Genomic DNA, 55176 nt, shown 5'->3' with positions numbered 1-55176 from the left:
CACGCCGCCTTCGACTGCGGGCGCACCGCCGCCGAGTAATCTTCCATGATCACCTTGCCCATATTGCCGGTGATGAAGTTGTACGGACCGACCTCGGCGACCAGCGTCACCTCGGCGGCCGAGCCTGTGATGAAGCACTCGCTGAAGCCTTCGAGCTCCTCCGGCCGGATGCGCCGCTCCACCACCTCGAAGCCGCGCTGCCGGCACAGTTCGATCACCGACTGACGGGTCAGGCCGTTGAGGAAGCGGTCGGCCAACGGGGTGTGGATCACGCCGTCCTTGATGAAGAAGATGTTGGCGCCGGTGCATTCGGCGACATTGCCCTCCCAGTCCAGCATCATCGCGTCGGCATAGCCCGCGCGCTCCGCCTTGTGCTTGGAGAGCGAGCAGATCATGTAGAGTCCCGCCGCCTTGGCATGGACCGGCGCGCAGGCCGGGTCCGGCCGGCGATAGTCGGCGATATCGAGGCGGATGCCCTTCAGCTTCGCCGCCATGTCGAACATGCTCGGCCACTCCCAGACCGCGATCGCGGTATGAATGGTGTTGTTGATGCCGGACACCGCCATCATCTCCGAGCCGCGCCAGGCGACCGGGCGGATATAGGCGTCCTTGAGCCCGTTTTCCTTCAGGCAGAGATACTTGGCCTCGTCGATCTCGGCGACCGAATAGGGGATGGTGAAATCCATGATCTCGGCGGACTTGTGGAAGCGCTTGGAGTGCTCCGTGCACTTGTAGATCACGCCGTCATAGGAGCGCTCGCCCTCGAAGATGCAGGAGCCGTAATGGAGCCCATGGGTCAGTACGTGAATCTTCGCGTCCTTCCAGGGCACGAGCTTGCCGTCGAACCAGATGACGCCATCGCGCTGGTCGAAAGGAATGACTGACATGGGACCTTCTCCTGGGTGCTTCCTCATCCGAACTCCGGCACAGCCGAATCCGGAACGCAAGCATGGGTCTAAAGCTGCGCTGCCACGACACGCTTTGAAATAATCGTTCGCTCAGCGCGCTTGACTGGTAATCTTCCGTCTGAGATATGTCAATAACGTTGACCTAAATTTCTGGAGAGCTTTTTTGGCCCAGAGCCAGACCCGCTCGGAACCGATCGTGCCAAAGGGGGCAGCCCCTTTGCCGGCGACGGCTGCGCCCGTCCCCTTCGACCTGATCGAATTGCTCTTCTTCGCCTATCGCGACTTCGTCGGCGATCCCGACCGTATCCTCGCCGATTACGGCTTCGGCCGCGCCCATCACCGCGTGCTGCATTTCGTGCAGCGCCGGCCGGGGCTGACCATCGCCGAATTGCTCGACATCCTCCAGATCACCAAGCAGAGCCTCAACCGCGTGCTGAAGGAGCTGGTCGAGAAGGGCTATATCGAGCAGCGCACCGGGCGCCAGGACAAGCGCCAGCGCCATCTCCACACCACGCCGGCCGGACAGGATCTGGCGCAGCGCCTCGTCCAGCTCCAGTCGAAGCGGATCATGGCGGCGCTCGACAATGTCGGCCCCGAAGCGGCCGAGACCATCGCGCGTTATCTCGCCGCGCTGATCGATCCGTCCGAACGTCCGAAGGTGCAGGGGCTGCTCTCCGGCGCCTGAGCCGCGATGCCGCGCCGGCCCTGCGGCCACCGGGCAGCCGGGCTCCTGCGATCGATTGACGACCCCGTCATCGCCCTGTGCTATGAGGGCCGGAGGGTCGCGCCAAGGGATGCGCGACGAATAGAGACGCTCGGATGATCGCAATGGAAGCCCCGGCGAAGCCGGCCCGCAAGATATTGCCCGATGAGGCCCCGCATGTGCTCGTCGTCGACGACGACCGGCGCCTGCGCGAATTGCTGGCGCGCTTTCTCGGCGACAACGGCTACCGCGTCACCACGGCCGCCAATGCCGCGGAAGCCGATACGCGCCTCGACAACCTCGTCTTCGACGCCATCGTGCTCGACGTGATGATGCCGGGCGAGAACGGCTTCGACTTCGCCCGCCGCTTCCGCGGCGGTTCCGCCGTGCCGATCCTGATGCTGACCGCCCGCGCGGATGGCAAGGACCGCGTCAACGGGCTGGAGATCGGCGTCGACGATTATCTGGCAAAGCCCTTCGAACCGCGTGAATTGCTGCTGCGCCTCGGCAATATCCTGAAGCGCACCGTGGTCGTCGAGGCCGCGCAATCCGGCACGCGGCCGGATTTCGTCCGCTTCGGCCCCTTCCTCTACGGGCTGGCACGCGGCGAATTGCGCAAGGGCGAGGAGACCATCCGCTTGACCGAGCGCGAGCGCGAAATCCTGACGGCGCTGGCCGAGCGCGCCGGAGAGGTCGTGCCGCGCGAGGAGCTGGCCGCGCAGGGTTCCGCCGCCAATGACCGCACCGTCGACGTGCAGATGAACCGATTGCGCCGCAAGATCGAGCGCGACCCGGCCGATCCGCTCTACCTCCAGACCGTCCGCGGCGTCGGCTACAGGCTGTTGACGGACAGGACGTGACACCGGTTCAGCAGGACGGACAAGGACGAGGCGCGCTGCAGGTCGCGACGACGTGGCTCGCGCGCGCCCGCTCCGCCCTGCCCCGCCTCGCACACCGGGCCAACAGCGCCATCAAGCCGGTCCTGAGACAGATCGGCCGGCCGCTCCACATCGTGGCGCGCTACATGCCCAAGGGGCTTTACCCGCGCGCGCTGGTCATCGTCATCGCGCCGGTCGTGCTGCTCCAATCGGTCATCGCCTATGTCTTCATGGAGCGCCATTGGCAGCTGGTGACGCAGCGGCTTTCCGCCGCCGTCTCGGCCGACATCGCCATGCTGATCGACGTCTATGAAAGCTATCCGCAGGATGCCGACATCACGACGCTCTCGCGCATCGCCGCCGAGCGGCTCGGCATGGATGTCGACATCATTCCCGATACCGACCTGCCCGCTCCGGGCCCCCGCCCCTTCTTCTCGCTGCTCGACAATGCGCTCTCGACCGAACTCAGCCAGCAGGTCGCGCGCCCTTTCTGGCTCGACACGGTCGGCCGCTCCAGCCTGATCGAGATCCGCATCAAGCTCGGCAAGGACGTGATGCGCATCCTGACCCGGCGCAACGCGGCCTATGCCTCGAACAGCCACATCTTCCTGCTTTGGATGATCGGCACCTCGCTCATCCTCCTGACCATCGCCGTGCTGTTCCTGCGCAACCAGATCCGGCCGATCCTCAAGCTCGCCGACGCGGCGGAAGCTTTCGGCAAGGGGCGCGACGCCGAGTTCCGCCCGCGCGGCGCCCGCGAGGTCCGCCGGGCCGGCAATGCCTTCATCGAGATGAAGCGCCGTGTCGAGCGCGCCATCGGCGAGCGCACCACGATGCTCAACGGCGTCAGCCACGACCTTCGGACCATCCTCACCCGCTTCCGCCTCTCGCTCGCGCTCCTGGAACGATCATCCGAGATCGAAGCGCTGGAGAAGGATGTCGACGAGATGAGCCGCATGCTGGAGGACTATCTCGCCTTCGCGCGCGGCGATGCCGGCGAGGTCCCCGTCGAGACCGATATCCGCGCCTTGCTCGAGGAGCTGAAGGCCGATGCCGAGCGGCAGGGGCACCAGACTGCGCTCGAGGTGATGGGCGATCCGCTGGTCGTCGTGCGGCCCGATGCCTTCCGCCGCCTGCTGACCAACCTCGTCTCCAACGCCGCCCGCTATGGCGACCGCATCGCGATCCGCGCCACCCATGACGCGCGCTATCTGATCGTGACCGTCGATGATGACGGCCCCGGCATTCCGCCGGACCAGCGCGAGGAGGTCTTCCGCCCCTTCTTCCGCCTGGATGAGGCCCGCAACGTCGATGGCGGCGGCACCGGCCTCGGCCTCGCCATCGCCCGCGACATCGCCCGCGCCCATGGCGGCGACATCATGCTCGGCGATTCCCCGCTCGGCGGCCTGCGCGCGACGGTGCGGCTGCCGGTCTGACGCAGCGGAAAGCGACTCGACACTTATCGGCCCGGAGCCGTAACTGGTCTCAAAATTTGCTTGCTGGGGCTCGCCATGCAGACATTCCGGACCGTTGCAGCGCTTCTGGTGGCGTCGCTCCTCCTTTCGATCGCCGCAGCCCGCGCCGAGGAGGTCGTCGATCTCGGCGGCGGCCTGTTCGGCGGAGGCCGGGCCCTGCTGGACAAGCCGGCCGGAAAGGCCCGCGCCGGCCTCGTGCTCCTCACGGGCGGCGACGGTTATGTCGGCATCGGCTCGGATGGCAGCGTCGCACGTGACGGCAACTGGATCGTCAGGACACGCAGCGCCTATCTGCGCAGCGGCATCGCCAGCATCACGCTCGACGCCAATGCCGACCCGGCCAAGGCGGTCGAATATATGCGCGCCATCGCGCCGCGGGTGATCGTCGTCGCGATGAGCCGCGGCGCGCTCAAGGTCGCGGGAACCTTGCCGGCGCGGCCGGACGGCATCGTCTTCGCCTCGTCGATGCTCGACGAGGCGCGCGGCATGATCGGCGATCCCGGGCGCCTGCCACCGACCCTGATCATTCATCACCGCCAGGACACGTGCCGCGTCACCTTGCCGGAATCGGCTGTCGCCTTTCAGCAATGGACCGGCGGCAAGGCGCGCCTGCTCTGGATCGACGGCGGATCCTCGACGGGCAATCCCTGCCAGGCGCGCGCCTATCACGGCTTCATCGGCCGCGAGGGTCAGGTCGTTTCGGCGATAGCGAGCTTCGCCGGCTCGCTGCGCTAGAGCCTCCGATGCCGGAGCGGTCTGCGCGCCTTACGCGGCGCCGATCGGCGCAAGCTTCGGCAGACGTTCGACCGCATGGTCGATGAAAGCACGCACCCGTGGCAGCGGATGCCGGCCGCCGGGAGTCACCAGTTGCACCGGCAGCGCCTCTGGCTCGAATTCCGGCAACAGGCGCACCAGCGTTCCGGCGGCGATGTCGTCGGCCGCCTGATAGGAGAGCGGGCGGGCCAGGCCTCGCCCTGCCCGTGCCGCGATCAGCACCGATTCGACCTCGTTGACGATCAGCCTGGGCGTGAGCGCCACACGGCTGCGCCGCCCGGCGCCGCCGAACTGCCAGGTCATGATCGGGGTCGCGGCGACACTGACGATCGTCTCATGGGCGGCGATGTCCGAGGGCCGCCGCAACGGCGGCGCCCCTGCCAGATAAGCCGGCGAAGCCACCAGGATACGCCTGACTTCGCCGACCTTGCGCACGCGAAAACGCGAATGCGGCAGGGGCCCGATCCGCACGGCGACCTGCAGATCCTCCTCGATCAGGTCGAGATTGCGGTCGGCCAGCACCAGTTCGACCTGCACCTGCGGATAAAGATCGAGGAATTCCGAGACCAGCGGCGTGACATGGCGTCGCCCGAAGGAGAGCGGCGCCGTGATGCGCAGCAGTCCGCTGACCGGCGCCTCGGAGACGCCGCCGAGCGAAGCCGCGTAATCGCCGAGCACGCGGCGCGCCGCAATAGCGAGTTCACGGCCGGCCTCGCTCGGCATGAAGCGGCGGGTCGAGCGCGTGATCAACCGCTGTCCGACGCGATCCTCCAGCGCCGCGAGCGCGCGGGTCACGGCCGGGCGCGAGCGGCGCAGGCGTCGCGCCGCGCCGGCAAGGCTGCCGGCCTCGATGATCGCGACGAAGATGGCGAGCTCGTCCAGCCGGTCCATGTCACTGTTTCAGATTTTGGAATTCTGATTTCAATCAATAGCAGATTTCGCCCGAATGGTGAAATGACGATCTTATCCCCGGCGCATATGGCGGCTGCAGGGAGATCGGCGATGCACACGGAGATCACGCTTCACGGCACGGCCCTCTCGGGTCACACCCACCGCGTCGAGCTGCTGCTGCGGGCACTCGGCCTGCCTTATCGCTTCGAGGCGGCCCCGGCCGATGTCCGCCGAAGCGAGGCCTTTCTCCAGCTCAATCCGCTCGGCCAGATTCCGGTGCTTCAAGACGGCGATCTCGCTCTCGCCGACAGCAACGCGATCATGGTCTATCTCGCGCGGCGCTATGATCCACAGGGTCCTTGGCTACCGCTCGACCCGCTGCAAGCCGCCCAGGTCCAGCGCTGGCTGTCCATTGCTGCAGGCGAGGTCATGCACGGTCCGGCGACGGCCCGCATGATCGTTCAGTTCGGCCTGTGCGACGACAAGGCAAGGGCCCGGCGCGTTGCCGAGCGCCTGTTCCCCTTCATGGAGGCGCATCTCAGCAAGCGAAGCTTCCTGGCAGCGGACCATCCGACATTGGCCGACCTCGCCTGCTATTCCTATGTCGCTCATGCGCCGGAAGGCGGGCTGTCGCTCGCGTCCTATCCGTCCCTGCGGGCCTGGCTCGCCCGCATCGAGGCCTTGTCCTTCTTCAAGCCAATCCCGCCTTCGCCCTTGCCCGAGGAGACCAGCGATGATTGACGCGTCCCTCACGCCCTTCCATGGCGGCGAGCTGGAGGCGCAGGCACACGCCGGCCAGTTCTCGCGCGGCGGCGGCATCCGTGGCTTCATGCCGGATCAGCACCGCCTGTTCTTCGCCGAGCTGCCCTGGTTCTTCGCCGGCATTCTGGACGCGCAGGGCTGGCCGCTCGCGACAGTGCTGACCGGACCTCCAGGTTTGATCGAGAGCCCGACGCCGAACACCCTCATCGTCAGGGCGCTGCCCTCGACGCAGGACCCTGCCGCCGAGGCCTTCCAAGCTGGAGCGGGAATCGGCCTTCTCGGCATCCAGTTCGAGACGCGGCGGCGCAATCGCGCCAACGGAACGATCGCAGCGGTCGGAGAAACCGGCTTCTCCGTCGCCGTCACTCAGAGTTTCGGAAATTGCGCCAAATACATCCAGACCCGCACGATCGAAGGTTGGACAGTGCCGGGATCGGCTGAAGCGGTAGAGTTCACCCGTCTCGACGCACCGGCACGACAGCTGATCGCGGCAGCCGATACCTTTTTTGTGGCGAGCGCTGCCGGGACGGATGCAGGTGCGGCCGCCGGTATCGACATGTCCCACCGTGGCGGCAGACCCGGCTTCGTCCGCATCGACGACGATGCGCTGACGGTGCCGGACTTCGCCGGGAACAGCTATTTCAACACCTTGGGCAATCTCTTGCGTGAACCGCGCGCCGCATTGCTCTTCGTCGATTTCCGCACGGGCACGGTGCTGCAGCTCCAGGGTGCAGTCGAGATTCTCTGGAACGATCCCGAAGCCGCCCGCCTCGATGGCGCGGAGCGGCTCTGGCGCTTTCATGTCAGGCGCGGCTGGCGTCGTGAAAATGCGCTACCGCTGCGCTGGTCAGCACCGGCTTACGCGCCGACCACCTTGCAGACCGGCCTCTGGGACCAACCCGCTTTGGCCAGCGCTGTCTAGAACAGCCGCCCGCCATCCGGCACGGCATGGCCGGGGCCGATCAGCACGACCTCGCCATCGGCGTCGGGCATGCCCAGCGTCAGCACCTCCGACATGAATTTGCCGATCTGGCGCGGCGGGAAATTGACCACGGCGAGCACCTGCCGGCCGGGCAGATCCTCCGGCCGGTAATGCTTGGTGATCTGGGCGGAGGATTTCTTCCGCCCGATCGTGCCGCCGAAATCGATCACCAGCTTGATCGCCGGCTTGCGCGCTTCCGGATAAGGCTCCGCCTCGACGATCGTACCGACGCGGATATCGACCTTGAGGAAATCGTCAAAGCCGATCGTCGCGGCTGTTTCCTGGGACGCGCTCAAAATTCCTCCCACCCCTTGTCATGGGCATCGAGATCGGGCTTGCGGGCGGCAGCTGCCACACCGGCGGAAGCTTTTGCGACCCGTGGCGCAGCCGGGCGCGGTGCCCGTGTGGCCGGAGCGACCGCCGCCTGCATCGTCCGGGCGATCGCCTGCAGCCTGGCAGCGTCGCCGCCGATCTGGAAGCGGGCGACGAGCGCCGAGAGCCGGTCGGCCTCCTGCGACAGCGAATGGGCCGCGGCGGTGGACTGCTCGGCCATGGCCGCGTTCTGCTGCGTCGCCTGGTCCATCTCGCCGACCGCGGCATTGACCTCCTGCAAGCCGGAGGCCTGCTCCTGTGCCGCGCCCGCGATCTGGGCGACGAGGCCGGTGGCACGCGCGATCTCGGAGGCCATGCGCTGCAGCGCCCCGCCGGTCTGCCCGACCAGCGCGACCCCCTTCTCGACCTCGAGGGTCGAGGCGTCGATCAGCCCCTTGATCTCCTTGGCCGCGGAAGCCGAGCGCTGCGCCAGGGCGCGCACCTCGGAGGCAACGACGGCGAAGCCTTTGCCGGCATCGCCGGCGCGCGCCGCCTCGACGCTGGCATTGAGCGCCAGCAGATTGGTCTGGAAGGCGATCTCGTCGATCACGCCGACGATCTGCGAGATCTCCTGGGCCGATTTCTCGATGCCGCCCATTGCCGTCACGGCATCGCGCACGATGCTGGTCGACTGCTCGGCCTCGGTCTTGACCTGCTCGGTGGCCTGGTTGGCGAGGCGCGCGCTCTCGGCGGTCTGGCGCACGGTGGCGGTGAGCTGGTCGAGCGCCGTAGCCGTCTCCTCGACCGAGGAGGCCTGCTGCTCGGTGCGGCCGGCGAGATCGTCCGCCGCCTGGCTGATCTCGACCGAGCCCGCCTTCATGCTCTCGGTGTTGGTCGCGATCTGGCGCATCGCGTCCTGCAGCTTGGCGATGGCGGCGTTGAAATCGTCCTTGAGTTTGACGTATTCGGCCGAGAACGCCTCGTCGATCCGGTAGGTCAGATCGCCGCCGGCCAGATGCTCGAGCCCCGCTCCCAGCGCCTGGACGACATCGGCCTGCACACGCGCCTGCTCCACGCGGTCGGCCTCGTTGCGCCGCCTCTCGGTGTCGGCCGCACTGCGGTGTCCGGCCGCTTCTTCCTCGGCGCGCAGCTTGTCCGCCTCCATCGCCTCCTTGGCCAGCGCCTGATCGCGAAAGACGACGAGCGCGCGCGCCATGGAGCCGATCTCGTCCGGCCGCTGCTGATGCGCGATCTCGGCCTGGAGATCGCCCGCCGCGAGCTCGTTCATCGAGGACGACAAAGCGGTCAGCATCCGCGAGGCGCGGCGGCTGAGGACGATGACGAGACCGAGCATGAGCAGGCCCAGCGGAACCAGGACTTTGGCGACGCCGCCGACCATGCCGAGGAAAGCCGCGTCGACATCCTGGACATGGGCGCCAGTGCCCACCACCCATTGCCACTTCGGAATGCCGATGACGTAAGAGATCTTCAGCGAAGGCTGGCTGTCGCCGATCTTGAGCCAGCCATAGTCGAGGAAGCCCTCGCCCTTCGCCTTCGCCAGCGCGACCATGTCCTGCACGAAGAACTTGCCGTCCGCATCCTTGAGCGGCTTCATGTCGGTCGACTGGATCTTCTTGTTGGCATGCAGCACGCTGATGCCGTCGTAATTCACAATGAAGTAGTAGTTGCCGTTGTCGAAGCGCGCATTGCCGATGGCCTCCATGGCCATCTTCCTGGCGTCGTCCTCCTTGAGCTCGCCGGCCTCGGCCCGCGCCAGATAGCTCTTCACCGTGGTCGCCGCGGCTTCGACCGCGTTCTTCATCTCGGCGCGCTTCAGGGCGAGCATTTCGGTGTGCGCGGCGTTCAGCGTGTAGCCGACGCCTCCGGCCGCGATAATGACGGCCAGGCCCGCGATCAGGGCGAAGGAACGACCGATCGATAGGGTCGCAATTTTCCGGAAGAACGACATCGCCTGTCCTGCACGCGAGGAGAAGTGTCGTCCTTTCCCATGAATTGCCTAAAGCGCGCTTAAAATCGTCGCGTTTCGGCCATGTTCCGGGGTCGCCGGCGCAGGCGGAAGCGACGCCCGCCCGCGGACCTTTCGGCAGGGGCAGCGCCGGTCAGATCGCCGGCGCGTAATCCTCGTTGTCCTCGCCGCGCTCGGAAGCCCGCTCGCGCCGCCGCGCCTTCAGCGGGCGGCCCGAGCAGATCGCCCGCGCCAGCCCCCGGAACGGCGCCGTCAGCCGGTGCACATCCTCGACCCGCGCCATGATGCGGCCAGCGGTCTTCAGCTCGCGGTCAAGCCGCGCCATGGTCTTCGACAGCTCCGGCTCGTCATCATCCAGCCAGGTGTCGGAGACGCGCGCCATCAGCAGCACCGCGCCCTGCACGCGTAAGGCCCCGAGCGAATCTTCCGTCGGGATGCCGACGGAGGCCAGCATGTAGCGCCAGGAATTCACCGCACCGCGATTGAGCGCCGCCAGCGTCAGCGGGTCGCGGCGGATGACCGGCACGATCCTGCGCAGAGCTGCCTTATAGGGCGCCATCGCGTCGAGCCGACGCATCACGAGATCGAAGAGCCGCTCGCGGACGGGCTCGCCGGCGAGATCGTCCGACACCCCCGCGAGCACGGCATCGTCCACGATACGGGTCACGCCACCCAGCATGGCGAGCTTGGACGGGAAAAGCCCACGCAGTTGCGCCAGCGTCAGCCCCGCCTCGGTCGCGATATCAGGAAGCTCGATCTCGCCCCATGGCCGGCTTGCGGCCAGGTTCATCAGCGCATCGACAGCCCGCTTGCGCGGATCGGCCGGTTTGGTGGCTTCCTTGGCCGTCGCCTCGGCGGCTTCGGCCTTGGTGGAAACGGGTTTGCGGGCCATGGCTCTGCTCCTCTCGCTTCGCTCTCAAGAGAAGGTAAGCCGCCATCGTGGCAGGTGGAAGACCGCCCGGCGCATTTTCGGGCGATGCGGACGCCGGATCGCGCGAAGAGAAGCCCTCACGCAAGAGGCTGAAATCGCTCGCCTTTCAACAATAAACCGAACGGCATCAGCCGGAAAGCTCGCCGGCGCGACGTTTGGCAGCAGCGACGGCCTTGCGCATCAGCGGCTTGAGGCCGTCCTCGGCCATCAGCACTTCGAGCGCCGCCGCCGTCGTACCGCCGGGAGAGGTCACATTCTGGCGCAGCGTCCCGGGCGGCAGCGGCGACTGGAACAGCAATTCCCCCGCCCCTTCGACGGTGGCGCGCGCCAGCCGCTCGGCGACATCGGCCGGAAGCCCCGCCTCGACGCCGGCCGCGGCAAGACATTCGACCATATGGAAGACATAGGCCGGCCCCGAGCCCGACACCGCCGTGACCGCGTCGATCAGCGCCTCGTCGTCGAGCCATTCGACCTTGCCGATGCTAGCGAGCAGGGCGTCAGCGGTCGCGCGCTGCGCCGCACTGACGCCCTTGCCCGGCGCGGCCGCCGTCGCACCGCGCTGCACCGAGGCCGGCAGGTTCGGCATGGCGCGGATGATCGCGCCCGCATTTGGCAGCCGCGCGGCGAGGTCGCTCAGCGTCTTGCCCGCCAGGATCGAGATCAGCAGTGTCTTGGGATGGATGAAAGCCTGCACGGCCGGAGCGGCCGTGTCCAGCATCTGCGGCTTGGTCGCCAGCACGAGCACCTCGACCGGCGGGATCTCCTTCGCCGAGGGGTTCAGCCGCATCCCCTTCTCGCCCGCGAGCTCGACGATCTCATCCGACGGCTTGGGGTCGATCAGGCTGATGCCGGCCGGATTGATCCCGATGCGCAGCCAGCCTTCCAGCATGGCCCCACCCATCTTGCCCGCGCCGATCAGAACGAGCGATTGCGGCAAGGAAGCGGTCATGGCAGGCCCTCGGCGGCTGGGAACGAAACATCATGTCTGGGCTTGCCCCAGGCATTTCAGGACCAGAGCCTGCAAGAGATGGCCGGGTCAAGCCCGGCCATGACGCGCGGTGCGGTGCCCTCAGGCCTCGCCCATCGTTTCCAGCATCGCGCCTTCGAGCCCTTCCTTGGCGGTCTTGCCGGCCCAGACGACGAACTGGAAGGCCTGATAGTAGCGCTCGCAGGCGTCGATCGCGCTCTTGATCAGGGCCGCGGCCTGCTCGTCCGTCGGTTCCGCGCCGCCGGAGAGGAGCAGCGCATGGCGATACATCACGATGCTCTCGCTGCTCCAGAGGTCGAAATGGCCGAGCCAGAGCTGCTCATTGACCAGGCTGACGAGTTGCAGCACCTCGCCGCGGCGCCGTTCCGGCACCTTGAGGTCGAAGGCGCAGGCGATGTGCAGCGCCTCCACCTCGGCGAGCCAGGTGATCGCGACATGGTACTCGGCCCAGCCGCCGGTCACCGAGACCGACAGCTCGTCCTCGCTGTCGCGATCGAAGGTCCAGTTGTTGAGGGAAGCGAGTCGTTCGAACAGGTCGAGAGGGTTGGAGGGCCGATCCGCATCGGCATCCATATCGAGATCCATCATGCCCTAGGTCCACCATCCGGATGCAGGCGCATCCGGCGCGTTCGAGAAGAGGAACACGGCGACTGGAAAGCCGAAGGAACGCAACTCACCTCCGCAACGCTCCGGGGAGGAGCGTTCCCGTCCGCCTCGGCAGAGCGAATCTGCTTAGCGAATCAATTCTTTCCACCGACGATAGCGCAGGCGCTGTGACGCTCCCAACACAGCGCCGAAGCTCCGCGGATTCGGGCGCCGGGCTCAATCCCTCGCAGGCTCTGTCCACAGCACTTGGCTGTGGACACGCAAACCTTAGGTCAGGGTGCCCCGGTCAGGACTTGGCGAGCTTCGCCTCGAGCTCCGCCAGGCGCGCCGCCAGCTTGTCGTTCTCCTCGCGGGCGATCAGGGCCATCTCGCGTACCGCCTCGAACTCCTCGCGACTCACGACGTCGAGCTCGCGCAGCAGCTTCTCGATCTGCGTCTTGACGACGGTTTCGACCTCGCGGCGCACCCCCTGCGCGGCGCCGGCCGCATCGGTCGCGAGGCGGGCGATATCGTCGAGGAAGCGGTTGCTGGTGCTGGCCATGGCTGTCTCCCGGGCGGATGGGGCACCCGCTTTCCGGCCTATATGGGAGAAGCCCGCCCGCATCGCAATCGAAAGCCACGGCCGGCGACGGACGGATCGCCTCACCGCCCGATCTGGACCTTGCCCGGCGATGCGCCTAGAAAGAGCGCACAGGGTAGTTCGCAGCGATCCACAGCCCAAAGGGCGGGAGGCGTCATGTTTCATCGTTTGAGCGGCCTCGCTCTGGGGCCGGTTTTCGCGTTTGCCCTCGCAGGCTGCCAGGAAACCACCCAGACCGCGGCCCGCCCCCGCGTCGACGCGCCTGGCGTCCCCGTCTCGGTCCAGAGCATCTCCGGCGCGCCCGACGACGTGACGACGAACTTCGCCGGCCTGCTCGGCGAGGCGGCGGCCGAGCGGAAGATGGAAATCGTGCCGGGCGACAAGCCGGCGCGCTTCCGCGTGAAGGGCTATCTCACCGCCCAGCCCACCGAGGACGGCCAGACCGCGCTCGCCTTCGTCTGGGACGTCTATGATTCGACCAAGCAGCGCGCCCAGCGCGTCCAGGGCGAGAGCATCGGCAAGCGCGGCGGCGGTTCCGATCCCTGGGCCGGCATCGACCAGACCGTCGTCGCCAAGGCCGCCTCGGATTCGATGGACGCGATCGCGGGCTTCCTCGTCACGACGCCTGCCGCCGAGGCCGCGCTGGGGCCGGCCGAGAAGAGCGGCGGCAAGGCGAAGGCCGGCGGCAAGGATACCGCGACCCACACCGCCTCGGCAGGCAACGGCAAGCGGCTCTGACATCGCCTCCGGGGACTGAGCCAACCGGCCCTCCCCAACAGCCGCATCCGAGGGCTTCATTCCCCGCTCCGCGGGCCGGACATGCCGCCGGCCCTTCTTTGTCATATGTTTTGCATGCGGATATTGCAGCGCAGCGGTCGACTCCATGCGGCGGCGCTGTTAAGAGCGCTTCCAACTGAGCCCGCCCTGCTGGCTCGCGCCCCGCCTCTTCCAACGGTACGCCACGGCATGGCCTCTCATTTCAAAGTCGTCGCCGGCAATTCCAATCGGCCGCTCGCCGAAGCCATCTGCAACCATCTCAGCATTCCGCTCGCCAAGGCGTCCGTCCGGCGCTTCGCCGATATGGAGGTCTTCGTCGAGATTCAGGAGAATGTGCGCGGGCAGGATGTCTTCATCATCCAGTCCACCTCTTTCCCCACCAACGACCACCTGATGGAGCTGCTGATCGTCACCGACGCGCTGCGCCGCTCCTCGGCCAAGCGCATCACGGCAGTGATCCCCTATTTCGGCTATGCAAGGCAGGACCGGCGCGCCTCCGGCCGCACGCCGATCTCGGCCAAGCTCGTCGCCAACCTGATCGCCCATGCCGGCGTCGACCGCGTGCTGACGCTCGACCTCCATGCCGGCCAGATCCAGGGCTTCTTCGACATCCCCACCGACAACCTGTTCGGCGCGCCCCTGATGGCGCGCGACATCAAGGACCGGCTGGAATGGAAGAACGCCATGGTCGTCTCGCCGGACGTCGGCGGCGTGGTGCGTGCGCGTGCGCTGGCCAAGCGCATCGACGCGCCGCTCGCCATCGTCGACAAGCGCCGTGACCGGCCGGGCGAGTCGGAGGTGATGAACATCATCGGCTCCGTCGAGGGCCGTTCCTGCATCCTGATCGACGACATCGTCGATTCCGGCGGCACGCTGGTGAACGCCGCCGAGGCCCTGCTCGAGCAGGGCGCCAAGGAAGTCTTCGCCTACATCACCCATGGCGTGCTCTCGGGCGGAGCGGTGGCGCGTATCGCCAGCTCCAAGCTCAAGGAGCTGGTCATCACCGACTCGATCATGCCGACCGAGGCGGTGAAGGTCGCTCGCAACATCCGCGTCATCTCGATCGCCGCGCTGATGGGCGAGGCGATCGAGCGCACGGCGAGCGAGACCAGCGTCTCCAGCCTGTTCGACTGAGCCCGCCTTGGGAGAGTCGCGCGCCCTCGTGCTGTTCTCCGGCGGTCAGGATTCGACCACCGCGCTGGCCTGGGCACTCGACCGTTTCGACGCGGTCGAGACGATCGGCTTCGACTACGGCCAGCGTCATCGCGTCGAGATGGAATGCCGGCAGGCGATCCGGGCGAAGCTGCCCGCCCTCGCTGCCACTTATGCCGAGCGGCTCGGACCGGATCATGTCGTCGATCTCGCGGCGCTGGGCGCCATCTCCGAGACGGCGCTGACCCGCGAGACCGAGATCGTCTTCGCCGAGACGGGCCTGCCGACCACCTTCGTTCCTGGCCGGAACCTGATCTTCCTCACCTTCGCGGCGGCGCTCGCCTACCGGCGCAACCTGCGCCACATCGTGCTCGGCGTCTGCGAGACCGACTATTCCGGCTACCCCGACTGCCGCGACGACACCATCAAGGCGATGCAGGTCGCGCTCGGCCTGGGCCTTGACCGGCGGCTCGTCCTGCACACGCCGCTGATGTGGCGCGACAAGGCCCAGACCTTCGCTCTCGCCCGCGAGATCGGCGGCCAGGCCCTGCTCGACCTCGTTCTCGAAGAGACCCATAGCTGCTATCTTGGCGACCGGGCGACGCGGCATGGCTGGGGCTATGGCTGCGGGCATTGCCCGGCCTGCGACTTGCGTGCGAAAGGCTTTGCGGCCTATTTGGCCGCACCCGGCAACAGCGGACCATCTTATGACACGTGATCGTCAGCGGCTGACAGAGGGCGTCATCGCGCTCGTCCTGTTCGGCCTCACCATCCCGGCGGCGAACTGGATGATCGGCAATGTCGGCACGGTCTGCGTGCCGCAGGGCCCTTGCCTCGTCCCGGTCTGGCCCGGCATCAGCGCCCCGAGCGGCGTGCTGATGATCGGGCTCGCGCTGGTGCTGCGCGACATCGTTCAGCGGCGCCTGGGCCCGGCCGCAGGCCTTGCCGCCATCGCGATCGGCACGCTGATTTCGGCGCTGCTGGCGCCATCGGCGATCGTGATCGCCTCCGTCGCGGCCTTCACCCTGTCGGAGCTCGCCGATTTCGCCGTCTATACGCCGCTGCAGCGCCGGCGCTTCGTCACCGCGGTCGTCGCTTCCGGTTTCGTCGGACTGGTCGTCGACAGCGTCATCTTCCTGCATCTGGCTTTCGGCAGTCTCGACTTCCTTGCCGGCCAGGTGATCGGCAAGGCCTGGATGATCGTGATCGCCCTGCCCCTGATGCAGCTCCTGCGCCGTCGCGACGAACGCCTGGGCCTGGTCGCCGCCTGACCTTTCCATCGTTCAGGCCGCCCCGGTTCGAGACCGCGGCCTGAACGGACTTGAGATCGCGATGGTTTTCGCCTATGAGCAGCCTCGCGCCCGGCTGACACCCTTGGAGGCTCTGGGCGCGCCATCCGATGGCCGCCACGAGGCGGCCTTGTCATTTTACAAGTCAAGGACATCCAACATGACCGCCGTGAAGCAAATCGAGGCTTCGGCGCGCGCACAGGTCGGCAAGGGGGCCGCCCGTGCTGTTCGCCGCCAGGGCCAGACGCCTGCCGTGATCTATGGTGGGGGCGCCGCTCCCGAAGCCATCGCGCTCGACGCCAACAAGACCCGCCAGCTGATTTTCGGCGGCCACTTCCTGACCACGATCTTCGAGATCGAAGTCGCCGGTAAGAAGCAGCGCGTCATTCCGCGCGATTACCAGCTCGACCCGGTCAAGGATTTCCCGATCCATGTCGACTTCCTGCGCGTCGCCAAGGGCCAGACCGTCACGGTCCAGGTTCCGGTTCACGTCGTCGGTCAGGAGCAGAGCCCCGGCGTCAAGAGCGGCGGCCTGGTCCAGATCGTCGAGCACGCCCTCGAAGTCACCGTCGAGCCCGACAGCATTCCGGAGTCCATCGACGTGTCGGTGGCCGGCCTGAACGTCGGCGACTCCATCCATGCCGACGCGATCAAGCTTCCGGCGGGCGCCAAGCTCACCGTTGGCGCTGACGCTACGATCGTCACGATCTCTGCGCCGACCGTCGAGGCCGAGCCCGTCGCTGCCGAAGCCGCGGAAGCCGCTCCCGAAGCCAAGGCCTGATGAAACGGCGCCGCCCGGCGCCGTTCACCTGGAACGATCACGAGACGGCCGGGCTCCCCCGGCCGTTTTGCTATGGCATCGGACCGAAAGTGCTTTGCGCTTTTCGGCCCAGCCCCATGCTGAATCGATAAGCCTGCCGGAGTCCCGCCATGCTGATCTTCGCCGGCCTCGGCAATCCGGGCGCGCGTTATGCCCGCAACCGGCACAATATCGGCTTCATGGCCGTGGACGAGATCGCCCGCCTGCATCGCGCCTCCCCCTGGCGCTCGCGCTTCCAGGCCGAGGCCTGCGAGGCGACGATCGGCACCGAGAAGGTGATCCTGCTCAAGCCGCAAACCTATATGAACGAATCCGGCCGCGCGATCGGCGAGGCCGCCCGCTTCTTCAAGATCGCGCCCGCCGATGTCGTCGTCTTCCATGATGAGCTCGACCTCGCCCCCGCGAAGCTGCGGATCAAACTGGGAGGCGGCAATGCCGGCCATAACGGCCTGCGCTCGACCACCGCGGCCATCGGCAACGATTATCGCCGCGTGCGGATGGGCATCGGCCATCCCGGCCTGAAGGAGCTGGTCCACGGCTATGTGCTGAACGATTTCGGCAAGGCCGAGCAGCCCTGGGTCGAGGATCTCTGCACCGCCTGCGCCGACTTCGCCCCTCTCCTCGCCGCCCATGACGATGCCGGCTTCCAGAACAAGGTGCATCTCTTCATGGATGCGCGCGGCCACGCCGCCGTGAAACGGCTGGGCGAGAAGAGCGAGGGCTGACGTCCGGATCCGAAGAACGCCGTCGTTAGTCCGGAAATGACTTCGTCATTCCGGGCAAGCGAAGCGCAGAGCCGGAATCCATCGTAGAGCGCCGAACCCTCCGATGGGTTCCGGATCAGCGCGGCCTCGCCGCCTGTCCGGAACGACGGGGGGTCCTGCCGAAAAGATAATCTCTTTCAGTAAGGCAGCTTGGCGCCCGATTTGGCGATGGTGATCCGGCTCGTGCTGTAGCTGCCATCGGCCTGGCGGCTCGCCGTCATCGCGACCTGCGCGCCGGGCTTGAGCTCCGCCGCATCGGCCGGCGCGGCCATCAGGATGGCAGCGTCCGGCGTGATCGTCACCTTCTGCTCGCCACCGGGATAGCTCAGCACGAGATTGGCACCATCGACCCGCGAGACCGTATCGGCCACGGTCGCATTGGTCATGGTCGCGTCCGGCAGCACGCCCCATGGCCGATGCCCCTCACCGGTCCCGCGCATCGCCTCGGGGAAGATCATCACCTGCACCGCCAGCAATGTCCCGTCAGGCTGCGGCTTGGCACCGACGCCGATGAAGGCGCCCTTGGCGATGTCGGAGGCCTTGGCGGGCACCACGCCACCGGCGGAGAAGCCCGGGGCCAGCGCAACCTTCGCCTCCCGGCCATCGGAGGTCTTGAGCGTCAGCACCGAACCGCTCATGGCCTCGACCTCGCCGCGCAGCCGCGTGCCGGGCGTCTGGGCAAGTACTGCGGAGGTGGCCAGCAACGCGACGGTGGCAACGGATGGCAGGCGAAGCATGGGAGCGATCCTATCGAGATGTCTCGGCTGAGCGATCCAGCACGCGCCGTCGGCCGGCCGCCATGCACGTTCCCGTGAGGCCGCTGCCCCGCCATTCGGCCCTGCCCCTTGTGTTTACGGCGCTCTCCCCCCAATAAGACGCCATCATTTCTGCAACATCGCGCGCGCCCGCCTTTTCGGCCGCAGCAGCGCATCGGATAGGCGATCATGGGCTTCAAATGCGGAATCGTCGGCCTGCCGAATGTCGGCAAGTCGACCCTCTTCAACGCGCTGACGCAGACGGCGGCGGCGCAGGCCGCGAACTACCCGTTCTGCACCATCGAGCCGAATGTCGGCGACGTCGCGGTGCCGGACGAGCGGCTAGAGAAGCTCGCGGGCATCGCCGGCTCCAAGGAGATCATCCCGACGCGGCTCACCTTCGTCGACATCGCCGGCCTCGTGCGCGGCGCTTCGCGCGGCGAGGGTCTCGGCAACCAGTTCCTCGCCAACATCCGCGAATGCGACGCCATCGCCCATGTCGTGCGCTGCTTCGAGGATGGCGACATTACCCATGTCGAGGGCAAGATCTCGCCGATCGACGACATCGAGACGATCGAAACCGAGCTGATGCTGGCCGATCTCGAAAGCCTGGAGAAGCGCGTCCAGCCGCTCGAGAAAAAGGCGAAGTCCGGCGACAAGGAGGCCAAGGAACTGGCCGATCTGATGAATCGCTGCCTCGTGCTGCTGCGGGACGGCAAGCCGGCCCGCCTCGTCCAGGTCGCGGCCGACGAGCGTCGCACCTTCGAGCTTCTCGGCCTGCTCTCTTCCAAGCCCGTGCTCTATGTCTGCAATGTCGAGGAGGCGAGCGCCGACAAGGGCAATCATTTCTCCGAACTGGTGAAGGCGCGCGCGGCCGAGGAAGGCGCCGTCGCCGTCGTCGTCTCCGCCAAGATCGAGAGCGAGATCGCGGTGCTGCCGCCCGAGGAGCAGACGGATTACCTCGAAGCGGTCGGCCTCGACGAGCCCGGCCTCAACCGCGTAATCCGCGCCGGCTACAAGCTGCTCAACCTCGTGACCTATTTCACCGTGGGCCCGAAGGAAGCCCGCGCCTGGACGATCGAGCAAGGCACCAAGGGGCCGCAGGCGGCCGGCGTGATCCATACCGATTTCGAGAAGGGCTATATCCGCGCCGAGACCATCGCCTATGACGACTATGTCGCCAACAAGGGCGAGGCCGGCGCGCGCGAGGCCGGCAAGTTCCGGCTCGAAGGCAAGGAATACGTCGTCGCCGACGGCGACGTACTGCATTTCCGCTTCGCGAACTGAGGCGCGAGCAGGGGGCCGGCCGATGCTGCAGTTCGAGGATTTCGTCGTCGGCGAAAGCGTCCATACGCGCGGCATCGCCGTCTCGCAGGACGACATCATCGCCTTCGCCTCGCGCTACGATGCGCAGGATTTCCACACCGACCCGGAAGCGGCGAAGGCGAGCTTCGTCGGCCGGCTGATCGGCTCGGGCTGGCATAGCTGCGCGCTGCTGATGCGGCTGATCGCGGAGGACTTCCTGCTCGGCTCGACCGCGATGGGCGCGCCGGGCATCGACGAGGTGAAATGGCTCAGGCCCGTCTTCCCCGGCGATGTCTTGAGCGCCCGGCGCACCGTGCTCGAAACCAAGGCCTCGCGCTCCCGTCCCGAGATGGGTTTGGTGCGCTTCCGCTTCGAATTGCTCAACCAGCGCGACGAGCCCGTCCTCGAACAGACCAACTGGATCATGTTCGGCCGCAGGGGTTCCGATGTCGCAGCCCAGCCCAGCGGCGACTGGCTAGCCCATGCGCCGCATTACGAACGCCCCGCCTCGGAAAGCCCGCTGATCGCGCCGGCCGAGGCCCCCGAACCGACGCGCTTCTTCGAGGAGCTGGAGATCGGCCGGCGCTACGAGCTCGGCAGCTTCGTCTTCACGCCCGACGAGATCGTCGCCTTCGCCCGCAGCTTCGACCCACAGCCCTTCCATATGGACGAGGTGGCGGCGCGCACCAGCCTCTTCGGCCAGCTCGCGGCCTCGGGCTGGCATACGGCGGCGGTCTGGATGGCGACCATGGTCTCGCATCGCAAGCGTCAGCTCGCCATGACGACTGGGCGCCCGGCGCGTCTCGGTCCCTCGCCCGGCTTCAGGAACCTGCGCTGGTCGAAGCCGGTCCTCGCCGGCGACCGCATCACCTATTTTTCCGAAGTCGCAGACAAGCGCGAAAGCGCCTCGCGCCCGCAATGGGGCCTGTTCTTCCACCGCAACACCGGCATCAACCAGCGCGGCGAAGAGGTCTTCAGCTTCGACGGCTGCGTGTTCGTCGAGCGGAAGCCGGCGTAAGCGCATCGTCTCGGTCGCGGGTCCGAAGCGCGCGGGCAGATTCCCCCGCATCGCCCCAATCGGCAATTTTGCGGCAGCCGACTTCTCAGCACTGGGCTTTCTCAGCCCCGCCGAGCGCCATTCACATTAAAGTCGCGCCAAACCTGTCATACAGCTTGACAGACAAGCAAGCTCAAACGAGAACTCACGCCCGGAAACTCCGGGCGCGATCGCGTGAAACAGGTACGCATTTCAGATCAGGTCGCCGACTACATCGTCCGGCTGATCTTCGAGGAAGGACTCGGCCCCGGCGACGCCCTGCCGAGCGAGTCGGAGCTTGCACGCCAGTTCGAAGTGAGCCGGCCGGCCGTTCGCGAGGCGACGAATGCGCTGGCCGGGCGCGGCCTCATCACCGTGTCGAGCGGGCGCAGCCCGACCGTGTTGGCCCTGGCGCAGGCGCCGTTCGCCAATTTGATGAATCATGGCCTCGCGATCGGCCAGGTCAGGATGCTGGACGTGATGAATGTGCGGCGCGGGCTCGAGGAGGTCGCGGCCGAGCTTGCCGCGCTGAACCGTAGCCCCGAGCAGGCTGCCGAGTTGGAAAGGCTGGCAGCGGCGCTCGGAGCAGCGCGCGGCGATGTCGAGACCTTCTGGCGCCTCGATATCCAGTTCCACAAGACCCTGGCCGAGGCGAGCGGCAATCATCTGCTCGCTTCATTGCTCGCCGGCATCAGCGAGGTCGCCAGCCGGTCGACCCGCAGCGGCCTCAGCCTCGCCCGCAATGCCGAGGAATGGGGCGTGATCATCGAGGTCCACCTCGAAACCGCTGCCGGCGTCGTAGCCGGCGATCCCGGACGTGCCCGCGCCGGCATGGCCGCGCATTTCGCCTCTGCCATAGGCCGCTTCGAGCGCGCACTCACCCAGAACTGAGGACCATCATGGCTGCCAATCCCGCTATCGCCTCACCGGAGGAAGCCCTGTTCGCCGAGATCAAGGCCAAGCTGTACACCGCCGTTCTCGGCGACGTGATGGACGCGATGGGGCTGACGAGCCAGTTCCTTCCGCCCGAAATCAGGGCTCTGGTGCCCGGAACCGTCATCGCCGGCAGGGCCATGACGGTTCAGGAGGCCGATTGCGCCGGCGATACCGCCGTGCGCGGCGGCGCCGAGCCCTTCGGCCTGATGTTCGAGGCTCTCGACGACCTCAAGCCCGGCGAGATCTATATCTGCACCGGCTCCTCGCCGACCTATGCGCTCTGGGGCGGCCTGATGAGCACGCGTGCCGCCAAGCTCGGCGCGGTCGGCGCCGTGCTGGACGGATATCACCGCGATACCCGCGAGATCCTGGGTCTGGGCTTCCCGATCTTTTCGGCGGGCAGCTATGCGCAGGACCAGCGTGTGCGCGGCCGCGTCATCGATTATCGCTGCCCTCTGCGCTTCGGCAATGGCTGCCGCGTCGAGAACGGAGACCTCGTCGTCGCCGATATCGATGGTGTCGTCATCGTCCCGGCCAGGCACGAAAAGGACGTTCTGGCGGCGGCTTTCGACAAGGTGCGCGGCGAGAACGATGTCCGGGACATGATCCTGGCGGGCGAGACGACGACCGCGATCTTCGCCAAGACCGGAATCATGTGAGCGGGCACCGCGAACGGACAGAATCAAAAGAGGAACGCCCACAGATATGACGACGACAGACGCTTCCACGCCGGCGGCGACCGAGGCCGGCCGGGCGAATCTCGGCAAGGCCGTGACCGCCGCGACGGTCGGCACGGTGATCGAATGGTACGATTACGCGCTCTACGGCGCTGCCTCGGGCGTGATCATCAACAAGCTGTTCTTTCCAAACCTCTCGCCGACGACCGGCGTGCTGGCCGCCTTCGCGACCTTCGCGGTCGGCTATTTCGCGCGCCCCGTCGGCGGCATCGTCATCTCGCATATCGGCGACACGTTCGGCCGCAAGCCGGCCCTGATCCTGACCATCACCCTGATGGGTCTGGCGACCGTGCTGATGGGCCTGCTGCCGACCTATGAAAGCATCGGCCTTGCAGCACCGATCCTGCTCGTGCTCATGCGCCTGATCCAGGGCTTCGGTGCGGGCGCGGAGCTCGCCGGCGCCATCGTCCTCGTCGCGGAATACGCGCCGCCCAGCAAGCGCGCCTTCTACACCGGGCTGCCCAATGCCGCGACGCTCGTCGGCATCATGCTGGCGACGCTCTCTTTCCTGCTGATCTCCTATCTGCCCGAGGATGTGCTGCTGGGCTGGGCCTGGCGCGTTCCCTTCCTGATCTCGGGTGCGCTGTTCCTGGTCGCGTTCTATATCCGCAAGCATCTCGACGAGACGCCGGAATATGTCGCGGCGATGGCCCGCGCCGAGGCGAAGCGCCATGAGCAGCGCGTGCCGCTCGGCGAGCTCTTCCGCAACAGCCCGCGCGAGGTCCTGTTCGGCTTCCTGAGCGTCACCGGCCACAATGCCAACGCCTATATCCTGAGCGCCTTCTCGCTCAGCTACATGATCAACACGGTCGGCATGTCCCGCACCGAGGGCCTGGTCGCCGTCACCATCGGCTCGCTGTTCGGCATCGCCGGCGTGCCGATCATGGGGGCGCTGGCCGATCGCATCGGCAGCGCCAAGGTTTATGCCGGCGGGGCTCTGTTCGTGCTCCTCCTGGCCTATCCGCTGTTCTGGATGTTCGACACGCATAGCGTGGTCTGGTCCACGGTGGGCATCGGCCTGGGCTACGGCATCGGCTTCGGGGCGATGGCGGGCGCGCAGGGCGCGTTCCTGGCGAACCTGTTCCCGACGCGCTATCGCTTTTCCGGTCTCGCCATGTCGCGTGAGCTCAACGGCGTGCTCGTCGCGGGCCCCACGCCGTTGATCGCGGCATCGCTGGTCGCAGCCGCCGGCGGCAAGCCGACCCTGGTGGCCGCCTATCTGATGGCCTGCTGCGCCCTGACGATCATCGCGGTCCTGGTGATCAAGCATCGCTCGATCCACGATTGAGCCCCAACGCCCCGCACGGGCTCGGCTTGCGCGAGCTCGTGCGGATGCTCCGGCTTTGCGAAAGCCGCCGCGCCTTCAGCCGACCTTGCCGTAGCCCGCGAATTTCGCCGAGACCCGCGCCATCTCCTCGGTGTCGAGGATGACCGGCTCGAGCCCCGCGGCGAGGATGTCGAGATACTGCCCGGAGAGGTTCTCGACCTCGGCGACGATCTGATGCGCGCCGGCAAGCGAGCCGCCGAGCGCGATGACGCCGTGATTGGCGAGCAGCACGGCCTTGCGACCCTCCAGCGCCTGCACCGCATTGGTGGCAAGCTCGGGCGTGCCGAAGGTCGCATAATCGGCGCAACGCACATCCGCCCCGCCGCAGAGCGCGATCATGTAGTGGAAGGCCGGAATGCCGCGCCGCGTGCAGGAGAGCGCCGTCGCGCGCGGCGAATGGGTGTGCACGATCGCCTGCGCATCCGGCCGCGCCTTGTAGATCTCGACATGGAACGGCCATTCCGAGGACGGCTTGCGCGCGCCCGAAAGCACCGCACCGTCGAGCGAAAGATGGATCAGATCCTCCGGCTTGGTCTGTGCATAGGGCAGCCCGGACGGCGTGATCAGCAAACCGCCTTCGAAGCGCGCCGAGACATTGCCGGATTTCGAGGGGCAAAAACCCGCACGGTCGATCGCCTGCGCGACCGCGACGATCTCTGCCCGCAACGCCTGCTCGTTCATGCCGCCGCTCCACACGCCAGATCCGGGAACAGCCCCGCCAGCCCCTCGCTGCTCGCGGCGCAGACCCCACGCTCGGTGATCAGCCCCGTCACCAGCCGCGCCGGCGTGACGTCGAAGGCCGGGTTCGCCACCGCGCTGCCCGGCGCCACGACCCTGACCGCCCTCACCTCGCCATCCTCCGCCAGCCCGGCGAGATGCGTGACCTCGCGACCGGCGCGCTCCTCGATCGGAATATCGCGCAGGCCGTCGCGAATGCTCCAGTCGATCGTCGGCGAGGGCAGCGCGACATAGAACGGCACGCCGTTGTCATGCGCCGCCAGCGCCTTGAGATAGGTGCCGATCTTGTTGGCGACATCGCCGGCGGCCGTGGTGCGATCCGTCCCGACGATGACGAGATCGACCTGCCCCCGCTGCATCAGATGGCCGCCGGCATTGTCGGTGATCACGGTATGCGGCACGCCATGGGCGCCGAGCTCATAGGCCGTCAGCGCCGCGCCCTGGTTGCGCGGGCGCGTCTCATCGACCCAGACATGGACCGGAATGCCGGCATCATGGGCCAGATAGATCGGCGCCAGCGCCGTGCCCCAGTCCACCGTGGCGATCCAGCCGGCATTGCAATGGGTCAGGATATTGACGGGCTGGCCCGCCGGCTTGCGCGCCGCGATCTCGCGGACCAACGGCAAGCCGTGCCCGCCAATGGCGCGGCAGAGCGCGACATCCTCGTCGCAGATCGCAGCCGCCTCGCCATAAGCTGCTTCGACGCGGGCGGCCGGAGCGAGCGGCGTCACCACGCGCCGCATGCGTGCGAGCGCCCAGCGCAGATTGACCGCCGTCGGGCGCGTGGCGCCAAGGAGGGCCAACGCCGCGTCCAGAGCCGTGTCGGACGCGTCGGCCCGCATCGCCAGCGCCACGCCATAGGCGGCCGTTGCGCCGATCAGCGGCGCGCCGCGCACCACCATGTTGCGGATCGCGTCGGCTGCCTGTTCCGACGAACCGAGCGCCACCGTCTCGAAGCGGAAAGGCAGCCGCGTCTGGTCGATGACGACGACGCGCCAGCCGTCCTGTGCGAGCCAGATCGTCCGGTAATGCTGGCCATTGATCTTCATTGTCTGCGCTCAATGCCCGCTGAAGGAGACCAGCGTCCGGACCGGCACGCCGAGCCGGCGGATCTTGTCGGCCCCGCCGAGCTCCGGCAGGTCGACGATGAAGCACGCCGCCACCACCTCGGCGCCGAGCCTCGTCAGGAGATTGACCGCGCCTTCCGCCGTGCCGCCAGTCGCGATCAGATCGTCGACGAGCAAGACGCGCTCGCCCGGCTGCACCGCGTCGCGATGCACCTCGATCTCATCGGTGCCGTATTCGAGCGCATAGGTCACGCGCAGCGTCTCGCCCGGCAGCTTGCCCTTCTTGCGCACCGGGATGAAGCCGGCCGAAAGCTGATGCGCCACCGCGCCGCCGAGGATGAAGCCCCGCGCCTCGATGCCGGCGATCTTGGCGATCTTCAAGCCCGCGAAGGGCTGTACCAGCTCGTCCACAGCGCGCCGGAAGGCACGCGCATCGCCGAGCAGCGTGGTGATGTCGCGAAAGATGATGCCGGGCCGCGGATAATCCGGGATGGCACGGATCGTGTCGGCGAGATTCATGGGCGGCATCCCGGGCGCGTGGTCGAGCGCCTTGGTCGGACGCCCGGCCCGCTTCGTCAAGGGTGCGGCCATCACGCGCTCTTGAGCACCCGCCCGGCGACGGCGTCGAGCTTGGCCAGCAGGGCCGGATCGCGGAAGGCAGGCGCGGTGATGATCGCGTTGTCGAGGGCGTTGTGCGAGCCGGCAGGACAAGGCTCGCGCTCGGCCGGGAAGTCCGCGGCCAGGCGAGCGACGAGGCGGCGCGCCTTGTCGGCGTTCTCATGCAGCACCGCGACGACGGAGGCGACGTCGACCGCGCCATGCAGCTCGTGCCAGCAATCGTAATCCGTCACCATCGCGACGGTGGCGTAGGTGATCTCGGCCTCGCGCGCGAGCTTGGCCTCGGGCATCGCCGTCATGCCGATCAGGTCATAGCCGAGCCCGCGATAGGTCATCGATTCGGCATAGGTCGAGAATTGCGGCCCTTCCATCGTCACCAGCGTGCCGCCCCGCACGAAGGGCAGTTCCTCCGCTTCAGCCGCCTCGGCGAGCCGGTTCTGCAGGCCGGGCCCCACCGGATGGGCGACGGAGACATGGGCGACGCAGCCCTTGCCGAAGAAGGAACTCTCGCGCCGGCTCGTGCGGTCGACGAACTGGTCGACCAGCACGAAGAGCCCCGGATAGAGCTCGGCCTTGTAGGAGCCGCAAGCCGAGAGCGAGACGAGATCGGTCACGCCCGCCCGCTTCAGTACGTCGATATTGGCGCGGTAGTTGATGTCGGAGGGAGAGAGCGCATGGCCTCGCCCGTGCCGCGGCAGGAAGACGATCTTCGTCGAGCCGATCCGGCCGATCCGCAGCGCATCCGAAGGCTCGCCCCAGGGGCTCTCGATCCGCTCCTCGCGGATGTCGGTCAGGCCCGGCAGATCGTAGATGCCCGATCCGCCGATGATTCCGAGTACGGCTTCGCTCATGAATGCGTCCCTCAAACATCGGCCGAAAGGTGGAAGCCACTTTTCGGGGGAATCCGATGCGGTAACAAATAGGTCGATCGCCGTTGCCGCGTCCGACAGGACGCGCGGCGTTCCGGTGCGGGCGCGGAAGGGATCACCTTTCGATGACGCTCGCAATACAGGACCAGCCAGATGGGTGGAAACGGAGGTCCCAAAAGAAAAAGGCCCCGCCGAGCGGAGCCTTTTCCAGAAGGATGTCCTGTTGCCTCAATGGGCGGGCGAGCCATCCGGCATGCGCGACCAGATCTTCTTCTTGCTGAAGTAGAGCAGGAAGGCGAGGATCACGAGGAAGGGCATGAACCACAGCGCGATGCGCTTGCGCTGCTCCATATGGGGCTCCGCCATCCAGACCATGAAGGCGGCGACGTCGCGCGCGTACTGGTCGACCGTCTCGGGCACTTGCGGCTTGCCGTCCGCGCCCTTCGGATATTCGACCTGGCCATCCGAAAGCGGCTTCGGCATCGCGATCAGGTGGCCGGGCATGTATTCGTTGTAGTTCTGCCCGGGCAGGAGGGCCTGGAAGCCGGCGGGCGGCTCCTTGTAGCCGACCATCAGGGCGTGGATGTAGTCCGGCCCCTGCTCCTGATACTGGGTGAAGATGTCGAAGATGAAGCGCGGGAAGCCGCGCTCATAGGTGCGCGCCTTGGCCAGAACCGAGAAGTCCGGCGGATAGGCGCCGCCCTGGGCCGCACGGGCCGCCTGCTCGTTCGGGAAGGGCGAGGGGAAGCGATCCGCCGGGCGGCCCGGCCGGTCGAACATCTCGCCCGTCTCGTTCGGGCCGTCCTTGATCTGGTAGGTCGCCGCGAGCGCCGCGACCTGGCCGGGCGTGAATTCGGGGCCGCCGGGCTCCGACAGGTTGCGGAAGGCGACGAGGCTGGCGCCGTGGCAGCTCGAGCAGACTTCCTTGTAGACCTTGAAGCCGCGCTGGAGCTGCGCCCGGTCGAACTTGCCGAGCGGGCCCGAGAAGCTCCAGCTGAGCTGCGGCGGCTCGACACGACCTTCCGCCGCGCGGGCGGCCGGAAGCGACAGTGCCGTGAAGGCAAGGCCGGCGGCGAGACCCGTCAGGGCCAGACGAAACGATGTTCTGCTCATGGTTCCGTCAGCCCTTGACGTTCGGTTCGGCAGCGGTGGCGGCCGCCATGCGGACGGCCGAGCCGTTCTTGGCGGAGGCCAGCACGGAGTCGGCGATCGAGGTCGGCAGCGCCTTCGGACGCTCGAACAGGCCGACGACGAACAGCGCGACGAAGAAGCCGAAATACAGCACGGTGAAGATCTGCGAGGCGATGACGTAGCCGCCCTCCGGCGGCATCGCGCCGAGATAGCCGAGCCCGATGCAGACGATGACCCAGGCCCAGAACAGCTGGCGCGCGATCGGCCGGTAGTTCATCGACTTGACCTTGGAGGTGTCGAGCCAGGGCAGGAAGGCGAGCACCACGATGGCCGAGCCCATGGCGAGGACGCCGCCGAGCTTGTCGGGGATGGCGCGCAGGATCGCGTAGAACGGCAGGAAGTACCATTCGGGCACGATATGCGCCGGCGTCGCGGCTGGGTTCGCCTGGATGTAGTTGTCGGCGTGGCCCATGAAATTCGGCTGATAGAACACGAACCAGCCGAACACGATCATGAACACGACCATGCCGAACACGTCCTTGATGGTCGCATAAGGCGTGAACGGAACGGTGTCCTTCTCGACGTTCTTCACCTCGACGCCGGTCGGGTTGTTCTGTCCGACGACGTGCAGCGCCCAGATGTGCAGCCCGACGACGCCGAAGATCATGAACGGCAGCAGGTAGTGCAGCGAGAAGAAGCGGTTCAGCGTCGGGTTGTCGACCGAGTAGCCGCCCCAGAGATAGGTCACGATCGTCTCGCCGACCACCGGCAGGGCCGAGAACAGGTTGGTGATGACGGTCGCGCCCCAGAAGGACATCTGGCCCCAGGGCAGCACGTAGCCCATGAAGGCCGTGGCCATCATCAAAAGGAAGATGACGACGCCGAGGATCCAGAGCACCTCGCGCGGGGCCTTGTACGAGCCGTAATAGATGCCGCGGAAGATATGCACATAGACCGCGACGAAGAACATCGAGGCGCCGTTGGAGTGCAGGTAGCGCAGCAGCCATCCGTAGTTCACGTCGCGCATGATGTGCTCGACGGAGTTGAAGGCCATCGTCGCATGCGGCGTGTAGTGCATCACCAGGATGACGCCGGTGATGATCTGCGCCACCAGCATGAACACCAGGATGCCGCCGAAGGTCCACAGGTAGTTCAGGTTGCGCGGAACCGGGTAGGACACCGCCGAATCATGAGCCAGCCGGATGATCGGCAGGCGCGCATCGAGCCAGCGTTCGATGCCGGTCTTCGGAACGTATGAACTGTGACCACTCATGAAGAATGCCTCAAGGCTGTCTCAATCTGTCGGGAAAGCGTCGAGCGCATCGCTCAGCCGATCTTGATCTTGGTGTCCGCCGTGAAGGCATAGGGCGGAACCGGCAGGTTGAGCGGTGCCGGGCCCTTGCGAATGCGGCCGGAGGAATCGTAGTGCGAGCCATGGCAGGGGCAGAACCAGCCGTCGAAATCGCCCTTCGACTCGCCCGGAGCGGTGCCGAGCGGAATGCAGCCGAGATGGGTGCAGTTGCCGAAGACGATGAGATACTGCTCGTGGCCGGCCTTGGTGCGCTGCTGGTCGGTCTGCGGATCGCGCAGCGTGCTGACGTCGACGGCAAGCGCCTCGTCGATCTCCTTCTTGGTGCGGTGGCGCACGAAGATGGGCTTGCCGCGCCAGAAGATCTTGATCGCCTGGCCAGCCGCGATCGGCGCCAGATCGACGTCCACCGGCGCGCCGGCCGCGATGGTCTGGGCGTCGGGCGCGAGCTGGCTGATCAGCGGAACGACGATGGAGCCGGCCGCGACCGCGCCGGCGGCGCCGGTCGCGAGCAGCAGGAAGTCGCGGCGGGTTGTTCCGGTCGATGTATCGGTCGCGTGCGCCACGATCCAATCCCTCATACGTCTTGCGAGCTGGAACAGCTCGAAATTGTCGCCTGTCGCCCTCATAGGGGCGCGTCGCAACCTCCGCAATGCGGCGGTGCGTCACCTTGGGCTCTTTGACATGCAGATTTGACGAAGTCTACTGTCGCGAGCGTCCCGTCAGCGCATGGCGCACAGGCGGCTGGCGAGGGCTCAGACCGCGAGCTTCTCCGGATCGGCTGCGGCCAGGAATCCGCCGGACTGGCGGGCCCAGAGCCGGGCATAGAGCCCACCACGCGCGATCAGCTCCTCATGGCTGCCGGTATCGACGATCCGGCCCTTGTCGAGCACGATCAGGCGGTCGAGCGCCGCGATGGTCGAGAGCCGGTGCGCGATCGCGATCACCGTCTTGCCCTGCATCAGCGCCGCCAGCTGCTGCTGGATCGCCGCCTCGACCTCCGAATCGAGCGCCGAAGTCGCCTCGTCGAGGATCAGGATCGGCGCATCCTTCAGCAGTACGCGGGCAATCGCGATGCGCTGGCGCTGGCCGCCGGAGAGCTTCACCCCGCGCTCGCCGACACGCGAATCGAAGCCCTTGCGGCCGTCCTGGTCGTGCAGGCCGACGATGAAGTCGTGCGCCTCGGCCTGCGTCGCTGCGGTCGCGATCTCGGCCTCGCCCGCGCCGATGCGGCCATAGGCGATGTTGTCGCCGATCGAGCGATGCAGCAGCGAATTGTCCTGCGTCACCATGCCGATCTGGGCCCGCAGCGAATCCTGCGTGACATGGGCGATGTCCTGCCCGTCGATCAGGATGCGCCCGCCCTCGAGCGGGTAGAGCCTGAGCAGAAGGTTCACCAGGGTCGACTTGCCCGCGCCGGAGGGTCCGACCAGCCCGACGCGCTCGCCGGGCTTGATCGACAGGTCGAGCCCGTCGAACAGCCCGTCCCCCTTGCCGTAGTTGAAGCGGATCTTGTCGAAGCGGATCGCCCCTTCGTCGATCACCAGCGGCACGGCGCCGGGTGCATCCGGCAGGTCGTGCGGCTTGGCGATCGTCTCCATGCTCTCCTGCACCGAGCCGATATTCTCGAAGATGCCGCGCACGAGATGGATCAGCCAGCTCGACATCTGCACGAGGCGCAGCACCAGGCCGATGGCCGCCGCGACCGCGCCGGGCGTCATCTCGCCATGGCTCCACAACCAGAGCGCCAGCCACGCCGTCGCCACGACGAGCAGGCTGTTCATCGCCTGCAGGATGACACTGACGCCCGTGATCAGGCGCGAGAGATTGAGGAAGGATTCGTTCCACCACCCGAGCGATTCGCGCACCGCCGAGCGCTCGGCATCGGCCCGCGCGAACAGCTTCACCGTCAGGATGTTGGTATAGGAATCGACGATGCGCCCGGTCGTGCTGGAGCGGCCGAGCGAATTCGCCTCCGAGCGCTTCTTGGCCCGTGGCACGAAATAGACCAGCAGCGCGACATAGGCACCGAGCCAGGCGACGACCGGCAGCGCCAGCCACAGGCTGGTCTTGCCGAAGAAGCCGATCGCGACCGAAGCGAAGACGAGCGCGTACCAGAGATCGTCGATGACCTCGATGGTCGCGCCGCGGATCGACTGCCCGGCCTGGATGACGCGGGCCGAGAGCCGCCCGGCGAAATCGTTCTGGAAATAGGAAAGCGCGTGGCCGAGCGTGTAGACATGGTTGCGCCAGCGGATCTGGTTGGTGATCTGCGGCACCACAACCTGGTCGACGATGGCGTGGTTGGCGAAATAGATCAGCGGCCGGACCACGATGAGCAGGAAGGCCGCGCCCGCGAGCACCCAGCCATGGTCGCGGAAGATCGTCTCGGGCGACTGGGTCGAGAGCAGGTCGACGAACCAGCCGACCATCAGATACATCGCCGCCTCGATGCCGCTGAAGCCGAGGCCGGTGATCATGATCACCGCCATCCAGCCCTTCACGCCCCTGATGTGATGCCACATGAACGGCCAGACGCCGCGCGGCGGCGTCTCCCGCTCGTCGAAGGGAGCGAAGACGTCGATGCGACTCTCGAGCCAGCGGAAAAGCGATGCGAACATGAACCGCCCTCCTCTGGGTCGATATCGCGGCGAAATTCAGAGCGAGATATGGGTTCGATTCAGACCGAAGACCACCCTGCTTGACGCATGTCGGCCCGCCAGCCCATGACAGCAGCCCGATGACAGCCATTGTTCTCCGCCTCGCGCTCTTCCAGCCGGACATTCCGCAGAACGCCGGCACGATGATCCGCATGGCGGCCTGTCTCGGCCTCGCCGTCGATATCGTCGAGCCGGCGGCATTCGATGTCTCGGACCGACATTTCCGCCGCTCGGGCATGGACTATCTCGAGCGCGCCACCGTGGCGCGCCATGATTCCTTCCGGGCCTTCGAAGAATGGCGCCGGGCGGAAGGACGCCGGCTCGTGCTGGCCGAGACGGATGGCGATGTCGCCCTGCCGGATTTCGCCTTCCGGCCGAACGACATCGTCATGGTCGGGCGCGAATCCGCCGGCGTGACGCCTGAGGTGCGCGAGGCGGCGCAGGCGAGCCTGCATATCCCGATGCGCCCCGGTTTGCGCTCGATCAATGTCGCGCTGGCCGCCGCGATGGTAATGGGCGAGGCATTGCGACAGACAGGCGGCTTTCCCGGCCGCGCAGAAGCCAACCGGACCGATCATGAGCACGCGCCGCCCCGCTGAAACCTCCGCTCCCGTCGATGCTGCCGCCGTCGCCGCGCTGAAGCCACGCGTGGCGGCCTGGTTCGCGGATCTGCGCGACCAGATCTGCGCCGCCTTCGAGCAGATCGAGGACGAGGCCGCCGGTCCCTTCGCGCCCGAGGCCGATGCCACGCCCGGCCGCTTCGCCCGCAAGCCCTGGCAGCGCACCAATCACGACGGCGCGCCGGGCGGCGGCGGCGTGATGTCGATCATGAAGGGCCGCGTCTTCGAGAAGGTCGGCGTCCATGTCTCGACGGTGCATGGCAGCTTCCATCCCGACTTCGCCGCGCAGATTCCCGGCGCTGCGGACGATCCGCGCTTCCACGCCACGGGCATCTCGCTGATCGCCCACCCCTGGAACCCGAACGCCCCGACCGTCCACATGAACACGCGTTTCGTGGTGACGACGCGGCCTTGGTTCGGCGGCGGCGCCGATCTGACGCCGGTGCTCGACGCCCGCCGCACGCAGGACGATCCCGACAGCCGCGACTTCCACGCGGCGATGCGCCGGCCCTGCGATCGCTTCCCGAAGGTCGCGGATTATCAGAACTTCAAGGAGTGGTGCGACGAGTACTTCTTCCTGAAGCACCGCAACGAACCGCGCGGCATCGGCGGCATCTTCTACGATTATGTCTGGACCGGGGATGCCGAAGCCGACTTTGCCTTCACCCGCGCCGTCGGCGAGGCGTTTCTCGACATCTATCCGAACGTCCTGTGCCGCAACATCGGCAAGCCCTGGACCGAGGCGCAGCGCCATGAGCAGCAGGTCCGGCGCGGCCGCTATGTCGAGTTCAACCTGCTCTATGACCGCGGCACGATCTTCGGCCTGAAGACCGGCGGCAACGTCGATTCCATCCTGTCCTCGATGCCGCCGACGGTGCGCTGGCCGTAAGGCGCGCAGCCTCGCCAAGCGGGGCATGGGGGAACCGGCGCTTACCGGGCTGACCTTACGATCTCTCCGACAAACCCCATCTGCTCATCCATGCCGGCCGGGCAGCCGGCCTCGATCCAGCCCCGGCGGGCTGCTTCCAGCAACCGTCCGACACGAGGCCCGGGCGGGACGCCAAGCGCGACGACGTCCTTGCCCGTCGGCAGGAAGGGCGGCGTCCTGGCGAGCTCGGCGATGAGCTGCTGCACGTCATGTCCGGCCTCTTTCCCGGCCGAAGCGCTCAGCAGGACCAGTGCGGCGGCGACCGCATCGCTCCCCGTGCTTTGAGCGGCATGGCGCAGCGAGACGACGGGAGGCAGGCCCGGCTGCCCGCCGAGGCTTTCCAGCGCGGCGGCGATTCGCTCGATCCGGTCGAACTCCTCGTTGGACAGCCTCAATCGCTCGCGCAGCCTTACGGCGTCCTCGCTCACCGCGACCGACAGCGCCGCCAGCCGGAACGCCGGATGGACACCTTCGCCGCCATCCCCGGCCACAGCCGCGAAACGGGAGAGATGCGGCACCCCGCCGATCACCGGCATCAGCAGCCCGGCCCCCGCCATCGCCTGCAAGGTGGCCGAGGCGCCCGGCGCGACCAGCAGCTTCATCAGCTCCGCCCGCACCCGCTCCCGCGACAGGCCCCCGAGGCCTTCGCGCCCGGCGATGCAGGCTGCGATCCCCTCGGAATCGGGGCCCCCTGCGCCATAGCGCGCATGAAAGCGAAAGAAGCGCAGGATTCGCAGGTAGTCTTCGCGAATGCGGGTCGCGGCATCGCCGATGAAGCGCACGCGGCGCGCGGCGAGGTCGGCGAGGCCTCCGCAATAATCGTGGACCCGGCCGTCCCGGTCGAGCCCGAGCGCATTGATGGTGAAGTCGCGTCGCGTCGCATCGGTGGTGAAGTCGCGGCCGAAGACGACCTTGGCCCGGCGTCCGTCGGTCTCGACATCCTGCCGCAGCGTCGTCACCTCGAAGCTCGCGCCGCCACCGACGAGCGTCACCGTGCCGTGCGCGATGCCGGTCGGCACGGCCTTGAAGCCCGCCGCCCGGCCGCGCCGGATCGTTTCCTTCGGCAGGGCGGTCGTGGCGAGATCGATATCGCTGATCGGCTCGCCGAGCAGCAGGTTGCGGATGGCACCGCCGACGATGCGGGTCTCCTCGCCCTCGCCGTTGAGCGCGGCGAGCAGGCGCGCCAGAACCGGTCGCGCCAGGAAGGCCGCGATCCTGTCCTGTGCCGGAGCGTTCATCGGAACCGGCCGGGCACGAGCACGCCATTCTCCATATGCGGCGGCTCGTAGGCGCCCTGGCTGCGCTTCGTCATGAAGCCTTCGACGGCGAGGATGCCGATCACCAGCGCGAGCCCGACGACCGCCAGCCAGAAGGCATGGCGGCTCCAGTGCTCGACATCGAAGGGGTTGCGCCGCCGGACGACGAGATAGCCCGCGAAGATGCAGAAGGGCAGGACGAAGAGCAGAACCTCTTCGATGATGGCGCGCAGCATTCTCTCGTCCTTCAGCCCGCCAGCCGCTCGTAAAGGTTACGAATGATGCCGGCGGTCGCGCCCCAGATATAGCGATCCCCGAAAGACATCGCATAGTAGGTGCGCATATGGCCCTGCCACTCGCGCCCCTCGCGCTTGTGGTTGGCGGGGTCGAGCAGGAAGGAGAGCGGGGTCTCGAAGGCCTCGTCGACCTCGTTGTGGTTGATCGTCAGCGAGAACGGTGGCTCGACCAGCGCGACCACCGGCACGATGCGGTAGCCGGTTCCCGTCAGATAGGCGTCGAGGAAGCCGAGCGTGCGGACATGCTCGCGGGCAAGCCCGATCTCCTCCTCCGTCTCGCGCAGCGCGGTCACGACGGGCGAGCCGTCGACGGCATCGACCCGTCCGCCCGGAAAGGCGACCTGCGCCGAATGGTTGCGCAAGGCCGCCGACCTCTGGGTGAGCAGCACGGTCGGCCCCGCCGCGCGCGCCACCACGCCGATCAGCACGGCGGCGGGAACCGCCCGCTCCTCGTCGGGAATGGGCACGGGCTGCGGCTGGTTCTCATGGTCGCCGCGCGGCCGGGCGATCACGTCGCCGAGCAGAGGCGGCTCGGGCCGCAGGCGCTCCCGCGCCAGCGCCGCGAAGGCCTCGGCGCTGAGATTGAGGGCTTTCCCTGATGTCATGAGATATCGAGGCCCTCGATCTCGCTTGCGGGCAGCGCCGGATAGAAATGCCCCGCGGCCGCGATGCCGAACATTGCCTCGCCCGCGACCTCCCGCACCTCGCCGAGCGCCAGAAGGTCATAGGTCAAGGCCCGCGTCAGCCGGGCCCAGAGCCCGCGCCGGACATGCACATAGGGCTTCAGCCCGTCCTTGGCAGCCCGCTCGAAGCGCAGGCCATGCTCCGGCCCGACGCTGAGCAGGTCGTCGACCTGCGTCCTGAAGGCCAGGGTGCGCCCGTCGCCCTCACCGTCGACCTGCATCTCCACGGCCTGGAAAGGCGCATCGTCGACCCGGATGCGGATTTTTTCGACCGGGGTCACGAGAAAGTGCTCGTCGCCCTCGCGCTTGAGAACCGAGGAGAACAGCTTCACCAGTGCCGGCCGGCCGATCGGCGTACCCAGATAGAACCAGGTGCCGTCGGCGGCGATGCGCATGTCGAGATCGCCGCAAAAGGGCGGGTTCCAGCGCTCGACAGGCGGCAGGCCGCGCGGTTTGCCGGGCGTTCCGCCCCCGAGCGCCGCCATCAGCCTTTCCATCGCATTGCCCGGCGCCGTCATCGAAAGCCCCGCCGTTTTCGTCCGCGGCATATTGGTTGCATCGTGTTTCCGCCTTGAACTCCACATAATCGTGAAGCCGAGTTTATGTGTACCGCCGCAATCGGCGCTTGAGACTGCAAAACGGCCCGTCCACATTCAACGGTGGAACATGCCGTCGGGTTCGCGTCCTGCGATGTGCGTCCCGAAAGCAGCAAGGATGCAAGGGTGAAGGAGATCGACATGGCGGCGCAAGCCCGGGCAAACGAGAGCACTTCGCCGATCGACCTCGATACGGGCATCGTCGAGGCGGCCGAGGCCGCGCTCGGTGCCATCGGCTCGGCCCGCAAGGAGATCGGCCAGGTCATCTTCGGCCAGCAGAAGGTGGTCGATCTCTCGCTCATCACGCTGCTGGCCGGCGGCCACGGCCTGCTTGTCGGCGTGCCCGGCCTCGCCAAGACCAAGCTCGTCGAGGCGATGGGCACGGTGCTCGGCCTCTCGGCCCGGCGCGTGCAGTTCACGCCCGACCTGATGCCGTCCGACATCCTCGGCTCGGAGGTTCTCGACGAGTCGAGCGACGGCAAGCGCCATTTCCGCTTCATCAAGGGCCCGGTCTTCGCCCAGCTCCTGATGGCGGACGAAATCAACCGCGCGAGCCCTCGCACCCAGTCGGCCCTGCTGCAGGCGATGCAGGAGCACCACGTCACCGTCGCCGGCGAGCGCTACGACCTGCCCGCCCCCTTCCATGTCCTCGCCACCCAGAACCCGATCGAGCAGGAAGGCACCTATCCGCTGCCGGAAGCCCAGCTCGACCGCTTCCTGCTCGAGATCGATGTCGGCTATCCCGACCGCGAGGCCGAGCGGCGCATCCTGCTCGAGACCACCGGCGCCACCGAATACAAGCCCTCGCAGGCGATGACCGCGGAGACGCTGATGTCGATCCAGCGGCTCGTCCGCCGTCTGCCGGTCGGCGATGCCGTGGTCGATGCCATCCTCGACCTCGTCCGCTCCGCGCGTCCCGGCGAGGGCGACGCGGCCATCACCGACAAGCTCGCCTGGGGCCCCGGCCCGCGCGCCAGCCAGTCGCTGACGCTGGCCGCCCGCGCCCGCGCGCTCGTCGAGGGCCGGCTCGCCCCCTCGGTCGACGATGTCGTCGCGCTGGCCGCCCCCGTCCTCAAGCATCGTGTCGCGCTGACCTTCGCCGCGCGCGCCGATGGCGAGACCGTCGAGGGCGTGATCGGCCGCTTGGTGGAACGGCTGGGATAGGCTGATGCTGCGCACGCGTGTCCTGAGTCAGACCGAGCGACAGCCGGCGAGGCCCGTCCTCACCGCTTCGCTCGACCTTGCCGCGCGCCTGCCCCGCCTTATCCTCGAAGCTCGCCGCGTCTCGGCCAGTGTCCACGGCATTCACGGCCGCCGCCGAGCCGGGCCGGGCGAAACCTTCTGGCAATACCGGCCGCTGGTCGCCGGCGAATCCGCCTCGCGCATCGACTGGCGCCGCTCCGCTCGTGACGGCCACCTCTTCGTGCGCGAGCGGGAATGGGAAGCCTCCCACACCGTCTGGCTCTGGATCGACCGCTCGGCGTCGATGGGCTTCGCCTCCTCGCTCGCCCTGACCTCCAAGATCGACCGCGCCCTCGTCTCCGGCTTCGCCCTGGCCGAGACGCTGGTCGAAGGCGGCGAGCGCGTCGGCCATCTCGGGCTGACCCGGCCGCTCGCCTCGCGCAACATCATCGAATTGCTCGCCCAGGCCATCGTCGCCGACCGCAAGAGCGCGGAAGACGATCTGCCGCCAGCCATGCCGCTGCCAAGGCTCGCCGATGCGATCATCATCACCGACGGGCTCTCGCCCTCCGCCTCGCTGGCGCAGCGCATCGGCACCCTGTCGTCGAGCGGTGCGCGCGGCCATATCCTGCTGATCGCCGATCCGATCGAGGAAACCTTCCCCTTCACCGGCCAGGCCGAGCTTTTCGACCTCGAGGACGGCCTGACCCTGCGCGTCGGCGATGCCGGTTCCTGGGGCGAGGAATATCGCCAGCGGCTCGCCGCCCATCGCGAGGCGATCAGGGAGGCCTGCCGCAAGGCCGGCTGGACCCTGACGCTCCACCGCACCGACCGGCCGGCGAGCGAGGGCGTGCTGCGCGTCGCGAGCCTCATTGCCGCCGCGCGCGGCGCTTCCGGCTTCTAGGGAGGGACGCGAGATGTTCGGCGCCCTGCCCCTGACCTTCTCCGCACCGCTGGCGCTGGCGGCGCTCGCCTTGCTGCCGGCGCTCTGGCTGCTGCTGCGAGTGACGCCGCCGCGCCCGCGCCGCATCGACTTCCCGCCGCTCAAGATCATGGCCGACCTCGTCCCGAGGCGGGAGACGCCGGCGCATACGCCCTGGTGGCTGCTCGCCTTGCGGATGGCCGTGGCCGCGCTCGCCATCCTCGCGGTTGCCGGCCCGGTCTGGAATCCCCCCCGCGATGCCGGGCCGGCGCGCGGCCCGGTGCTGCTCCTCGTCGATAACGGCTTCGCTGCCGCGCCCGACTGGGCGGAGCGCATCGCCGTCGCCGAATCCCGCATCGCCGCCGCGACCCGCGAAGGCCGCACCGTCGCCGTGGTGGGCCTGGCCGAGAACCCGGCGGAAATCTCGCTGCTCGATCCGCGCACCGCTCTTGAGCGCCTGCGGGCCATGACGCTCGAACCGCATGCGCCGGACCGCGCCGCTCACCTGCCCCGCATCGAGAATGTCCTGCGCAATGCGCCGGAGGCCGAGATCGTCTGGGTGTCGGACGGGCTCGCGATCGGTGACCCCGGCCCCTTCCTGTCCCGGCTGAAGCAGGTTGCCGGCAACCGTCGCCTCGCCATCCATGCCGGCCCGGCGGTCCAGCTCGCGCTGGCGGCTCCCGAGAACCAGGCTGGAGCTCTCACCGTGAAGGTGCTGCGCCCGAACGCCGCCGCTCCCGCCACCGGCACAGTCCGCGCGCTCGACCTGAAAGGCTTGTCGCTCGGTAACGCCCCCTTCGTCTTCGAGGGCTCGGCGCTGGAAACCACCGCGCGCCTGACCCTGCCGATCGAGGTGCGCAACGCCGTCTCGCGTCTGGAGATCGCCGGCATCCGCAGCGCCGGAGCCGTCGCCCTGCTCGACGAGAGCTCGAAGCGCCGCCGCGTCGGCATCGTCTCGGGCACCACGGCCGACACCGCCCAGCCGCTGCTCTCCCCGACCTATTACGTCTCGCGCGCGCTCCAGCCCTTCGCCGAGATCCGCGAGCCGCGCCAGGGCTCGAACGATCCGATCGGCGAATTGCTGGCACAGAACCTCTCCGTGCTGGTGCTCGCCGATATCGGTGCGCTCGACCGCGAGACGACCGCGAAGATCGGTGATTTCGTGCAGCGCGGCGGGGTGCTGCTGCGCTTCGCCGGCCCGCGCCTGGCGGCCAGCTCCGACGAGTTGACCCCGGTCAAGCTGCGTCGTGGCGGGCGCACGCTCGGCGGCGGCCTCTCCTGGGACACGCCGCGCAAGCTCGCCGCCTTCACCCGCGAGAGCCCCTTCTTCGGCCTGACCATCGGCGCCGAGCTCCGCGTCAACCGTCAGATCCTGGCCGAGCCCGAGCCGAACCTCTCCCGCAAGACCTGGGCGGCGCTGGAAGACGGCACACCGGTCGTCACCGGCGAGCACCGCGGCGACGGGCTCATCGCGATGTTCCACGTCACCGCCGACACCACCTGGTCGAACCTGCCGCTCTCCGGCCTCTTCGTCGAGATGCTGCGCAAGGTCGTCAATCTCGCCGGCGCCGGAACGACCGCCGACACGCAGGGCGAGGAAGTCCGGGCCGAGACGCTGTCGCCGACCCGCGTGCTCGACGGTCTCGGCCAGTTCCGCAGCCCGCCGGCGACGAGCCAGCCGGTCGCCCGCAACTTCGCCGGGCGCGCGACGCTGCTGCATCCGCCCGGCCTCTACGGCCCCACGGAAGGCTCCTTTGCCGTGAATGCGCTTGCCCCGAACGACAGGATCGCCGCGCTCGACCTTGCCAGCCTCGGCGCTCCCATCCTGCCGATCGACGAGCCGATCGCGCGCGACATCCGCCCGCCGCTGCTCGTCCTCGCCTTGCTGCTGCTGGTCGCCGACACGCTCGCGACGCTCTGGCTCGGCGGACGTCTCGGCTTCGGTCGTGCCCGCCGCACCGCCGCGCCGGCCGCGATCCTGCTCGCCCTGGCGCTCTTTGGCGGGCTCTGGGGCGGGCTCGCGCCCGAACCGGCCCGGGCCCAGACCGCCCCCGCGCAGCCTCCCTCCGCAACGCAGTCGGCCGCCCTTCCGCCAATCCCGCGCGAGCTCCTCGCCAATGGCGCGATGACGCGGCTCGCCTATGTCGTCACCGGCGACAGGGCGGTGGACGACATCTCGAAAGCCGGGCTGACGGGTCTGAACACCGTGCTCGGCGCCCGCACCGCGCTCGAACCGGGCGACCCCGTGGGTGTCAATGTCGAGCGTGACGAGCTCGCCTTCTTCCCGGTGCTCTACTGGCCGATCGTCGCCGGCCGCCCGATCCCCTCGGCCGAGACGCTGCGCAAGCTCGAAGCCTATATGAAGGGCGGCGGCCTCGTGATCTTCGACACGCGTGACGCCATGAGCGCCCGGCCCGGCGGCGGCACCACGCCCGAGGGCGACCAGCTCAAGCGCATGCTGCAGACGCTCGATATTCCCGAGCTCGAGCCCCTGCCCGCCGACCACGTCCTGACCAAGACCTTCTACATCCTGAACGGGCTCGTCGGCCGCTACGACACCGGCACCACCTGGGTCGAGACCCTGCCGCCCGCCGATGACGAAGGCCGCCGCCCGGCGCGCGCCGGCGACAATGTCTCGCCCATCGTCATCACCTCGAACGATCTCGCCGCCGCCTGGGCGATCGACCGGCGCGGTGAGGGGCTGGTCCCGCTCTCGGGCTCCGATCCGCGCCAGCGCGAGCTCGCCCTGCGGGCCGGCATCAATCTCGTGATGTATGCGCTGACCGGCAACTACAAGGCCGACCAGGTCCATGTCCCGGCTCTGCTCGAGAGGCTGGGGCAATAGCCATGTGGAGCTTCTCCTTCGCCCCGCTGATCCCGCTGCCGCTTTTGATCGGCCTCGCCGTGCTGGCGGCCGTCTCCGCAGGCGCGGCCATCGTGCTGGCCGGCCGCAGCGCCATCCTGCGCGCGCTCGCGCTGGCGGTGCTGGCCATCGCGCTCGCCGACCCCTCCCTGGTCTTCGAGGACCGCGAGCCGGTGAAGGACGTCGTCTCGGTCGTGGTCGACCGCTCGGCCTCGAACCGCCTCGCCGACCGCACGGCCCAGACCGACGCCGCCCTGGCCGATGTCGAACGGCAATTGCGCGGCATCCCGAATGTCGAGACCCGCATCGTCGACGTCCGCGACGCGCAGGGCACGAGCGACGGCACCCGCCTGTTCGAGGCGCTGACCAACAGCCTCGCCGACGTGCCTTCCGAACGCGTCGCCGGCGCCATCGCGATCACCGACGGCCTCGCCCATGACGCGCCGCCCAATGCCGAGGTGCTCGGCCTGCGCGCGCCGCTGCATGTCCTGACCACCGGCCGCAACGCCGAGATCGACCGGCGCATCGTGCTGGTCGATTCGCCGCGCTTCGGCATCGTCGGCAAGGACCAGATCATCCGGCTGCGCGTCGTCGACAAGGGCGGCCCCGGCCGCGCCGGGCTGACCATCCGTCGCGACGGCGAGATCGTCGCCCGCCGCGAGGTCGCGACCGGGCAGGTCGTGCAGGTGCCGGTGCGCATCGATCGCGGCGGGCCGAACGTCGTCGAAATCGAGGCCTCCCCGCTCGACAACGAACTGACGCTCGCCAACAACCGCGCGGTCATCACCATCGAGGGAGTCAGGGACAAACTGCGCGTGCTGCTGGTCTCGGGCGAGCCGCATCCGGGCGAGCGCACATGGCGCAACCTGCTCAAGGCCGACGCCAATGTCGACCTCGTCCATTTCACCATCCTGCGTCCGCCGGAGAAGCAGGACGGTACGCCGATCAACGAATTGTCGCTGATCGCCTTTCCGACGCGCGAGCTGTTCCAGGTCAAGATCAAGGAATTCGACCTGATCATCTTCGACCGCTACGCCAACCAGTCGATCCTGCCGCTGGTCTATTTCGACAACATCGTCCGCTATGTCCGCGAAGGCGGGGCGCTGCTCGTCGCCGCCGGCCCCGAATATGCCGGCGGGCAGACGCTCGCGCGCACGCCGCTCGGCCAGATCCTGCCGGCCGTGCCGGATGGCAGCGTCATCGACGAGGCTTATCGCGCCCGCGTCAGCGACCTCGGCAAGCGCCACCCCGTCACCCGCGACCTGCCAGGCTCGGAGGTCGATCCGCCGCGTTGGGGCGAGTGGCTGCGCATGGTCGGCGCGCAGGCGCGAGCCGGTGCCGCCCCGGTGATGACCGGCCCCGGCGACCGCCCGCTCCTGATGCTCTCACGGGAGCAGAAGGGCCGTGTCGCGCTCTTCCTCTCCGACCATGAATGGCTCTGGGCCCGCGGCTTCCGCAATGGCGGCCCCTATCTCGACCTGCTCAGGCGCCTCAGCCACTGGCTGATGAAGGAGCCGGAGCTGGAGGAGGAGGCGCTGCGCGCCACCGCCCGCAACGGCATCGTCGAGGTCGAGCGCCAGACGCTGGGTGACAATCCCTCCCCCGTCACCATCACCGGCCCCGACGGCGGGTCGCGGCAGGTCGCGCTCGAAGCCGGACAGCCCGGTCTCTTCACCGCCCGGATCCCGACAGACCAGCAGGGCCTTTATCGCCTCACCGCCGACAACCTCACCGCCTTCGCCAGCGTCGGCCCGGAGAATCCGCGCGAGCTGATGGATGTGGTCAGCGATCCCAACGCGCTGCAGGCGCTGGCCCAGTCGACCGGCGGCTCCTCGCGCCGCATCGGCCATGAAGGCGATTCCGGCGTCAACGTTCCGCGCATCGTCCCGGTACGCTCCGGCAGCCAGTTCGCCGGCGCCGACTGGATCGGCCTCAGGATCAGCGATTCCGGCATCGTCCGCGGCGTCCAGATCTCGCCGCTCTTCGTCGGTCTGATCGGGCTCGCGATCCTGTTCGGCGCGCTCGTCGCCGGCTGGCTCGGCGAGAGCGGAAGGCGCTTCAGGCGCGAGGCGTAGCCCGCTGCGGGCTCACCGCCCCGCGCCGCTGCGCCAGCACGCCCTCGACGAGCTCCAGCGCCAGGAAGCGCGAGGGATCGGCAGGGCCGGGCAGGATGAGCTGCCCCGGCGGAATGACCTTGAAGCCGAAGCGGGCGTAATAGGGCGCATCGCCAATCAGCATGACGAGGTCGTGCCCGGCCGCGCGCGCCGCCTCGATCGAGCGGTTCATCAGCGCCGCGCCGATCCCCCTGCCCTCGAAGGCCGGATCGACCGTCAGCGGCCCGAGCATCAGCGCCGTATGTCCGCCGGCGGCGACCGGCGTCACCTTGACCGAGCCCACGAGGAAGGTGCCGACATGTGCCGCGAAGGACAAAGCCGGATCGGGCGGCACGCCTTCGCGCAGGCGGAAGGCGGTGCGCGCGAAGCGGCCGGGGCCGAAGGCGCGCTCATGCAGCCGCTCGATGGCGGCCTGGTCCACGGGAAGCTCGTGGCGAATGGTCAAAGGCAGGGATGTCATGACGACCGGAGAAAACAGCAGCGGCGGGATAATGACGAAGGCCGGGCGCGCGGGCGCTCAGGCCGGGAGGCGCATTCAGCGCATCGGTCGTCGCAGGTCGCTCTGGCTGTGAAGGTCGTTCATCGAGCGCGCCTCTAGCAGAGCTTCGCATGGGCGTCCATCGCTTCCTGCGCAGCCATGGCCGGCTTGCCGCCTCGCAGCGATTGGTTTCAACTCCTCCTCGACCTGCAAGAGCAACGACAAGCGGGCGGGCCAGAGCGTGCCGATGCGCAGACGCCTCCCCGAAAACGGAGGAAACCTCATGATGAACAAGCTGATGCGGGCGGGCATCGCGGCCCTGGCGGTCGCCTGCGCGCTGCCTGCGGGAGCCCAGCAGCAAGGCGGGCCGAACAAGGCTCCGCCGCGCGACGAATTCTTCTGGCTCGGCGAGATCAACAAGGCGAGCACCGTCATCAACAGCCAGGCGGGCCTGCTCGACAAGGCGCTCGCCCCCAAGATCGCACAGGGCATCGCGCGGGTGATCGAGGCCGGCAACCAGCCCGGCGCCAGGCGCCCCTCGACCGTCATCACCTTCGAGCCGCTGATGATCAAGGAGGCCGGTGTCGAGGTCACGCTGATCCATGCCGGCCGCTCAAGCCAGGACATGCACGCGACCTATCGCGCGGCGATCATGCGCGACCGGCTGCTGGCATTGGCCGACCAGCTCGGCAAGACCATGCGGACGATGGTCGAGCTGGCCGCGGCGCATCAAGGCACCATCGTCCCCAACTACACCAACGGCGTCGCCGCCCAGCCCAACAGCTATGGCCATTACCTGCTCGGCCTCGTCGCCGGCTTCGACAGGGACGCCCAGCGCATCCGCGAGTTCTACGCCCGGCTCGACCATTCGCCGATGGGCACGACCGTGCTCAACGGCACGAGCTGGCCGCTCGACCGCCAGCGCATGGCCAATTATCTCGGCTTCGGCGCCCTCGTCGACAACGCCTATGATGCCTCGCAGATCGCGGCCGCCGATCTGCCCGTCGAAGCGGGCTCCATCGTCACCGGCATCGCGCTCCATGCCGGCGGCTATATTCAGGACGTGATGACGCAATATGCGCAGCCACGCCCCTGGATTCTCCTGCGCGAAGAAGGCGGCACCACCGGCGGCGGCACCACCTATGTGTCGAGCGCCATGCCGCAGAAGCGCAATCCCGGCCTGCTCAACGGCACGCGCGAGCAGGCCTCGACAGCGCTCACATTGGCGATGGGCCCGGTCTTCAAGGCCCACAACATCCCGCCCGGCATGCCCGACGCCAAGGACGCCAAGGCCAACAGCGCGATGATCGACAGCGCCACGAGGACCCTTCAGGATCTCGACCGCATCCTGAAGGCGCTGGCGATCGATCCCGAACGGGCTCTGGACGAGCTCAACAGCGACTGGACCGCCTCCCAGGAACTCGCCGACGTGCTGATGCGGAGGTACAAGCTGCCCTTCCGCGCCGGGCACCATTTCGCCTCCGAGGTCGTCGATTACGCCAAGCTCAACGCCATCAAGCCGACCGATTTCCCCTATGCGCAGGCCCAGGCGATCTATCGCAAGGCCGCCGCCGAAATGCAGCTTTCGCCGGCCGAGCTGCCGATGAGCGAGGCCGAGTTTCGCGCGACGCTCGATCCCGTCGCCATCGTGAAGAACCGAGCCACCTCCGGCGGCCCGCAGCCGGCTGAAATGGAGCGCATGCTGCGCGAGACCCGGCAGCGCCTCGACCAGCAGGATGGCTGGGTCAAGGAGAAGCGCGCGCGGATCGCCGATGCTCTCGCCAGGCTCGACGCGGATTTCACCGCGCTCGCCAAAAGCGCCAACTGACACGAGCGCGAACTGACGACCTTCGGGTGCCTTCCGGCCCGCCTTACCAATCGGCGGCCGGCGGCAGATCCTTGGCGATCTCCTCCAGCCGACGGCGCGTCCCGGCCGTCACGCCCTCCGGCAGGTGGTCGAGCGGAAAGAAGCCGGCCTCGGCGATCTCGCGATCGGGTCGCTTGACGCTATCCACCCGGAAGGCCCGCACGACATAGAGCGCGACATGGTCGCGCCGCGAGACGCGGCGGTTGAAATAGATGCCGTGCAGGCGGGGCGTGCCCGTCGGCGTGATGCAGGCCTCCTCCTGCAGCTCGCGCACCAATGCGTCCAGGACCGTCTCCCCCACCTCGACCCCGCCGCCGGGAAGATGCCAGCCGGGAACATAGGTGTGGCGGATGAGGAAGACCTCGCCGGCTTCGCTGATCACAGCCACCCGCACCCCGAAGGTGACGCTGCGGACCAGCCGGAAATAAAGATGCAGCAGGCGCCCCAGCATTCGGCGCGCCCATGAAAGGCCGGGCTCTTCACGCATGGCCCTTTCGGGCGGTGATGGCTCCATCGGCTCGTTTTCCCATCCCAGATGAATTGTCTATGCAAAAACTGCATAACGGACGCGTTAGATTAACTCTGGCCCTGTCACAAACGCGCCCCAAATGAGGGTGCATAGAAACGCCTGTCCGCTGGAACCCGAACCATGTTGCTCTCTTTCATCATCTCCCGCTTCAAGGCCAAGCCGGCCTATGTCTGGAAGCCCGCCGTCACGATGACCGATTCCCGCATCGTGTCCGAGCTCACCGGCGCTGCCAACTAAGATCACCTGTCCGCCCCGCCGACCGCGCTGAATTGCGCGCTTGACGGGGGGCCTGCCGTGAGGGCAAGCGCTGGAGCGTGTTCAAGCTCGCGCACCTGTCCGACCCGCATCTCGGCCCGCTGGCCGGGTTTTCTTTGCATCAGCTTCTCGGCAAGCGCGCGACCGGTTACGTCAACTGGCGCCGCAAGCGCCGGCATGCGCATGACATGGACATCCTGGCGCGGATCGTCGCCGATATCCATGCGCAAGCTCCCGATCACGTCGCCTGCACCGGCGATGTCGCGCATATCGGCTTGCCGAACGAGTTCAAGACAGCCGTCTCCTTCCTCGACACGCTGGGGCCCCGCGAAGCGGTCAGCTTCGTGCCGGGCAATCACGACGCCTATGCGCGCTCCTCGCTGAAGGCGCTCGCCAGCCTGCTGGCGCCCTGGTCGGCGAGCGACGACGGCGTCGCCGCTTATCCCTGGTATCGCCGCCGCGGGCCGGTGGCCCTGATCGGCGTCAGCAGCGCCGTGCCGACCCTGCCGCTGATGGCGACGGGCCGCGTCGGCGGCGAGCAGATCGCCAGGACGGGCGCACTGCTCGACCGCGCCCGCGACGAGAAGCTGATCCGCGTCATCCTCATCCACCACCCGCCCTATGTCGGCGGCGCCAAGCGCGGCCGCGAACTGGTCGATGCTGCCGCCTTCGAGGGCATGCTGAAGCAGAAGGGCGCCGACCTCGTCCTGCACGGCCACAACCACATGTTCTCGCTGGCCTGGCGCCCGGGCCCGGAGCACGACATGCCGATCGTCGGCGTGCCCTCCGCCTCGCTCGGCCCGCTCGGCCATGGCGAACTCGGCACCTGGCATCTCCTCCATATCGACGGTCACGCCGGGAAGCCGCAGATCACGCTGGAGCAGCGCGGCTTCGAGCCTGACGGAACGGTCATGCTCCGCCAGACGATCGCGCTGCACGCAAAGCCCGTGTAACGCCGGCACAACGTTACTTTTGCTCCCTCCGCATTTACCCGTCTTTCACGCGCAGGTCGTAGGCTCTCTTCAGGGAAGGAGCGTGCGATGTTTGCCGGAACGCTCGGCCGCAGCCAGTTCTTCGTCAGGTCAAGTCTGCTCGGCCTGGCCGAGACCGCGGTCCTGCTGACCTGCGTCGCAGTCCAGCACGAGGCCTTCTTCGGTCCACCCGGACAGGGGCGCTACCGGCTGGCCGCGACGGCTTTCCTGATCGGTGCCTTTTTCGGATACAAGCGCATCAGCTATGCCATCCGCCGCAACCGCGACGCCGGCGGTGGCGAATTGCTGGCCGGCATCTACCTGATCGTCACCTGCACGGCGCTCGCCCTGCAAATCCAGGCCTTGATCGTACGGACGAACGAAAGCCCGCTGAACGGCACGGAACATGCCGGCCTGGTCTATCTCCTGCTGGGCGGCTTCTGGTTCTATCTCCTGTACGCGCCATCCGCGCCCGCCGAGGCGCGCAGCGGCGTCAATTCGTCACCCGGCCGCTTCATCTCGGCCGATGGCGACCCGGCGCGCGTCGATACGCAGCTCTCGCTGGCCATGGAACAGGCGATCGCCGGCGAGAGGCCGATCCCGATCGTGCCCGTCCCCGCCCGCCCACCGGGCTTCCTCGGCTCGGCCCGTCAGGCGCCGGTGCCGCACCGGCGAACCGAATTCGGCCGGCGCGGTCTGAAATAGGACATCGGCCCGAAAAGCGGACTGCGGTTTTCGGGAAAAGCCGATGCTGTAGCCGGCCCGCTCAGACGCAGCGCCCGCCATCGACGGCCAGCACGCTGCCGGTCACCATGTCGGCCTCGTCCGAGCACAGGAACAATGCGGCATTGGCGATGTCCTGCGGCGTCGAGAAGCGGCCCCACGGAATCGAGGCCGTGAACTGCGCGCGCCGCTCCGGCGTGTCCTCCCCCATGAAGGTGGCCAGCAGCGGCGTCTCGCCCGCGACCGGCGCGATGGCGTTGACGCGGATCTTGTCCGGCGCGAGCTCGACCGCCATCGATTGCGAGATCAGGTTCGCGGCGCCCTTCGAGCCATTGTACCAGGTCAGGCCGGGGCGCGGCCGCACGCCCGCCGTCGAGCCGATATTGAGGATGACGCCGCCGCCATGCTGGCGGAAATGCGGCACGGTCGCCCGCGCCATCAGATAGATCGACTTGACGTTGACCGCGAAGATCCGGTCGAACTCCTCCTCGGTCACTTCGGTCATCGGCTTGTTGCGATGGGTCGTGCCGGCATTGTTGACGACGATGTCGAGCCGCCCGACCTTGGCGAGGATCTTCTCCACCGCCTTGTCGACGCTCTTGGCCTTGCCGACATCGCAGGTGACGGCGAAAGCCTTGCGGCCGATCGCCTTCGCAGCCTCCTTCGCCTTGTCGCCGTTGATATCGAGCACCGCGACGCGTGCGCCCTCGCGCACGAAAGTCTCGGCGATGCCGAAGCCGAAACCCTGTGCCGCGCCGGTCACCAGCGCCGTCTTGCCCTTCAGTCTCATGGTCGTTCCTCGTGATCTCGATTTGCCGCGATGTTTGAAACGATTGAGCGCGGTCGTAAATGCGCTTTTGGGCGGGGCCGGATACGGAAATCGAATGGCTACTCGTCATTCTCGGGCGAAGCGAAGCGCAGACCCGAGAACCTCATGACGAGAGAGCGCTGGTTTACGAGATGCTCGGGTCAAGCCCGAGCATGACGGCGAGGAGTTACGCCCCGATCTCCTCGCGCAGCATCTCGAGCTCCAGCCAGCGCTCCTCAGCGTCGCCGATCTCGCGCGCGACCTCTTCCAGCCGCGCCGTCGCCTTGGCGAAGAGCTTCGGGTCGCGGGTGTAGAGATCGCCCGCCACGGCGGCGTTGAGCTTGGCGGCTTCCGCCTGCAACGCCTCGATTTTCTTGGGCAAGGTTTCCAGCGCATGCTTCTCGTTGAAGGAGAGCTTGCGTTTCGCGCTCGAAGCGGCGGGCGCAGCCAAAGGAGCGGATTTCGGCGCGGCGGCGGGCGCCTTCTCGACGGCCCTCGCCTTCGCGCCGACGCCGCGCCCACGCTGCGTCAGCATGTCGGAATAGCCGCCGGCATATTCGGTCCAGACCCCGTCGCCATCCGAGATCAGCACGGCCGAGACGACCCGGTCGAGGAAGTCGCGATCATGGCTGACCAGCAGCACCGTGCCCTGATAGTCGGCCAGCAGCTCCTGCAGCAGGTCGAGGGTTTCGAGGTCGAGATCGTTGGTCGGCTCGTCCAGCACCAGCAGGTTCGAGGGCTTCGCGAGCGCGCGCGCCAGCATCAGGCGCCCGCGCTCCCCACCCGAGAGCGCGCCGACCGCCGTGCCACGCTGCAAAGGCTGGAACAGGAAGTCCTTCATATAGGAGATGACATGGCGCGGCTGGCCGCCGACCATGACCTGGTCCGAGCCGCCACCGGTCAGCGCATCGCCCAGCGGCGTCGCCGGATCGAGGCTTTCGCGGCGCTGGTCGAGCGTCATCATCTCCAGTGAGGTGCCGAGCTTCACCGTGCCGGAATCGGGCTGAAGCCCGCCGGTCAGCAAATTGATCAGCGTGGTCTTGCCGGCCCCGTTCGGTCCGACGATGCCGATCCGGTCGCCGCGCGCCACCCTGAGCGACAGGTTCTTGACGACGACGTTATCGCCATAGGCCTTGGCGACATCCACCGCCTCGATCACGAGCTTGCCGGAGGTCTGCGCCTCGCTCGCCTCCAGCCGGACATTGCCGGTGGCGGCGCGTGCGGTGCGGCGCTGGTCGCGCAGCGCGAACAGCTCGCCAAGCCGGCGCTGGTTGCGGGTGCGCCGGGCGCTAACGCCATAGCGCAGCCAGTCCTCCTCGCGCGCGATCTTGCGGTCGAGCTTGTGGCGGTCGAGCTCCTCCTGAGCCAGCACCTCGTCGCGCCAGGCCTCGAAATCTCCGAAGCCCTTCTCCATCCGCCGCGTCACGCCGCGATCGAGCCAGACGGTGGCGCGTGACAGCGAGGTCAGGAAGCGCCGGTCGTGGCTGATCAGCACCATGGCCGAGCGCAACGACTTCAATTCCTGCTCCAGCCATTCGATGACGGGCAGGTCGAGATGGTTGGTCGGTTCGTCGAGAAGCAGAATGTCCGGCTCCGGCGCCAGCACCCGGGCCAGCGCTGCGCGCCGGGACTCGCCGCCGGACATGGTGGCGGGGTTCTCCTCGCCGGTCAGGCCGAGCTCCGTGACCAGATATTGCGCGCGATAGGCGTCGTCGCCCGGCCCGAGGCCAGCTTCGACATAGGCGAGCGAGGTCTTGTAGCCGGTGAAATCCGGCTCCTGCGGCAAATAGCGGATGGTCGCGCCGGGCTGCACGAAACGCTCGGCATGGTCGGGCTCGACGAGCCCCGCAGCGATCTTGAGCAGGGTCGACTTGCCCGAGCCGTTGCGCCCGACGAGGCTGACCCGCTCGCCGGCCGAGACGGATATCTCGGCCGCTTCGAGCAGCGGCTGTCCGCCGAAGGTGAGCGCGACGTCGCGCAGATGCAGCAAAGGGGCCATGGTTCGTCCTGTGAACTGGCCTGCGGGATAGAGCATCGGACCGAAAAGTGGAAACCACTTTTCGGATCGATCCGATGCTGCATGAAGACAAGAGTGCAGGCGCCGCTGTCACGCCCGCCGGACATGGCATGCTGCTTGCCAGCCGAAATCGCGCCCTTATCGTGGCCCTCGCCTCGAGTCGAAAGCCAGCCATGCCTTCAGCCCGCCCGCGCCCCATCGGAATCGGCCATAACGGCGGCCCGCCCCTGCAAGAACGCAAGCGGCGCGCGGAAACCGGCAAGGGCACGATCGGCCGCTATTTCGACTGGCGCTTCGCCCATCGCAAGGCCTGGAAGAAGCCGCGCGAGGTCGCCATCAGCCGGCAGGAGAAGGCCGAGGCGCTCGGCCTGACCTATGAGGAATATTCGCTCGAGATCATGGAGCGCGGCTATTACCCGCAGCCCGAGCATGTCGAGACGATCAAGTCCAGGCGCGCCCAGCGGCGCAAGGACGGTGGCGTCGTCGGCCAGTCGCTCAAGGGCATGAAGCTGAGCTGAGACGCCTGCCTCAGCCCCCGAGCCAGCGCCGCGCCAGTCGCGTCGCCGGCCGCTCGAAACAGCGATGGAGCAGCAGCGCCGCGACGACCGCGCCGGTCAGCGCGAGCACGATGTAAAGCGCCGGCCAGGCCAGCCCCACCCTCAAGCTGGCCTCGCGCATGCCCCGGATCACGAAGGGGTGGACGAGGTAGAGCGCATAGGAGGCGTCTCCGACCGCCGCCAGCGCCTTGACCGGCAGCAGCGGTACGATGCCCTCCCGGCCGCAGGAAGCCGCCAGCACCAGCAGCAGGGCCGCCGATCCGCGCCAGAGCACGCTGCTCCAGCCGCCATCGGTTCCCGGAACATGCGCGGCGGCTACGAGCACCGCGACGCCGGCCGCCGCGACCGCGATCCGCGCCGCGCCATGCAGGCGCAAGCCTCGCCCACGCAACACCGCGATACCCATGCCGGCGGCGAATTCGAGGACGATCGGCTGCCCCCAGAACGCGAAGGGCAACGGCGTCGGCCCGCCCAGGCTCTCCGCTGCGACCAGCAGCGCCAGCGCCAGCGCGACCGCCGGCAAGGTCCAGCGCGCCGGCAGCAGGAGCCCGACGGCGAACAGGGCGTAGAACAGCATCTCGTAATTCAGCGTCCAGCCCAACGAATAGACCGGCTGCACCACCCCCTGCGTCGAGACTGCAGGCCAGAACAGGTAGGAGCCGAGGACCTGGCCGAGGCTCGGCGCGCCGGAGTTGAGCAGCGCCGGAACGGCGAGGCCGACGAGCAGGAACAGCGTCGTCATCGCCCAGTAGAGCGGCACGATGCGGGCGAGGCGCCGCCTCAGGAAGGCGAGCGAAGCGCCCTGCCGCCCGAACAGGTCCTGCGAGGCATGGACCATGATGAAGCCCGAGACGACGAAGAAGATGTCGACGCCGGCCATCCAGGGCAGCATGTCGTTGCGGGCGAAGGCGAGCCCCGCGCGCTCCGCCACGATGGCGGCATCGGGCTGGACATGGTGCACGGCGACCATGAACGCCGCGAGCGCGCGCAGGACCTGGATGGAATGGATGGGCTGCACGCGATCTCGATGTTTTCGGAAGGACGGGTCTGTGGAAGGCGCTCAGCCAAACCACAACCGCTTGGGATCGTCGAGGCCGAAACGCGGCAGATTGGCCGCGATCGCCGCAAGCCCCTGCTCGGCGGCATCCTGCGCCGTGATGACATGCAGGGCGAAGCGCGCCGCCAGAGCCTCCATCGGCGGCTTGCCCGCGAACACGGCCTTGACGGTCGCGCGGTCCGCCAGCGGCAGGAGCTTCGGCGCGATGCCGCCCGCGATGAAGACCCCGCCCGTCGCCTTGAACGAGAGGGCGAGATCGCCCGCGACGCGCGCGAGCAGGCGCCAGAAGCAGACGACCGTCATCAGCGCCGCCGGATTTCCGTCCAGCGCGAGGCGGCTGATATCGGCAGCGCTGGTATCGGCCTCCGCCATGCCCGAGGTTGCGACCACGGCGCGGTGGAGGCGGACGAGCCCGTCGCCGCTGAGCAGATGCTCGACCGTGAGGCGCGGCAGCCCGGCCGCCAGCACCGGCCACATCCGCTGTTCCGTCGGGTCTTCCGGGCCAATGCCGATATGCCCTGCCTCGGTCGGGATCAGGAAACCGCGCTCGCCGCGCGTCAGCAACGCCGAGGCGCCGAACCCCGTACCCGGACCGAGCACGAGCTTCACCCCCTCCGGCTCCGGATCACCCTCGACCAGCGTCTCGACATCGCCCGGATTCAAGACCGCGAGGGAAGCCGCGAGGGCTTCGAAATCATTGACCAGGAGCCCTTGGTTCAAGCTGAGAGCCTGGGCGATCCGCGGCCCGTCGAACTGCCAGCTCGCATTGGTCAACTGGGCGCTGCGGCCATCGAGCGGCCCGGCCACGGCGAGGATCGCCGAGCGCGGCCGTTCCGGCAGTTCGGCGATGACGCTCTCGAAAGCCGCTTCCGGCGTCGGGTAGCTGCCCGTGCCGATCCGCGCCAGGGCACGCTGCGGGCTGTCTGGATCCCCCGCCAGCGACAGCCGGCAGTTCGTGCCGCCGATATCGGCGAGCAGGACGGGATAGGCGATCGATGGCGGGCGCATCAGAGCGGCTTTCGCCAGGGCGCGAACCAGCCGAGCCCCTCCAGCGTCCCGTGCTCCGGCTTGTACTCGCAGCCGACGAAGCCGCCATAGCCGAGCGCGTCGAGCTCGGCGAAGAGCCGGGGATAGTCGGGGCCGGAGGCATCGGGCTCGTGCCGGCCATTGGCCCGCGCGATCTGGACATGGCCGACGAGTGGATAGAGCGCCTTGAGCTTGCCCGACACGTCGCCATGGATCAGCGCGCAGTGATACATGTCGAATTGCAGCTTCACGTTCGGCCGCCCGGCCTCGCGCACATAAGCGGCGGCCCGGTCGAAATCGTTGAGGAAATAGCCCGGCATGTCCTTGCCGTTGATCGGCTCGAGCAGAAGGTCGATGCCGTGCTCGCCGAGCCTGTCGGCGGCATAGGCGATCGAGGCACGATAGGTTTTCTGTGCGGTCGGGTCGTCGGGGTCGGCAAGCCCCGCCATCATGTGCAGGCGTGGGACGCCGGTCTCATGGACATAGGCCAGCGCCGTATCGACGGAAGCCTTGAACTCCGCCTCGCGCCCGGCCAGCGCCGCGATGCCCCGCTCTCCGGCCGCCCAGTCGCCCGGCGGCAGGTTGAACAGTGCCTGCTCCAGCTCGCCGCCGGCCAGCGCCAGCCCGACCTGCTCGGGCGCATGCTCATAGGGGAACAGGAATTCGACGGCCTCGAACCCTGCTTCCGACGCAGCCTTGAAACGATCGAGGAAGCCCCACTCCGTGAACATCATCGAGAGATTGGCGGCAAAGCGCGGCATGAACGGCCTCTGGCAGACTTAGAGCAGTTTCGAGCGAAGCGGATACCGGTTCGCCTGAAGACAATGCGACACGATAAGGATCGAGAACCTTTCCACGCTTCGGAGAAACGCGGGAACGCTCAAGGTCTGAACGACCGGCGCAAGCTAGCGCGCCGAGCCGGCCGCGTCATGACCCAACGCGACACGGCGGCGATGCGTTCCGACGGATAGCCTATGCGGTGATGGAATCAGCTCTGCAAGATGGCGTAGACGTCGCCCGAGCCGGCTGTCCGAGGCAGCCCGCGCAGATAATCCCCCATCGCCTCAGCCGTGACGGCCTCCCCCAGCGCGAGCTTCTGGGTTTCCCCGAGCGCGACGTTGAAGCGATAGCGCCCGAGCGTTTCCAGCAGCGCCAGGCAGCCCTCGGCGACATCGTGCTGGATCGTCTTGAACTCGAAGCAGATCACCTGCACCGGCTTGGTCAGCCCGGCCAGCACATGCGCCTCGAAGCCTTCGACATCGATCTTGAGCAGATGCGGCAGGCCGTATCGCGCAATCAGCTTGTCGAGCGTCGTGCAAGGCACCGTGATCTCGTGATCCCAGCCCTGCCCCGCCCTGCCC

At 67.8% G+C, this 55176-nt stretch carries 56 protein-coding genes (1 of these 56 only partly in view); 27 read left to right on the top strand and 29 right to left on the bottom strand.

The features are described from left to right. On the bottom strand, window positions 1-887 hold the 5' portion of the coding sequence (locus IED13_RS07765; protein ID WP_038359202.1) for a branched-chain amino acid aminotransferase. It extends 1 nt beyond the left edge of the window; only the first 887 of its 888 coding nucleotides appear in the window; the start codon lies at window positions 885-887; its stop codon straddles the left edge of the window (only 2 of its three bases are visible, at window positions 1-2). A 184-nt stretch (window positions 888-1071) separates the two neighbouring features. On the opposite strand from IED13_RS07765, the gene IED13_RS07760 reads away from it, so the two are divergent. The 4 genes from IED13_RS07760 (at window position 1072) to IED13_RS07745 (ending at window position 4699) form a co-directional block, all read left to right on the top strand. After that, window positions 1072-1593 carry a MarR family winged helix-turn-helix transcriptional regulator gene (locus IED13_RS07760; RefSeq protein WP_081925153.1) on the top strand — a complete coding sequence of 174 codons (522 nt, stop codon included), beginning with the start codon at window positions 1072-1074 and terminating at the stop codon, window positions 1591-1593. A gap of 134 nt (window positions 1594-1727) precedes the next feature. Next, window positions 1728-2471: a response regulator gene (locus IED13_RS07755; protein WP_038359204.1), complete on the top strand. Its 744-nt coding sequence runs from the start codon at window positions 1728-1730 to the stop codon at window positions 2469-2471. A 164-nt stretch (window positions 2472-2635) separates the two neighbouring features. Beyond that, complete coding sequence (locus tag IED13_RS07750) at window positions 2636-3925, top strand: ATP-binding protein (RefSeq protein ID WP_081925223.1); 1290 nt, start codon at window positions 2636-2638, stop codon at window positions 3923-3925. Window positions 3926-4000: 75 nt separating this feature from the next. After that, window positions 4001-4699, top strand: coding sequence for an alpha/beta fold hydrolase (locus tag IED13_RS07745; protein ID WP_191123843.1), 699 nt, complete (start codon window positions 4001-4003; stop codon window positions 4697-4699). A 30-nt stretch (window positions 4700-4729) separates the two neighbouring features. Here IED13_RS07745 and IED13_RS07740 read toward each other — a convergent pair whose 3' ends face one another. Further along, window positions 4730-5629, bottom strand: coding sequence for a LysR family transcriptional regulator (locus tag IED13_RS07740; RefSeq protein WP_112762756.1), 900 nt, complete (start codon window positions 5627-5629; stop codon window positions 4730-4732). Window positions 5630-5740: 111 nt separating this feature from the next. Here IED13_RS07740 and IED13_RS07735 point away from each other — a divergent pair, with 111 nt between their 5' ends. Continuing rightward, on the top strand, window positions 5741-6370 hold the full coding sequence (locus IED13_RS07735) for a glutathione S-transferase family protein (RefSeq protein ID WP_038359207.1): 630 nt from the start codon (window positions 5741-5743) through the stop codon (window positions 6368-6370). After that, a complete protein-coding gene (locus IED13_RS07730; RefSeq protein WP_191123842.1) occupies window positions 6363-7313 on the top strand; it encodes a pyridoxamine 5'-phosphate oxidase family protein in 951 nt (316 codons plus the stop codon). Before IED13_RS07735 ends, IED13_RS07730 begins: the two co-directional genes overlap by 8 nt. Here IED13_RS07730 and IED13_RS07725 read toward each other — a convergent pair. From IED13_RS07725 to IED13_RS07700, 6 genes are all read right to left on the bottom strand, one after another. Beyond that, window positions 7310-7669, bottom strand: a complete 360-nt coding sequence (locus IED13_RS07725) for a tRNA-binding protein (protein ID WP_081925155.1) — start codon at window positions 7667-7669, stop codon at window positions 7310-7312. The two genes, IED13_RS07730 and IED13_RS07725, sit on opposite strands and share 4 nt — an antisense overlap. After that, a complete protein-coding gene (locus IED13_RS07720; protein ID WP_191123841.1) occupies window positions 7666-9654 on the bottom strand; it encodes a methyl-accepting chemotaxis protein in 1989 nt (662 codons plus the stop codon). The genes IED13_RS07725 and IED13_RS07720 overlap by 4 nt, the downstream gene beginning before the upstream one ends. Before the next feature lie 151 nt (window positions 9655-9805). Beyond that, window positions 9806-10564 (bottom strand): TetR/AcrR family transcriptional regulator, encoded by a 759-nt coding sequence (locus IED13_RS07715; protein ID WP_113252623.1) that lies wholly within the window; start codon window positions 10562-10564, stop codon window positions 9806-9808. A 166-nt stretch (window positions 10565-10730) separates the two neighbouring features. Further along, window positions 10731-11552: a pyrroline-5-carboxylate reductase gene (gene proC / locus IED13_RS07710; protein ID WP_113252624.1), complete on the bottom strand. Its 822-nt coding sequence runs from the start codon at window positions 11550-11552 to the stop codon at window positions 10731-10733. A gap of 120 nt (window positions 11553-11672) precedes the next feature. Next, window positions 11673-12179, bottom strand: coding sequence for a type III secretion system chaperone family protein (locus IED13_RS07705; RefSeq protein WP_038359216.1), 507 nt, complete (start codon window positions 12177-12179; stop codon window positions 11673-11675). Window positions 12180-12483: 304 nt separating this feature from the next. Beyond that, the gene (locus IED13_RS07700; protein WP_038359218.1) at window positions 12484-12738 is read right to left on the bottom strand and encodes an accessory factor UbiK family protein; all 255 of its coding nucleotides are present in this window, start codon (window positions 12736-12738) and stop codon (window positions 12484-12486) included. Between the two features lie 195 nt (window positions 12739-12933). Between IED13_RS07700 and IED13_RS07695 the strand changes: the two genes are divergently transcribed. The 6 genes from IED13_RS07695 (at window position 12934) to pth (ending at window position 17540) form a co-directional block, all read left to right on the top strand. After that, window positions 12934-13515: a hypothetical protein gene (locus tag IED13_RS07695; RefSeq protein ID WP_112762762.1), complete on the top strand. Its 582-nt coding sequence runs from the start codon at window positions 12934-12936 to the stop codon at window positions 13513-13515. A gap of 228 nt (window positions 13516-13743) precedes the next feature. Then, window positions 13744-14688, top strand: coding sequence for a ribose-phosphate pyrophosphokinase (locus IED13_RS07690; RefSeq protein ID WP_038359221.1), 945 nt, complete (start codon window positions 13744-13746; stop codon window positions 14686-14688). A 7-nt stretch (window positions 14689-14695) separates the two neighbouring features. Next, window positions 14696-15424 (top strand): 7-cyano-7-deazaguanine synthase QueC, encoded by a 729-nt coding sequence (gene queC / locus IED13_RS07685; RefSeq protein ID WP_112762764.1) that lies wholly within the window; start codon window positions 14696-14698, stop codon window positions 15422-15424. Next, the gene (locus tag IED13_RS07680; RefSeq protein ID WP_038359226.1) at window positions 15414-15977 is read left to right on the top strand and encodes a VUT family protein; all 564 of its coding nucleotides are present in this window, start codon (window positions 15414-15416) and stop codon (window positions 15975-15977) included. The genes queC and IED13_RS07680 overlap by 11 nt, the downstream gene beginning before the upstream one ends. A 178-nt stretch (window positions 15978-16155) precedes the next feature. Next, window positions 16156-16776, top strand: coding sequence for a 50S ribosomal protein L25/general stress protein Ctc (locus IED13_RS07675; RefSeq protein WP_038360177.1), 621 nt, complete (start codon window positions 16156-16158; stop codon window positions 16774-16776). Window positions 16777-16925: 149 nt separating this feature from the next. Continuing rightward, window positions 16926-17540, top strand: a complete 615-nt coding sequence (pth, locus tag IED13_RS07670) for an aminoacyl-tRNA hydrolase (protein WP_038359229.1) — start codon at window positions 16926-16928, stop codon at window positions 17538-17540. A gap of 176 nt (window positions 17541-17716) precedes the next feature. Here pth and IED13_RS07665 read toward each other — a convergent pair whose 3' ends face one another. After that, entirely contained in the window at window positions 17717-18316 is a 600-nt protein-coding gene (locus tag IED13_RS07665) for a DUF5666 domain-containing protein (protein ID WP_113252629.1), read from the bottom strand. A 207-nt stretch (window positions 18317-18523) separates the two neighbouring features. Here IED13_RS07665 and ychF point away from each other — a divergent pair, with 207 nt between their 5' ends. From ychF to IED13_RS07640, 5 genes are all read left to right on the top strand, one after another. Next, window positions 18524-19621, top strand: a complete 1098-nt coding sequence (gene ychF / locus IED13_RS07660; protein ID WP_038359234.1) for a redox-regulated ATPase YchF — start codon at window positions 18524-18526, stop codon at window positions 19619-19621. Between the two features lie 22 nt (window positions 19622-19643). Continuing rightward, window positions 19644-20657 carry a MaoC family dehydratase gene (locus IED13_RS07655; RefSeq protein ID WP_191123840.1) on the top strand — a complete coding sequence of 338 codons (1014 nt, stop codon included), beginning with the start codon at window positions 19644-19646 and terminating at the stop codon, window positions 20655-20657. A gap of 213 nt (window positions 20658-20870) precedes the next feature. Further along, window positions 20871-21566: a FadR/GntR family transcriptional regulator gene (locus tag IED13_RS29190; protein ID WP_191123839.1), complete on the top strand. Its 696-nt coding sequence runs from the start codon at window positions 20871-20873 to the stop codon at window positions 21564-21566. A gap of 8 nt (window positions 21567-21574) precedes the next feature. Next, window positions 21575-22270: an RraA family protein gene (locus tag IED13_RS07645; protein WP_191123838.1), complete on the top strand. Its 696-nt coding sequence runs from the start codon at window positions 21575-21577 to the stop codon at window positions 22268-22270. A 46-nt stretch (window positions 22271-22316) separates the two neighbouring features. Then, the gene (locus IED13_RS07640) at window positions 22317-23636 is read left to right on the top strand and encodes an MFS transporter (RefSeq protein WP_112762769.1); all 1320 of its coding nucleotides are present in this window, start codon (window positions 22317-22319) and stop codon (window positions 23634-23636) included. A gap of 75 nt (window positions 23637-23711) precedes the next feature. Here the strand turns inward: IED13_RS07640 and IED13_RS07635 are convergent, their stop codons facing one another. The 8 genes from IED13_RS07635 to IED13_RS07600 form a co-directional block, all read right to left on the bottom strand. Next, window positions 23712-24356, bottom strand: a complete 645-nt coding sequence (locus tag IED13_RS07635; RefSeq protein WP_191123837.1) for a class II aldolase/adducin family protein — start codon at window positions 24354-24356, stop codon at window positions 23712-23714. Continuing rightward, entirely contained in the window at window positions 24353-25462 is a 1110-nt protein-coding gene (mtnA, locus tag IED13_RS07630; RefSeq protein WP_191123836.1) for an S-methyl-5-thioribose-1-phosphate isomerase, read from the bottom strand. Before mtnA ends, IED13_RS07635 begins: the two co-directional genes overlap by 4 nt. A gap of 9 nt (window positions 25463-25471) precedes the next feature. Then, window positions 25472-26008 (bottom strand): adenine phosphoribosyltransferase, encoded by a 537-nt coding sequence (locus IED13_RS07625; RefSeq protein WP_038360183.1) that lies wholly within the window; start codon window positions 26006-26008, stop codon window positions 25472-25474. A 62-nt stretch (window positions 26009-26070) separates the two neighbouring features. Then, complete coding sequence (locus IED13_RS07620; RefSeq protein WP_113252634.1) at window positions 26071-26949, bottom strand: S-methyl-5'-thioadenosine phosphorylase; 879 nt, start codon at window positions 26947-26949, stop codon at window positions 26071-26073. A 246-nt stretch (window positions 26950-27195) separates the two neighbouring features. Next, window positions 27196-28080, bottom strand: coding sequence for a cytochrome c1 (locus tag IED13_RS07615; protein ID WP_038359249.1), 885 nt, complete (start codon window positions 28078-28080; stop codon window positions 27196-27198). Window positions 28081-28087: 7 nt separating this feature from the next. Continuing rightward, entirely contained in the window at window positions 28088-29371 is a 1284-nt protein-coding gene (locus IED13_RS07610; protein WP_038359251.1) for a cytochrome b, read from the bottom strand. Between the two features lie 53 nt (window positions 29372-29424). After that, window positions 29425-29973: a ubiquinol-cytochrome c reductase iron-sulfur subunit gene (gene petA, locus IED13_RS07605; protein WP_248311091.1), complete on the bottom strand. Its 549-nt coding sequence runs from the start codon at window positions 29971-29973 to the stop codon at window positions 29425-29427. A gap of 189 nt (window positions 29974-30162) precedes the next feature. Then, window positions 30163-32028, bottom strand: coding sequence for an ABC transporter ATP-binding protein (locus IED13_RS07600; protein ID WP_191123835.1), 1866 nt, complete (start codon window positions 32026-32028; stop codon window positions 30163-30165). Between the two features lie 119 nt (window positions 32029-32147). Between IED13_RS07600 and IED13_RS07595 the strand changes: the two genes are divergently transcribed. Next, entirely contained in the window at window positions 32148-32666 is a 519-nt protein-coding gene (locus IED13_RS07595; RefSeq protein WP_051987534.1) for a tRNA (cytidine(34)-2'-O)-methyltransferase, read from the top strand. After that, the gene (hemF, locus tag IED13_RS07590) at window positions 32644-33576 is read left to right on the top strand and encodes an oxygen-dependent coproporphyrinogen oxidase (RefSeq protein WP_191123834.1); all 933 of its coding nucleotides are present in this window, start codon (window positions 32644-32646) and stop codon (window positions 33574-33576) included. Before IED13_RS07595 ends, hemF begins: the two co-directional genes overlap by 23 nt. Before the next feature lie 41 nt (window positions 33577-33617). On the opposite strand, the gene IED13_RS07585 is transcribed toward hemF, so the two are convergent. The 4 genes from IED13_RS07585 to IED13_RS07570 are packed head-to-tail and all read right to left on the bottom strand — an operon-like array spanning window position 33618 to window position 36347. Then, complete coding sequence (locus IED13_RS07585; protein WP_191123833.1) at window positions 33618-34853, bottom strand: CCA tRNA nucleotidyltransferase; 1236 nt, start codon at window positions 34851-34853, stop codon at window positions 33618-33620. Then, complete coding sequence (locus tag IED13_RS07580; RefSeq protein WP_038359260.1) at window positions 34850-35107, bottom strand: DUF6111 family protein; 258 nt, start codon at window positions 35105-35107, stop codon at window positions 34850-34852. The genes IED13_RS07585 and IED13_RS07580 overlap by 4 nt, the downstream gene beginning before the upstream one ends. An 11-nt stretch (window positions 35108-35118) precedes the next feature. Continuing rightward, on the bottom strand, window positions 35119-35772 hold the full coding sequence (locus IED13_RS07575; protein WP_191123832.1) for a CoA pyrophosphatase: 654 nt from the start codon (window positions 35770-35772) through the stop codon (window positions 35119-35121). Further along, the gene (locus IED13_RS07570; RefSeq protein WP_248312505.1) at window positions 35769-36347 is read right to left on the bottom strand and encodes a DUF1285 domain-containing protein; all 579 of its coding nucleotides are present in this window, start codon (window positions 36345-36347) and stop codon (window positions 35769-35771) included. The genes IED13_RS07575 and IED13_RS07570 overlap by 4 nt, the downstream gene beginning before the upstream one ends. Window positions 36348-36587: 240 nt before the next feature. On the opposite strand from IED13_RS07570, the gene IED13_RS07565 reads away from it, so the two are divergent. The 4 genes from IED13_RS07565 to IED13_RS07550 are packed head-to-tail and all read left to right on the top strand — an operon-like array spanning window position 36588 to window position 43488. Continuing rightward, on the top strand, window positions 36588-37610 hold the full coding sequence (locus IED13_RS07565) for an AAA family ATPase (protein WP_112762871.1): 1023 nt from the start codon (window positions 36588-36590) through the stop codon (window positions 37608-37610). Window positions 37611-37614: 4 nt separating this feature from the next. After that, on the top strand, window positions 37615-38532 hold the full coding sequence (locus IED13_RS07560; protein WP_191123831.1) for a DUF58 domain-containing protein: 918 nt from the start codon (window positions 37615-37617) through the stop codon (window positions 38530-38532). A 13-nt stretch (window positions 38533-38545) separates the two neighbouring features. After that, window positions 38546-41395, top strand: coding sequence for a DUF4159 domain-containing protein (locus IED13_RS07555; protein WP_191123830.1), 2850 nt, complete (start codon window positions 38546-38548; stop codon window positions 41393-41395). Window positions 41396-41397: 2 nt separating this feature from the next. Next, window positions 41398-43488: a hypothetical protein gene (locus IED13_RS07550; RefSeq protein ID WP_191123829.1), complete on the top strand. Its 2091-nt coding sequence runs from the start codon at window positions 41398-41400 to the stop codon at window positions 43486-43488. Here IED13_RS07550 and IED13_RS07545 read toward each other — a convergent pair. Beyond that, window positions 43472-43987 carry a GNAT family N-acetyltransferase gene (locus tag IED13_RS07545; protein ID WP_191123828.1) on the bottom strand — a complete coding sequence of 172 codons (516 nt, stop codon included), beginning with the start codon at window positions 43985-43987 and terminating at the stop codon, window positions 43472-43474. The genes IED13_RS07550 and IED13_RS07545 overlap by 17 nt on opposite strands. 301 nt (window positions 43988-44288) lie before the next feature. On the opposite strand from IED13_RS07545, the gene IED13_RS07540 reads away from it, so the two are divergent. Then, window positions 44289-45833 carry a lyase family protein gene (locus IED13_RS07540; protein ID WP_248312493.1) on the top strand — a complete coding sequence of 515 codons (1545 nt, stop codon included), beginning with the start codon at window positions 44289-44291 and terminating at the stop codon, window positions 45831-45833. Window positions 45834-45876: 43 nt separating this feature from the next. On the opposite strand, the gene IED13_RS07535 is transcribed toward IED13_RS07540, so the two are convergent. Next, window positions 45877-46359 carry an NUDIX domain-containing protein gene (locus tag IED13_RS07535; protein WP_248312492.1) on the bottom strand — a complete coding sequence of 161 codons (483 nt, stop codon included), beginning with the start codon at window positions 46357-46359 and terminating at the stop codon, window positions 45877-45879. A 356-nt stretch (window positions 46360-46715) separates the two neighbouring features. Between IED13_RS07535 and IED13_RS07530 the strand changes: the two genes are divergently transcribed. Next, on the top strand, window positions 46716-47609 hold the full coding sequence (locus IED13_RS07530; RefSeq protein WP_191123826.1) for a metallophosphoesterase family protein: 894 nt from the start codon (window positions 46716-46718) through the stop codon (window positions 47607-47609). An 87-nt stretch (window positions 47610-47696) separates the two neighbouring features. Continuing rightward, window positions 47697-48332 carry a hypothetical protein gene (locus IED13_RS07525; protein WP_191123825.1) on the top strand — a complete coding sequence of 212 codons (636 nt, stop codon included), beginning with the start codon at window positions 47697-47699 and terminating at the stop codon, window positions 48330-48332. A 61-nt stretch (window positions 48333-48393) separates the two neighbouring features. On the opposite strand, the gene IED13_RS07520 is transcribed toward IED13_RS07525, so the two are convergent. Both IED13_RS07520 and IED13_RS07515 read right to left on the bottom strand, forming a co-directional pair. After that, window positions 48394-49140 carry a glucose 1-dehydrogenase gene (locus tag IED13_RS07520; RefSeq protein WP_133562802.1) on the bottom strand — a complete coding sequence of 249 codons (747 nt, stop codon included), beginning with the start codon at window positions 49138-49140 and terminating at the stop codon, window positions 48394-48396. Window positions 49141-49345: 205 nt separating this feature from the next. Further along, entirely contained in the window at window positions 49346-51157 is a 1812-nt protein-coding gene (locus tag IED13_RS07515; protein ID WP_191123824.1) for an ABC-F family ATP-binding cassette domain-containing protein, read from the bottom strand. 191 nt (window positions 51158-51348) lie between these two features. Here IED13_RS07515 and IED13_RS07510 point away from each other — a divergent pair, with 191 nt between their 5' ends. Next, entirely contained in the window at window positions 51349-51693 is a 345-nt protein-coding gene (locus IED13_RS07510; RefSeq protein WP_051987535.1) for a hypothetical protein, read from the top strand. Between the two features lie 10 nt (window positions 51694-51703). Here the strand turns inward: IED13_RS07510 and IED13_RS07505 are convergent, their stop codons facing one another. From IED13_RS07505 to IED13_RS07490, 4 genes are all read right to left on the bottom strand, one after another. After that, a complete protein-coding gene (locus IED13_RS07505) occupies window positions 51704-52750 on the bottom strand; it encodes an acyltransferase family protein (RefSeq protein WP_260368401.1) in 1047 nt (348 codons plus the stop codon). Between the two features lie 42 nt (window positions 52751-52792). Beyond that, window positions 52793-53797, bottom strand: coding sequence for a glucokinase (locus IED13_RS07500; protein ID WP_038359281.1), 1005 nt, complete (start codon window positions 53795-53797; stop codon window positions 52793-52795). Then, window positions 53797-54576 (bottom strand): 2-oxo-tetronate isomerase, encoded by a 780-nt coding sequence (otnI, locus tag IED13_RS07495; RefSeq protein WP_038359283.1) that lies wholly within the window; start codon window positions 54574-54576, stop codon window positions 53797-53799. Before otnI ends, IED13_RS07500 begins: the two co-directional genes overlap by 1 nt. A 227-nt stretch (window positions 54577-54803) precedes the next feature. Next, window positions 54804-55176 (bottom strand): FkbM family methyltransferase (locus tag IED13_RS07490; protein WP_191123823.1); only part of this gene is annotated, 373 nt, incomplete at its 5' end.

The sequence above is a fragment of the Allobosea spartocytisi genome, assembly GCF_014764685.1.
GTDB lineage: Bacteria > Pseudomonadota > Alphaproteobacteria > Rhizobiales > Beijerinckiaceae > Allobosea > Allobosea spartocytisi.
Note: the sequence above shows the minus strand (reverse complement) of the source record. Positions and strands in the feature narration are given on the sequence as shown.

Bases quoted from the DNA above. Each gene is read 5' to 3' on its own strand.
- IED13_RS07555 (WP_191123830.1), top strand. From the start codon at position 38,546: ATGTTCGGCGCCCTGCCCCTGACCTTCTCCGCACCGCTGGCGCTGGCG.
- IED13_RS07545 (WP_191123828.1), bottom strand. From the start codon at position 43,987: ATGACATCCCTGCCTTTGACCATTCGCCACGAGCTTCCCGTGGACCAG.
- IED13_RS07560 (WP_191123831.1), top strand. From the start codon at position 37,615: ATGCTGCGCACGCGTGTCCTGAGTCAGACCGAGCGACAGCCGGCGAGG.
- IED13_RS07735 (WP_038359207.1), top strand. From the start codon at position 5,741: ATGCACACGGAGATCACGCTTCACGGCACGGCCCTCTCGGGTCACACC.
- IED13_RS07575 (WP_191123832.1), bottom strand. From the start codon at position 35,772: ATGACATCAGGGAAAGCCCTCAATCTCAGCGCCGAGGCCTTCGCGGCG.
- IED13_RS07705 (WP_038359216.1), bottom strand. From the start codon at position 12,179: ATGATGGATCTCGATATGGATGCCGATGCGGATCGGCCCTCCAACCCT.
- IED13_RS07745 (WP_191123843.1), top strand. From the start codon at position 4,001: ATGCAGACATTCCGGACCGTTGCAGCGCTTCTGGTGGCGTCGCTCCTC.
- IED13_RS07675 (WP_038360177.1), top strand. From the start codon at position 16,156: ATGACCGCCGTGAAGCAAATCGAGGCTTCGGCGCGCGCACAGGTCGGC.
- IED13_RS07740 (WP_112762756.1), bottom strand. From the start codon at position 5,629: ATGGACCGGCTGGACGAGCTCGCCATCTTCGTCGCGATCATCGAGGCC.
- otnI (WP_038359283.1), bottom strand. From the start codon at position 54,576: ATGCCGCGCTTTGCCGCCAATCTCTCGATGATGTTCACGGAGTGGGGC.
- hemF (WP_191123834.1), top strand. From the start codon at position 32,644: ATGAGCACGCGCCGCCCCGCTGAAACCTCCGCTCCCGTCGATGCTGCC.
- ychF (WP_038359234.1), top strand. From the start codon at position 18,524: ATGGGCTTCAAATGCGGAATCGTCGGCCTGCCGAATGTCGGCAAGTCG.
- IED13_RS07625 (WP_038360183.1), bottom strand. From the start codon at position 26,008: ATGCCGCCCATGAATCTCGCCGACACGATCCGTGCCATCCCGGATTAT.
- IED13_RS07620 (WP_113252634.1), bottom strand. From the start codon at position 26,949: ATGAGCGAAGCCGTACTCGGAATCATCGGCGGATCGGGCATCTACGAT.
- IED13_RS07585 (WP_191123833.1), bottom strand. From the start codon at position 34,853: ATGAACGCTCCGGCACAGGACAGGATCGCGGCCTTCCTGGCGCGACCG.
- IED13_RS07510 (WP_051987535.1), top strand. From the start codon at position 51,349: ATGCCTTCAGCCCGCCCGCGCCCCATCGGAATCGGCCATAACGGCGGC.
- IED13_RS07550 (WP_191123829.1), top strand. From the start codon at position 41,398: ATGTGGAGCTTCTCCTTCGCCCCGCTGATCCCGCTGCCGCTTTTGATC.
- IED13_RS07655 (WP_191123840.1), top strand. From the start codon at position 19,644: ATGCTGCAGTTCGAGGATTTCGTCGTCGGCGAAAGCGTCCATACGCGC.
- IED13_RS07570 (WP_248312505.1), bottom strand. From the start codon at position 36,347: ATGGAAAGGCTGATGGCGGCGCTCGGGGGCGGAACGCCCGGCAAACCG.
- pth (WP_038359229.1), top strand. From the start codon at position 16,926: ATGCTGATCTTCGCCGGCCTCGGCAATCCGGGCGCGCGTTATGCCCGC.
- proC (WP_113252624.1), bottom strand. From the start codon at position 11,552: ATGACCGCTTCCTTGCCGCAATCGCTCGTTCTGATCGGCGCGGGCAAG.
- IED13_RS07615 (WP_038359249.1), bottom strand. From the start codon at position 28,080: ATGAGCAGAACATCGTTTCGTCTGGCCCTGACGGGTCTCGCCGCCGGC.
- mtnA (WP_191123836.1), bottom strand. From the start codon at position 25,462: ATGAAGATCAATGGCCAGCATTACCGGACGATCTGGCTCGCACAGGAC.
- IED13_RS07715 (WP_113252623.1), bottom strand. From the start codon at position 10,564: ATGGCCCGCAAACCCGTTTCCACCAAGGCCGAAGCCGCCGAGGCGACG.
- IED13_RS07755 (WP_038359204.1), top strand. From the start codon at position 1,728: ATGATCGCAATGGAAGCCCCGGCGAAGCCGGCCCGCAAGATATTGCCC.
- IED13_RS07535 (WP_248312492.1), bottom strand. From the start codon at position 46,359: ATGCGTGAAGAGCCCGGCCTTTCATGGGCGCGCCGAATGCTGGGGCGC.
- IED13_RS07690 (WP_038359221.1), top strand. From the start codon at position 13,744: ATGGCCTCTCATTTCAAAGTCGTCGCCGGCAATTCCAATCGGCCGCTC.
- IED13_RS07610 (WP_038359251.1), bottom strand. From the start codon at position 29,371: ATGAGTGGTCACAGTTCATACGTTCCGAAGACCGGCATCGAACGCTGG.
- IED13_RS07695 (WP_112762762.1), top strand. From the start codon at position 12,934: ATGTTTCATCGTTTGAGCGGCCTCGCTCTGGGGCCGGTTTTCGCGTTT.
- IED13_RS07500 (WP_038359281.1), bottom strand. From the start codon at position 53,797: ATGCGCCCGCCATCGATCGCCTATCCCGTCCTGCTCGCCGATATCGGC.
- IED13_RS07680 (WP_038359226.1), top strand. From the start codon at position 15,414: ATGACACGTGATCGTCAGCGGCTGACAGAGGGCGTCATCGCGCTCGTC.
- IED13_RS07515 (WP_191123824.1), bottom strand. From the start codon at position 51,157: ATGGCCCCTTTGCTGCATCTGCGCGACGTCGCGCTCACCTTCGGCGGA.
- IED13_RS07645 (WP_191123838.1), top strand. From the start codon at position 21,575: ATGGCTGCCAATCCCGCTATCGCCTCACCGGAGGAAGCCCTGTTCGCC.
- IED13_RS07730 (WP_191123842.1), top strand. From the start codon at position 6,363: ATGATTGACGCGTCCCTCACGCCCTTCCATGGCGGCGAGCTGGAGGCG.
- IED13_RS07750 (WP_081925223.1), top strand. From the start codon at position 2,636: ATGCCCAAGGGGCTTTACCCGCGCGCGCTGGTCATCGTCATCGCGCCG.
- IED13_RS07720 (WP_191123841.1), bottom strand. From the start codon at position 9,654: ATGTCGTTCTTCCGGAAAATTGCGACCCTATCGATCGGTCGTTCCTTC.
- IED13_RS07580 (WP_038359260.1), bottom strand. From the start codon at position 35,107: ATGCTGCGCGCCATCATCGAAGAGGTTCTGCTCTTCGTCCTGCCCTTC.
- IED13_RS07600 (WP_191123835.1), bottom strand. From the start codon at position 32,028: ATGTTCGCATCGCTTTTCCGCTGGCTCGAGAGTCGCATCGACGTCTTC.
- IED13_RS07595 (WP_051987534.1), top strand. From the start codon at position 32,148: ATGACAGCCATTGTTCTCCGCCTCGCGCTCTTCCAGCCGGACATTCCG.
- IED13_RS07700 (WP_038359218.1), bottom strand. From the start codon at position 12,738: ATGGCCAGCACCAGCAACCGCTTCCTCGACGATATCGCCCGCCTCGCG.
- IED13_RS07665 (WP_113252629.1), bottom strand. From the start codon at position 18,316: ATGCTTCGCCTGCCATCCGTTGCCACCGTCGCGTTGCTGGCCACCTCC.
- IED13_RS07565 (WP_112762871.1), top strand. From the start codon at position 36,588: ATGGCGGCGCAAGCCCGGGCAAACGAGAGCACTTCGCCGATCGACCTC.
- IED13_RS07540 (WP_248312493.1), top strand. From the start codon at position 44,289: ATGATGAACAAGCTGATGCGGGCGGGCATCGCGGCCCTGGCGGTCGCC.
- IED13_RS07635 (WP_191123837.1), bottom strand. From the start codon at position 24,356: ATGAACGAGCAGGCGTTGCGGGCAGAGATCGTCGCGGTCGCGCAGGCG.
- IED13_RS07640 (WP_112762769.1), top strand. From the start codon at position 22,317: ATGACGACGACAGACGCTTCCACGCCGGCGGCGACCGAGGCCGGCCGG.
- IED13_RS07520 (WP_133562802.1), bottom strand. From the start codon at position 49,140: ATGAGACTGAAGGGCAAGACGGCGCTGGTGACCGGCGCGGCACAGGGT.
- IED13_RS07525 (WP_191123825.1), top strand. From the start codon at position 47,697: ATGTTTGCCGGAACGCTCGGCCGCAGCCAGTTCTTCGTCAGGTCAAGT.